The 55,701-nt window shown below is 72.8% G+C and carries 51 protein-coding genes and 1 pseudogene (1 of these 52 cut by a window edge); 26 read left to right on the forward strand and 26 right to left on the reverse strand.

From position 1 onward, the window contains the following. The 3 genes from AB0E62_RS25855 to AB0E62_RS25865 all read right to left on the reverse strand — a co-directional run. A protein-coding gene (locus AB0E62_RS25855) for a glycoside hydrolase family 18 chitinase (RefSeq protein ID WP_362198345.1) crosses the window boundary here: on the reverse strand, positions 1-157 show its 5' end (the start). The gene continues 1,664 nt to the left of window position 1, outside the view; the window shows 157 of its 1,821 coding nt (coding positions 1-157); the start codon lies at positions 155-157; its stop codon lies beyond the left edge, outside the window. Between the two features lie 137 nt (positions 158-294). Next, the gene (locus tag AB0E62_RS25860) at positions 295-942 is read right to left on the reverse strand and encodes a response regulator transcription factor (RefSeq protein ID WP_362198348.1); all 648 of its coding nucleotides are present in this window, start codon (positions 940-942) and stop codon (positions 295-297) included. Next, positions 939-2,111, reverse strand: coding sequence for a histidine kinase (locus AB0E62_RS25865; protein ID WP_362198351.1), 1,173 nt, complete (start codon positions 2,109-2,111; stop codon positions 939-941). The genes AB0E62_RS25860 and AB0E62_RS25865 overlap by 4 nt, the downstream gene beginning before the upstream one ends. Positions 2,112-2,262: 151 nt before the next feature. Here AB0E62_RS25865 and AB0E62_RS25870 point away from each other — a divergent pair, with 151 nt between their 5' ends. Together AB0E62_RS25870 and AB0E62_RS25875 are read left to right on the forward strand one after the other, a co-directional pair. Further along, the gene (locus AB0E62_RS25870; RefSeq protein WP_362198354.1) at positions 2,263-2,802 is read left to right on the forward strand and encodes a hypothetical protein; all 540 of its coding nucleotides are present in this window, start codon (positions 2,263-2,265) and stop codon (positions 2,800-2,802) included. Between the two features lie 38 nt (positions 2,803-2,840). Further along, positions 2,841-3,089: pseudogene (locus AB0E62_RS25875) on the forward strand (type II toxin-antitoxin system prevent-host-death family antitoxin); the annotation flags it as partial. A 210-nt stretch (positions 3,090-3,299) separates the two neighbouring features. Here AB0E62_RS25875 and AB0E62_RS25880 read toward each other — a convergent pair. From AB0E62_RS25880 to AB0E62_RS25890, 3 genes are read right to left on the reverse strand one after another with little or no spacing between them, the layout of a single operon-like run. Next, the gene (locus tag AB0E62_RS25880; RefSeq protein WP_362198357.1) at positions 3,300-3,872 is read right to left on the reverse strand and encodes a cob(I)yrinic acid a,c-diamide adenosyltransferase; all 573 of its coding nucleotides are present in this window, start codon (positions 3,870-3,872) and stop codon (positions 3,300-3,302) included. 13 nt (positions 3,873-3,885) lie between these two features. Then, positions 3,886-4,635: an ABC transporter permease gene (locus tag AB0E62_RS25885; RefSeq protein ID WP_362198360.1), complete on the reverse strand. Its 750-nt coding sequence runs from the start codon at positions 4,633-4,635 to the stop codon at positions 3,886-3,888. 22 nt (positions 4,636-4,657) lie between these two features. Next, positions 4,658-5,443, reverse strand: coding sequence for an ATP-binding cassette domain-containing protein (locus tag AB0E62_RS25890; RefSeq protein WP_362198363.1), 786 nt, complete (start codon positions 5,441-5,443; stop codon positions 4,658-4,660). A gap of 79 nt (positions 5,444-5,522) precedes the next feature. Here AB0E62_RS25890 and AB0E62_RS25895 point away from each other — a divergent pair, with 79 nt between their 5' ends. From AB0E62_RS25895 to AB0E62_RS25910, 4 genes are all read left to right on the forward strand, one after another. Continuing rightward, positions 5,523-6,164: a TetR/AcrR family transcriptional regulator gene (locus AB0E62_RS25895; RefSeq protein ID WP_362198366.1), complete on the forward strand. Its 642-nt coding sequence runs from the start codon at positions 5,523-5,525 to the stop codon at positions 6,162-6,164. Positions 6,165-6,289: 125 nt separating this feature from the next. Further along, entirely contained in the window at positions 6,290-7,138 is an 849-nt protein-coding gene (locus tag AB0E62_RS25900; RefSeq protein ID WP_362198369.1) for a 3-hydroxyacyl-CoA dehydrogenase family protein, read from the forward strand. Between the two features lie 158 nt (positions 7,139-7,296). Then, positions 7,297-7,620 carry an STAS domain-containing protein gene (locus AB0E62_RS25905; RefSeq protein ID WP_030610139.1) on the forward strand — a complete coding sequence of 108 codons (324 nt, stop codon included), beginning with the start codon at positions 7,297-7,299 and terminating at the stop codon, positions 7,618-7,620. A 275-nt stretch (positions 7,621-7,895) separates the two neighbouring features. Continuing rightward, positions 7,896-10,556, forward strand: coding sequence for an ATP-binding protein (locus AB0E62_RS25910; protein WP_362198372.1), 2,661 nt, complete (start codon positions 7,896-7,898; stop codon positions 10,554-10,556). Between the two features lie 1,143 nt (positions 10,557-11,699). On the opposite strand, the gene nucS is transcribed toward AB0E62_RS25910, so the two are convergent. Then, the gene (gene nucS, locus AB0E62_RS25915; protein ID WP_362198375.1) at positions 11,700-12,371 is read right to left on the reverse strand and encodes an endonuclease NucS; all 672 of its coding nucleotides are present in this window, start codon (positions 12,369-12,371) and stop codon (positions 11,700-11,702) included. A gap of 276 nt (positions 12,372-12,647) precedes the next feature. Between nucS and AB0E62_RS25920 the strand changes: the two genes are divergently transcribed. After that, complete coding sequence (locus tag AB0E62_RS25920) at positions 12,648-13,040, forward strand: SCO5389 family protein (protein ID WP_030610147.1); 393 nt, start codon at positions 12,648-12,650, stop codon at positions 13,038-13,040. A 159-nt stretch (positions 13,041-13,199) separates the two neighbouring features. On the opposite strand, the gene AB0E62_RS25925 is transcribed toward AB0E62_RS25920, so the two are convergent. Next, positions 13,200-14,228 carry an LLM class flavin-dependent oxidoreductase gene (locus AB0E62_RS25925; protein ID WP_362198379.1) on the reverse strand — a complete coding sequence of 343 codons (1,029 nt, stop codon included), beginning with the start codon at positions 14,226-14,228 and terminating at the stop codon, positions 13,200-13,202. A gap of 223 nt (positions 14,229-14,451) precedes the next feature. Here AB0E62_RS25925 and AB0E62_RS25930 point away from each other — a divergent pair, with 223 nt between their 5' ends. Continuing rightward, on the forward strand, positions 14,452-14,784 hold the full coding sequence (locus AB0E62_RS25930; RefSeq protein WP_362198382.1) for an ATP/GTP-binding protein: 333 nt from the start codon (positions 14,452-14,454) through the stop codon (positions 14,782-14,784). Between the two features lie 61 nt (positions 14,785-14,845). On the opposite strand, the gene AB0E62_RS25935 is transcribed toward AB0E62_RS25930, so the two are convergent. The 5 genes from AB0E62_RS25935 to mce form a co-directional block, all read right to left on the reverse strand. Further along, positions 14,846-15,727 carry an ABC transporter permease gene (locus AB0E62_RS25935; RefSeq protein ID WP_362198385.1) on the reverse strand — a complete coding sequence of 294 codons (882 nt, stop codon included), beginning with the start codon at positions 15,725-15,727 and terminating at the stop codon, positions 14,846-14,848. Beyond that, on the reverse strand, positions 15,724-17,172 hold the full coding sequence (locus AB0E62_RS25940) for an ATP-binding cassette domain-containing protein (RefSeq protein ID WP_362198388.1): 1,449 nt from the start codon (positions 17,170-17,172) through the stop codon (positions 15,724-15,726). The genes AB0E62_RS25935 and AB0E62_RS25940 overlap by 4 nt, the downstream gene beginning before the upstream one ends. 824 nt (positions 17,173-17,996) lie before the next feature. Further along, positions 17,997-18,932: a cellulose-binding protein gene (locus AB0E62_RS25945; protein ID WP_189756319.1), complete on the reverse strand. Its 936-nt coding sequence runs from the start codon at positions 18,930-18,932 to the stop codon at positions 17,997-17,999. A 187-nt stretch (positions 18,933-19,119) separates the two neighbouring features. Further along, positions 19,120-23,307 (reverse strand): polarized growth protein Scy, encoded by a 4,188-nt coding sequence (gene scy / locus AB0E62_RS25950; protein ID WP_362198391.1) that lies wholly within the window; start codon positions 23,305-23,307, stop codon positions 19,120-19,122. Positions 23,308-23,535: 228 nt separating this feature from the next. Beyond that, on the reverse strand, positions 23,536-23,976 hold the full coding sequence (gene mce / locus AB0E62_RS25955) for a methylmalonyl-CoA epimerase (protein ID WP_181797084.1): 441 nt from the start codon (positions 23,974-23,976) through the stop codon (positions 23,536-23,538). A 149-nt stretch (positions 23,977-24,125) separates the two neighbouring features. Between mce and AB0E62_RS25960 the strand changes: the two genes are divergently transcribed. The 3 genes from AB0E62_RS25960 to AB0E62_RS25970 all read left to right on the forward strand — a co-directional run bounded on the left by AB0E62_RS25960 (position 24,126) and on the right by AB0E62_RS25970 (position 27,787). Continuing rightward, positions 24,126-25,325, forward strand: coding sequence for an acetyl-CoA C-acetyltransferase (locus AB0E62_RS25960; protein WP_362198395.1), 1,200 nt, complete (start codon positions 24,126-24,128; stop codon positions 25,323-25,325). Between the two features lie 48 nt (positions 25,326-25,373). Beyond that, positions 25,374-26,330 carry a methylmalonyl Co-A mutase-associated GTPase MeaB gene (gene meaB, locus AB0E62_RS25965; RefSeq protein WP_362198398.1) on the forward strand — a complete coding sequence of 319 codons (957 nt, stop codon included), beginning with the start codon at positions 25,374-25,376 and terminating at the stop codon, positions 26,328-26,330. Positions 26,331-26,476: 146 nt separating this feature from the next. Then, positions 26,477-27,787: an MFS transporter gene (locus AB0E62_RS25970; RefSeq protein WP_362198401.1), complete on the forward strand. Its 1,311-nt coding sequence runs from the start codon at positions 26,477-26,479 to the stop codon at positions 27,785-27,787. Positions 27,788-28,823: 1,036 nt separating this feature from the next. Here the strand turns inward: AB0E62_RS25970 and AB0E62_RS25975 are convergent. The 4 genes from AB0E62_RS25975 to AB0E62_RS25990 form a co-directional block, all read right to left on the reverse strand. Next, a complete protein-coding gene (locus tag AB0E62_RS25975; RefSeq protein WP_181796411.1) occupies positions 28,824-29,300 on the reverse strand; it encodes a MarR family transcriptional regulator in 477 nt (158 codons plus the stop codon). A gap of 91 nt (positions 29,301-29,391) precedes the next feature. Continuing rightward, on the reverse strand, positions 29,392-30,201 hold the full coding sequence (locus AB0E62_RS25980) for an AIM24 family protein (protein WP_362198405.1): 810 nt from the start codon (positions 30,199-30,201) through the stop codon (positions 29,392-29,394). Next, a complete protein-coding gene (locus AB0E62_RS25985; protein WP_362198408.1) occupies positions 30,198-30,848 on the reverse strand; it encodes an AIM24 family protein in 651 nt (216 codons plus the stop codon). The genes AB0E62_RS25980 and AB0E62_RS25985 overlap by 4 nt, the downstream gene beginning before the upstream one ends. Continuing rightward, positions 30,848-31,480, reverse strand: a complete 633-nt coding sequence (locus AB0E62_RS25990) for an AIM24 family protein (protein ID WP_362198506.1) — start codon at positions 31,478-31,480, stop codon at positions 30,848-30,850. The genes AB0E62_RS25985 and AB0E62_RS25990 overlap by 1 nt, the downstream gene beginning before the upstream one ends. Positions 31,481-31,660: 180 nt before the next feature. Between AB0E62_RS25990 and AB0E62_RS25995 the strand changes: the two genes are divergently transcribed. The 5 genes from AB0E62_RS25995 (at position 31,661) to AB0E62_RS26015 (ending at position 34,616) form a co-directional block, all read left to right on the forward strand. After that, positions 31,661-32,005, forward strand: coding sequence for a DUF3817 domain-containing protein (locus tag AB0E62_RS25995; RefSeq protein WP_362198411.1), 345 nt, complete (start codon positions 31,661-31,663; stop codon positions 32,003-32,005). Further along, positions 32,002-32,295: an MTH1187 family thiamine-binding protein gene (locus AB0E62_RS26000; protein ID WP_356154803.1), complete on the forward strand. Its 294-nt coding sequence runs from the start codon at positions 32,002-32,004 to the stop codon at positions 32,293-32,295. Before AB0E62_RS25995 ends, AB0E62_RS26000 begins: the two co-directional genes overlap by 4 nt. A 143-nt stretch (positions 32,296-32,438) precedes the next feature. After that, a complete protein-coding gene (locus AB0E62_RS26005; protein ID WP_362198414.1) occupies positions 32,439-33,191 on the forward strand; it encodes a hypothetical protein in 753 nt (250 codons plus the stop codon). Between the two features lie 100 nt (positions 33,192-33,291). Next, the gene (locus AB0E62_RS26010; protein WP_362198417.1) at positions 33,292-33,972 is read left to right on the forward strand and encodes a DUF4166 domain-containing protein; all 681 of its coding nucleotides are present in this window, start codon (positions 33,292-33,294) and stop codon (positions 33,970-33,972) included. Further along, on the forward strand, positions 33,969-34,616 hold the full coding sequence (locus AB0E62_RS26015; RefSeq protein ID WP_362198420.1) for a TetR/AcrR family transcriptional regulator: 648 nt from the start codon (positions 33,969-33,971) through the stop codon (positions 34,614-34,616). The genes AB0E62_RS26010 and AB0E62_RS26015 overlap by 4 nt, the downstream gene beginning before the upstream one ends. Positions 34,617-34,661: 45 nt before the next feature. On the opposite strand, the gene AB0E62_RS26020 is transcribed toward AB0E62_RS26015, so the two are convergent. Further along, positions 34,662-35,642, reverse strand: coding sequence for a DUF5937 family protein (locus AB0E62_RS26020; protein WP_362198423.1), 981 nt, complete (start codon positions 35,640-35,642; stop codon positions 34,662-34,664). A gap of 124 nt (positions 35,643-35,766) precedes the next feature. Here AB0E62_RS26020 and AB0E62_RS26025 point away from each other — a divergent pair, with 124 nt between their 5' ends. The 4 genes from AB0E62_RS26025 to AB0E62_RS26040 all read left to right on the forward strand — a co-directional run bounded on the left by AB0E62_RS26025 (position 35,767) and on the right by AB0E62_RS26040 (position 39,693). Further along, complete coding sequence (locus AB0E62_RS26025) at positions 35,767-36,993, forward strand: MFS transporter (protein ID WP_362198426.1); 1,227 nt, start codon at positions 35,767-35,769, stop codon at positions 36,991-36,993. A gap of 33 nt (positions 36,994-37,026) precedes the next feature. Further along, positions 37,027-37,536: a MarR family transcriptional regulator gene (locus AB0E62_RS26030; RefSeq protein WP_362198429.1), complete on the forward strand. Its 510-nt coding sequence runs from the start codon at positions 37,027-37,029 to the stop codon at positions 37,534-37,536. A 43-nt stretch (positions 37,537-37,579) separates the two neighbouring features. Further along, the gene (locus AB0E62_RS26035) at positions 37,580-37,918 is read left to right on the forward strand and encodes a DUF3817 domain-containing protein (RefSeq protein WP_362198432.1); all 339 of its coding nucleotides are present in this window, start codon (positions 37,580-37,582) and stop codon (positions 37,916-37,918) included. Between the two features lie 74 nt (positions 37,919-37,992). Continuing rightward, positions 37,993-39,693, forward strand: coding sequence for a methylmalonyl-CoA mutase family protein (locus tag AB0E62_RS26040; protein ID WP_362198435.1), 1,701 nt, complete (start codon positions 37,993-37,995; stop codon positions 39,691-39,693). 77 nt (positions 39,694-39,770) lie between these two features. Here the strand turns inward: AB0E62_RS26040 and AB0E62_RS26045 are convergent, their stop codons facing one another. Then, positions 39,771-40,397: a TetR/AcrR family transcriptional regulator gene (locus AB0E62_RS26045; protein WP_362198438.1), complete on the reverse strand. Its 627-nt coding sequence runs from the start codon at positions 40,395-40,397 to the stop codon at positions 39,771-39,773. A gap of 207 nt (positions 40,398-40,604) precedes the next feature. On the opposite strand from AB0E62_RS26045, the gene AB0E62_RS26050 reads away from it, so the two are divergent. The 5 genes from AB0E62_RS26050 to AB0E62_RS26070 all read left to right on the forward strand — a co-directional run bounded on the left by AB0E62_RS26050 (position 40,605) and on the right by AB0E62_RS26070 (position 45,375). Next, the gene (locus AB0E62_RS26050) at positions 40,605-41,576 is read left to right on the forward strand and encodes a tetratricopeptide repeat protein (protein WP_362198441.1); all 972 of its coding nucleotides are present in this window, start codon (positions 40,605-40,607) and stop codon (positions 41,574-41,576) included. A 625-nt stretch (positions 41,577-42,201) separates the two neighbouring features. Beyond that, on the forward strand, positions 42,202-42,858 hold the full coding sequence (locus AB0E62_RS26055) for a DUF6230 family protein (protein ID WP_362198444.1): 657 nt from the start codon (positions 42,202-42,204) through the stop codon (positions 42,856-42,858). 116 nt (positions 42,859-42,974) lie between these two features. Further along, positions 42,975-43,529 (forward strand): DUF6114 domain-containing protein, encoded by a 555-nt coding sequence (locus AB0E62_RS26060; protein ID WP_362198447.1) that lies wholly within the window; start codon positions 42,975-42,977, stop codon positions 43,527-43,529. A gap of 94 nt (positions 43,530-43,623) precedes the next feature. Beyond that, the gene (locus AB0E62_RS26065) at positions 43,624-45,021 is read left to right on the forward strand and encodes a hypothetical protein (protein ID WP_362198450.1); all 1,398 of its coding nucleotides are present in this window, start codon (positions 43,624-43,626) and stop codon (positions 45,019-45,021) included. A 51-nt stretch (positions 45,022-45,072) separates the two neighbouring features. Further along, a complete protein-coding gene (locus AB0E62_RS26070; RefSeq protein ID WP_362198453.1) occupies positions 45,073-45,375 on the forward strand; it encodes a hypothetical protein in 303 nt (100 codons plus the stop codon). Positions 45,376-45,438: 63 nt separating this feature from the next. Here AB0E62_RS26070 and pyk read toward each other — a convergent pair whose 3' ends face one another. The 3 genes from pyk to pta all read right to left on the reverse strand — a co-directional run bounded on the left by pyk (position 45,439) and on the right by pta (position 50,255). Further along, on the reverse strand, positions 45,439-46,866 hold the full coding sequence (pyk, locus tag AB0E62_RS26075; protein WP_362198456.1) for a pyruvate kinase: 1,428 nt from the start codon (positions 46,864-46,866) through the stop codon (positions 45,439-45,441). 84 nt (positions 46,867-46,950) lie between these two features. Beyond that, entirely contained in the window at positions 46,951-48,162 is a 1,212-nt protein-coding gene (locus AB0E62_RS26080) for an acetate kinase (protein WP_362198459.1), read from the reverse strand. After that, positions 48,159-50,255 carry a phosphate acetyltransferase gene (gene pta / locus AB0E62_RS26085; protein WP_362198462.1) on the reverse strand — a complete coding sequence of 699 codons (2,097 nt, stop codon included), beginning with the start codon at positions 50,253-50,255 and terminating at the stop codon, positions 48,159-48,161. The genes AB0E62_RS26080 and pta overlap by 4 nt, the downstream gene beginning before the upstream one ends. Positions 50,256-50,448: 193 nt before the next feature. Between pta and AB0E62_RS26090 the strand changes: the two genes are divergently transcribed. Further along, the gene (locus AB0E62_RS26090; protein WP_030790176.1) at positions 50,449-51,474 is read left to right on the forward strand and encodes an ATP-dependent 6-phosphofructokinase; all 1,026 of its coding nucleotides are present in this window, start codon (positions 50,449-50,451) and stop codon (positions 51,472-51,474) included. A gap of 19 nt (positions 51,475-51,493) precedes the next feature. On the opposite strand, the gene AB0E62_RS26095 is transcribed toward AB0E62_RS26090, so the two are convergent. The 4 genes from AB0E62_RS26095 to AB0E62_RS26110 all read right to left on the reverse strand — a co-directional run bounded on the left by AB0E62_RS26095 (position 51,494) and on the right by AB0E62_RS26110 (position 55,388). Then, positions 51,494-52,201: an XRE family transcriptional regulator gene (locus AB0E62_RS26095; RefSeq protein ID WP_362198465.1), complete on the reverse strand. Its 708-nt coding sequence runs from the start codon at positions 52,199-52,201 to the stop codon at positions 51,494-51,496. 126 nt (positions 52,202-52,327) lie between these two features. Beyond that, entirely contained in the window at positions 52,328-53,155 is an 828-nt protein-coding gene (locus AB0E62_RS26100) for a carbohydrate ABC transporter permease (RefSeq protein ID WP_362198468.1), read from the reverse strand. Continuing rightward, positions 53,155-54,018, reverse strand: coding sequence for a sugar ABC transporter permease (locus tag AB0E62_RS26105; RefSeq protein WP_362198471.1), 864 nt, complete (start codon positions 54,016-54,018; stop codon positions 53,155-53,157). Before AB0E62_RS26105 ends, AB0E62_RS26100 begins: the two co-directional genes overlap by 1 nt. Beyond that, on the reverse strand, positions 54,015-55,388 hold the full coding sequence (locus AB0E62_RS26110) for an extracellular solute-binding protein (protein WP_362198474.1): 1,374 nt from the start codon (positions 55,386-55,388) through the stop codon (positions 54,015-54,017). The genes AB0E62_RS26105 and AB0E62_RS26110 overlap by 4 nt, the downstream gene beginning before the upstream one ends. Between the last annotated feature and the right edge of the window lie 313 nt (positions 55,389-55,701).

Raw genomic sequence — 55,701 nt, forward strand, 5'->3', positions numbered from 1 at the left:
TCCACTGGCCGCCGAAGCCGGAGCCCCAGTCGCTGGTCTTCGTGAAGGTGGCCGTGGCGTTGCCCGCGGCCTGGGCGGGGCCCGCGAGAGCGACGGCGCCGGCCAGGGGGAGCAGCAGGGACGCGAACCCTGCCGCGGCTCTGTGTCTGAAGCGCATGCTGCGCCTCCCTCGTGGTAGAGGTGTCAGGGGCATGACTGAGCCTTCATGCCCCGCGGTGCTGCGAGGGTAGAAAGGTCTGGACCACAGGTCAATAGGTCTGGACCATTCTGGGGGCCATTCCGGCGGGCGCCCCGCTACAGCCCCAACTCCCTGGCCAGCACCGCCGCTTGCACCCGGCTGCGCAGCCCCAGCTTGGCCAGCAACCGGCTGACGTGCGTCTTCACCGTGCCCTCGGCCATGTCCAGCCGGCCGGCGATCTCCGCGTTCGACAGCCCCTCGCCGACACAGCCGAGCACCTCGCGCTCCCGCCGGGTCAGGTCCTCCAGCACCGCCGGGTCGGCCGCCGCACCCCGCTCCGGGACCGCGCCCGCGGCGAACTCGGCGATCAGCCGCCGGGTCACGGCCGGTGCCACCACCCCCTCCCCGCGCGCCACCGTCCGCACCGCCTCCAGCAGCTCCCGCGCCTCCGCGTGCTTCAGCAGGAACCCCGCCGCCCCGGCCCGCAGCGCCCCGAACACGTACTCGTCCAGATCGAACGTGGTCAGCACCAGGACGTCGGCGAGCCGCTCGGCCACGATCCGCCGGGTCGCGGACACCCCGTCCAGGACCGGCATCTGCACATCCATCAGCACCACGTCCGGCCGCAGCCGCCGGGCCAGCTCCACCGCCCGCTCCCCGTCCGCCGCCTCACCGGCCACCTCGATGTCGGGCGCGCTGCCCAGGATCAGCACCAGCCCGGCGCGGACGGCGGACTGGTCCTCGGCGACCAGGACACGGATCATGCGGAATCTCCTTCGGTGAGCGGAAGCGCGGCCCGTACGGTCCACCGGCCGTCCCGGGGCCCGGCCTCGAACGTGCCGCCGAGCAGCGCCGCCCGCTCCCGCATCCCGGTCAGTCCGGCACCGGAGCCCGGCGCGCGGGGACCGTCGCCCGGCCGGTACGGGCTGGTCACCCGGATGTCCAGCAGGTCGTCCCGCTGCCTCAGCACCACCCGCACGCACCCCTCGGCCGCGTGCTTCAGGGCGTTGGTCAGCGACTCCTGCACGATCCGGTAGGCGGCCAGCTCCACGGGCGCCGGCACCTCCCCGTGCCCGGCGTCCAGGCGCACGTCCAGGCCGTTGGCCCGGGCGGTGTCGACCAGCGCGCCGAGGCCCGCCAGTGTGGGGGAGGCGGCGGGCTCCCGGTCCCCCGAGCCGTCCCGCAGGATCCCGATCAGCCGGCGCATCTCGGCCAGCCCCGCCACGCTGTTCTCCCGGACGACGGCCAGCGCGTCCCGGGAGGTCTTCGCGTCGTCCAGGGAGAGCGCCGCCGTGGAGTGGATGGCGATGGCCGACAGGTGGTTGGCGACCATGTCGTGCAACTCCCGCGCCACCCGGGCCCGTTCCGCGGTCACCGCCTGGGTCCGGTCCATCTCGGCCAGCAGCGCGGTCTGCTCGGCCCGCAGCCGGGCGGACTCGGCGGCGTCCCGGTGCCCGCGCACCACGGCGCCGGTCGCGGCGGGGGCCAGCGCCACCACCCCGACGCCCAGCCCGATCAGCAGCCCCTGCGGATCGCGCCACAGCGCCACCGGCACCACCCCGCCGAGGACCGTCAGCATTCCGGTGATCCAGGGGATGCGGCGCGCCGAGGCCGGGGTGCCGTACAGGACGGCCGCGTACATCAGGTCGGTGTACAGCACGATCGTGACCACGCTGCCGAGCGTCACCGTGTCCAGCACCAGCATGAGGGTGCCGATCAGCAGGCCGGCACGCGGACGGACGCGGCGCAGCGGCTCGCACGCGGCGGTGAGCGCCAGCGGGACCAGGGCCGCCCAGGGCGCGTGCCACAGCACCAGGCTGTCCGCGGGGTCCCGGGGGTGGATGCCGAGCGCCCACAGCAGCAGCCCGCCGAGCAGCCCGCCCGCGGCGATCCACCAGTCGTCTCGGTGCGGGCGGGGGAACGTGCGGGCCATGCCCCCATCCAACACGGCCGCGGCCCGCCCCGCCTGCTCCCCGGGAAGGGTGCGGGAGTGCGACTTTCGTTTACGGCGCTCTCCTCAGCGCCGACGACGAAACCGCCCGGCCCGGCCGCGACCCTTGAGGGGTGGACGAGGGGAGCGAACCGTGATCGTCGGCCTGGTCATCGCCTGCGAGGCGGCGTTCTGGGTGCTGCTGGCGGCCGGACTGGCCTTCCGGTACGCGCTGCGGATGCCGCGCACCGGACTGGCGCTGCTGCTGTGCGAGCCGCTGCTGGAGGTCGTGCTCCTCGTCGCCACGGCGATCGACCTGAAGAACGGCGCCCAGCCGGACTGGCGGCACGGCCTCGCCGCGGTCTACATCGGCTTCACCGCCGGGCTCGGCCACTCCACCATCACGTGGGTGGACGCCCGGGTGGCCCACCGCTTCGCCGGCGGCCCGCCCCCGGTGAGACCGCCCAGGTACGGCTCCGCCCGCGCCGTCCACGAGTGGAAGGCCGCCGCCCGCTGGATCCTGGCCGCGGCCGTCGCCCTCGCCCTGCTCCAGGGCGCCGTCTGGTACGTCGGCGACGACGGCGACACCGGTCCCCTGCGCGGCTGGCAGCAGTCCATGCTGTGGCTGATCGGCATCAACGTGCTCATCGCGGCGAGCTACACGATCTTTCCGAAGCGGGAGCCGGCCGAGTGAACACCGCTCGTGTACACGCGGAAGCGTCCACTGGCGGCATGGACGAATCCGTTTCCGTGCGTGAGGCCCGGGCTCACCTTGCCAGGCTGCTCGACCAGGCCGAACAGGGAGAGCCCACGGTGATCACCCGCGGTGGGGCTCCGGTGGCCGCGATCGTGCCCATAGAGGAGTACGAGGCGCTGGAAGAGGCCGCCGATGAGTTGCTCGCCCGCAAGGCCCTCCAGACGCTCCGGGAGGAAGGCGACGCGCCGCGCGCCTCGTTGGCCGACGTGCTGGCGGACATCTTCGGGCCGTCGATCAGACGACCGCGTTGCGCATCCTGCACGCGCTCAGCCGCCTGGGCGACGACCCGTACCGTGACGACGCCGACGTCAGGAAACTGTCCGGCCACGGATCGCCTGCCTGATCGATGACGGCAAGCTCGTCATCCTGGTGATCGAGGCCGGCCCCCGCGGGGAAATCCACCGACGCCTTTGACGAGCCGCGGCTCGGGGCCGTCAGCGTTCTCCGCCCGGTACCCAGAGCACGTCCCCCGTCTCCTGGTTGGCGGTGCGGGCCAGGATGAACAGGAGGTCGGAGAGGCGGTTGAGGTAGGTGGCGGTGAGCGGGTTCATCGTGTCGCCGTGCACCTGAAGGGCCGCCCAGGTGGAGCGCTCGGCCCGCCGGACGACCGTGCACGCCTGGTGCAGCAGGGCCGCGCCCGGGGTGCCGCCCGGCAGGATGAAGGAGCGCAGCTTCTCCAGCCGCTCGTTGAACCGGTCGCAGTCCGCCTCCAGCCGGTCGACGTAGAACTGCTCCACCCGCAGCGGCGGGAACTCCGGATTCTCCACGACCGGCGTCGACAGGTCCGCACCCACGTCGAACAGGTCGTTCTGGACGCGGGTGAGGACCGCGACGACCTCCTCCGCCAGCCCGCCCAGCGCGATGGCCGTGCCGATCACCGCATTGGCCTCGTTGGCGTCCGCGTAGGCGGCGATCCTGAGGTCCGTCTTGGGCACCCGGCTCATGTCACCGAGGCTGGTGGTGCCCTGGTCGCCGGTCCTGGTGTAGATGCGCGTCAGATTGACCATGCGGCCAGCCTAGTTACGCCCCGGCCGTCCGGAACACCCGCGTGCCCGCCGTCACGGCCAGCGCCGTGAACCCCACGGCGACCAGGACGCCGTAGAGCATGTGCGCGCTCGTGTACTCGCCGACGTACGCGTCCCGGACCGCGTCCACCAGATAGCGGAACGGGACCAGGTGCGACAGCACGTCCAGCCAGGCGGGCGCGAGGGTCATCGGGAGCATCAGCCCGGACAGCAGCATCGAGGGCATCGACACCGCGTTGATCAGCGGGCCGAACTCCTGCGGAGTGCGCACCTTCATGCCGAGCGCGTACGACAGCGAGGCCAGCGCGACCGTCAGCAGGGCCACGAAGGCGAAGCCGATCAGGACGCCGGCCAGCGGCGCGCGCAGCCCCAGCACCAGCGCGGCCAGCACCAGCAGCACCGCCTGGAAGACGAACACGGTGGCGTCCCGCAGCACCCGGCCGAGCAGCAGGGCGAGCCGGCTGACCGGGGTCACCCGCATCCGCTCCAGCACCCCCTGCCCCTTCTCGAGGATGACCGTGAATCCGGCGAACAGGGCGCCGAACAGGCCGAGCTGGAGCAGCAGGCCGGGGACCAGCACCTGCCAGGAGCTGCCCTGCCCGCCCAGCGGCAGATCCGTGAGCAGCGGACCGTAGAAGAGCAGGTACAGCAGGGGCGTGAGCACGCCGAAGAGCAGGGCGAAGCGGGAGCGCAGGGACTGGCGGAGATAACGGCCGTAGACGAGGGCCGTGTCGTGGAGCAGCATCGTTTCCGGATCTCCTGTACGGCTATACGGCGACGGGGGCGGCGCCGGCCGGGGAGGGGCCGCGGCCGGTGATCGCGAGGAAGGTGTCCTGGAGGGTGGCGTCGGGCGAGCCGCCGTAGCGGAGCCTGAGCGCGCCGGGGGTGCCCTCGGCGGCGACCGTGCCCCGGTCGACGATCACCAGGCGGTCGGCGAGGGCGTCGGCCTCGTCCAGGTAGTGGGTGGTCAGGAAGACGGTCGTGCCGTGCTCGTCGCGCAGCCGGCGGACCAGTTCCCACAGGCCGGCACGGCTGCCGGGGTCGAGGCCGGTCGTCGGCTCGTCCAGGAACAGCACCGCCGGGCGGTGGGTGAGCGCCATCGCGATGTCCAGCCGGCGCCGCTGGCCGCCGGAGAGCGCGCCGGTCCTGCGGTCCAGGAACTCGGTGAGGTCCAGGTCGGCGGCCAGTTCGGCGGCGCGGGCGACGGCCCGCGCCTTCGGCAGGCGGTACAGCCGCCCCTGGGTGACCAGTTCCTCCCGCACGGTGATCTGCGGGTCGACGCCGCCGGACTGGGCGACGTAGCCGCTGACCCGGCGCACCCCGGCGGGATCGGTCACGAGGTCGCGGCCGGCCACGGTGGCCGCGCCGCCGGTCGGCTTCAGCAGGGTGGTGAGCATCCGCAGGGTGGTCGTCTTGCCGGCGCCGTTGGGGCCGAGGAAGCCGAGGATCTCGCCCTCGTGGACGGTGAGGTCGATGCCGCGGACGGCCTCGACGGTGCCGGACCTGGTCCGGAAGGTGCGGGCCAGGCCCGCCGTGCTGATGACTGGTGTCATGCCGCCAGAAAATCAGAGTCCCTTAAATTTTGCAATGACCCCAAAATTTCAGTGCGCCCAGCAAAGTTAGGATGCGGACATGGCTGAAGGGCTCAGAGAGCGGAAGAAGCGGCAGACCCGGCAGTACATCTCGGATGTCGCCACCGGGCTGTTCCTGGAGCGCGGCTTCGAGGCGGTGACCGTCGCGGAGATCGCCGAGGCGGCGAACGTCTCCGTCAACACCGTCTACAACTACTTCCCCGCCAAGGAGGACCTCTTCTTCGACCGCTCGGCCGGCGTGGCCGACCGGCTCTCCCGCTGGGTCCGCGGCCGGGACGAGGGGGAGTCCGCCGCGCGCGCCGTCCTGCGCGAACTGCGCTCGGAGGTCGAGGCGGTCTCGCCCCGGGTCGGTCTGATGGACGGCTACGACCGCTTCATGCGGGTCATCCGCGAGGCGCCCGCGCTGCGTTCGCGGCTGTGGAGCCTGCAGCAGGAGACCCACGACAACCTGGAGGCGACCCTGCGCGAGGAGACCGGCGCCGCCGGCGACGACCCGCTGCCGGACCTGATGGCCGGTCAGATCTGCTGGGTCCACCAGGCCGTCTTCGTCGCCATCGGCCGCGAGATGACCTCCGGCCGCAAACCGGCCGAAGTGTCACGAGAGGTACTCGTCCTGATGGACGACATCGAGGACCTGTTGAGCGAAAAGGTCCTCAACTACGCCGTCCGGGGCGAGGTCTGACCCCTGCCGGTGTGATGTCCGTCAATTGAGACGTGACGCGCGTTACTTACCGGTCACACCACGCCCCCGGAGCGCTAGGGTCCGCCGGAGAGGCAGACGTTCGGTGTGTTCTAAGGGGAGTCGGAGTGGCACGGAAGCTTGCCGTCATCGGGGCCGGTCTCATGGGATCCGGTATCGCCCAGGTCGCCGCGCAGGCGGGCTGGGAGGTGGTGCTGCGGGACGTCACCGACGAGGCGCTGAGGCGCGGCACCGACGGCATCAAGGCCTCGTACGACAAGTTCGTCGGCAAGGGCAGGCTGGCCGCCGGGGACGCCGAGGCCGCTCTCGCCCGCATCACCCCGACCACCGACCTGGACGCCGCCGCGGACGCGGACGTCGTCGTGGAGGCCGTCTTCGAGAAGCTGGAGGTCAAGCACGAGATCTTCCGCGCGCTCGACAAGCTCGTGCGCGAGGACACCGTGCTCGCCTCCAACACCTCCGCCATCCCGATCACCAAGATCGCGGCGGTCACCGAGCGCCCCGAGCGGGTCGTCGGCGTGCACTTCTTCTCGCCGGTGCCGATGATGCAGCTCGTCGAACTGGTCCGCGGCCACAAGACCAGCGACGAGGCCCTCGCCACCGCCCGGGAGTTCGCCGAGTCCGTCGGCAAGACCTGCATCGTCGTCAACCGGGACGTGGCCGGCTTCGTCACCACCCGGCTGATCTCCGCCCTCGTCGTCGAGGCGACCAAGCTCTACGAGTCCGGTGTCGCGACCGCCGAGGACATCGACCTCGCCTGCAAGCTGGGCTTCGGCCACGCCATGGGCCCCCTCGCCACCGCCGACCTGACCGGCGTGGACATCCTGCTGCACGCCGCGAGCAACATCTACACCGAGTCCCAGGACGAGAAGTTCGCCCCGCCGGAGCTGATGCGCCGGATGGTGGACGCCGGTGACATCGGCCGCAAGAGCGGGCAGGGCTTTTACAAGTACTAAACGGCACACGTCGTCACAAAGTCCCCGGGGGTATCACTCCCGGGGGTGAATTCGGTATCGGTTCGCTTACAACCAGCAACCGCACCGCCACCCGCACAGTCAGACGGGGCACAGCATCCGTCACCGAGTACGCCAACCGCACTCAACGGGGAGCGCATATGCACATCAGGGGCGACCACGCCGAGCTGGTCGTCGGGGGCCGCCTCGACGTCCGCAGCGCGGCGGACGCCCGTACGGCCCTGCACTCGGCCGTCGACACCGGAGTCGGCGACCTGGTGCTCGACCTGTCCGAACTGGATTCCTGGGACGCCACCGGACTCGGCGTGATCATGGGCGCCCACCGGCGGGCCGGCCGCTGCGGGCGCCGGCTGGTGCTGCGGGGCGTGCCCGCGCAGATGCAGCGCCTGCTGGTGGCCACCCGGCTGCACCGCATCCTGGCGATCGAGGGCGGCATCGGGGTGGAGTCGCTGCCCCGGGTGTGAGACACCCACGGCGGCACGGCGCGTACGAGCGCGTACGAGGGGGACCCGGGGGCAACCGTCGTAGCGTAGGCCGGGGGCAATCCTCCCGAGACCGTGACGTCTCGGACCGCATGGCACCCCGCCCTGTCGCGCGGACCCCGTGACGGTTTAGTGTGCGGTCGCCCGCCGTCTCGCGACCCTCCGAGCGGGCCCGGACCAGAAGCGACAGCGCGGTGTGCGACACGGCCGGGAGGGCCACAACACGGGCACACGACGCTTTTGGGGAGCTTGAACCCATGGACCCGATCAACCCGGGACCCGAGGACCACGGCCAGGCGCACCACCGCCGCCCGCCCCGGGACCCCCTCGCCGCCGACCTCGCGCCGGGCCCGCCCGCGCCCGCCCGCATGGAACGGCTGGTCTGCGGCGACCTCCAGCTGACCGTCAACCCGGTCGACGGCAGCGAGATCGAGCCCTGCCCGCCGGCCGAGCGCCCCGGCAGGCCCGCCAAGCGCACCGCGGCCGAGCGCGCCGAGGCCGCACTCGCCGCCCGTCCGCCCGCGCCGGCCGAACCCTCCGCGCCCGCCGTGCGGGAGCGTCAGGAGGAGCGCGAGCGCTTGGCCCGGCTGCTGGCCCGCGGGCGCTCCGTCCGCCTCACCGGCCCCGCGGGCTCGGGCCGTACCGCGCTGCTCGACGCGGTCGCCGAGGACTGCCGCGACCTCGCCCCCGACGGCGTGGTCCGGCTCAGCGGCTTCCGCCGGACGCCCGGCGACCTGCTGCACGGGCTGTTCCACGTGGTCCACGACGCCCCCGGGTACCGTCCCGATCCGGACGAACTTCTCGGGCTGGTCCGGGAGATCGGCGCGGTCGTCGTCGTGGACGACCTGGAGTTCGGCGGCACCGCCCTGGACGAACTGCTCGACGCCACCCCGGAGTGCGCGTTCCTGTTCGGCGCCACGCCCGACGTGCCCGCGCCCTCCGCCGAGGCGGACGTGGAGGAGGTCTTCCTCGGCGCTCTCGACCGGGCCGCCGGGCTGGCGATCCTGGAGCGGACCGCCGGCCGGCCGCTCACCGAGGAGGAGGTCAACTGGGCCGGCGACCTGTGGTTCGAGTCCGAGGGACTGCCGCTGCGGTTCGTGCAGGCCGGCGCCCTGCTGCGGCAGCGCGACCAACTGCGGGCGACCGCCGGGGCGGTGGACGAGTACGGCGTCTTCGAGGACGTACGCCGGCCCGCCGACCTGCCGGTGGAGCCGGGGGAGGAGGTCCCGCTGCCCTCCCTCGGCGAGGCGGCGGCGCCCGCCCCGCTGCTCGCCTCCCGGCTCAGCCCCTCCGCCCGGGCCGCCCTGCGCTTCGCGGTGGCGCTCGGCGGCGAGCTGCCGCACGCGGCGCAGCTGCCCGCCCTGGTCGGCGACACCCACGCCGACGCGGCCCTCGGTGAGCTGGCCGGCTGCGGGCTGGTCTCGCCGGTCGGTTCCCGCTACCGGCTCGCGGCCGGTGTGCGGGCCCAGCTGGAGGCCGCCGGGTACGCCGACGACGCCGCCGGGCACGCCCTCACCGCCGCCCGGCACTACGCCTGGTGGGCCGGGCACCCCTCGGTCACCCCGGACCGGGTGTGCGCGGAGGCCGACGCGGTGCTGGCCGCGCTGGCCGCCGTGGTCCCGCGTGCGGCGTCGTCCGCCGGGGACGAGGAGGGCGGCGCGGTACGGCTGGCGCGTACGGCCGCGCCCGCCTTCGCCGCGGGGCTGCACTGGAGCGCCTGGGAACGGGCCCTGCGGTCCGGCGCGGAGGCCGCCCGGCTGAGCGGCGAGGTGGCCGAACAAGCCTACTTCCATCACGAGTTGGGCATCCTCGCGCTGTGCTCCGGGCAGTTCGGCCGGGCCCGCGCGGAGCTGGAGGCGTCCAGCGGGCTGCGCGGCGCGCTCGCGGACAGGCGGGGCGCGGTGGCCGGCCGCCGGGCGCTGGCGCTGCTCGCCGACCGCGCCGGCGAGGCGCCGGGCCGGTCGGTGCCGAGTGCGTCGGCGCCGAGTGCCTTGATGCCGAGTGCCCCGGTGCCGGGGGAGGAGGAACCGGCGGAGGTACGGCAGGACGAGCCGGCGCCGGCGCCCTACGGTCCGCCGGGCGGGACCCAGCTCACCCGGCAGCTGACACAGCCCGTGCCGCAGCCGGTGACGCCGCCGGCGCCGGGACCCGCGACGCGGCCCGGGGCGCGGGGCGGCGGCCTTCGGCGGCTGGCCCGGCGCAACCTGGTGGCGGCCGGTGCCGGTGCCCTGCTCGCGGCCGTGCTCGGTACGGTCGTCACGCTCGGCATGACGTCCTCCGGCAGCACCGACCGGGACCCGGCGGGCAAGGTCGACGCCAATCCGTCGGCGAGCCAGGGGGTGGACGATGCCGACTCGGACGTGGAGCCGACGGACACCGGGGACACCGGCGCGGTCGGCGGCCGGCCCACGTCACCGGGTCCGGACGGCACGTACGGCACGGCGGACGACCCCGCGCCGCCGGACGCCACGGCCCGCCCCTCGGGGAGCGCCGAGCCGTCCCGTCCGGAAACCTCCTCCGGCTCGCCGTCGGCCTCGCCGCGGCCCGGCGGGACGGGCGGCTCCTCCACGGGCGGTACGACGGGCGGCACGTCCGACGGCTCGACCGGGGACGGCGACACGGGCACCACCGGTTCGACGGGCGGTACGCCTTCGGGCGGGACGACGGGGACCGAGACGGGCGGCTCGTCCTCGGACGGCACGACGGGGACCGAGACGGGCGGCACCACCGGTACGACGGGCGGGACCACCGGCGACTCGACGGACGGCACGTCCACGGACGGTACGACGGGCGGGACCACCGATACGGGCGGCACGACGACCGGCGACACCACCGGCACGACGACCACCGGTTCCACCGGCACCACCACGGCCTCGGCGACCCACCCGGCGCCGGCCACGACGACCCCGGTGATCTGATCCCGCCCACGACCCGGCGCGGACCGATGGGCCCGGGACCGTTTCGGCACCATCGACTCCGCCGCGGCGGACAGGGAGCCGGGGGTGCCGACGACGGGCGCAGGCCTCCTCCCCCGGCGTCTCCCGGCCCGTCGACCGGTCGGCGGGCAGGGTCAGTGCTCCCGAGGCGGTGCGGTCTTCCTGTGCCCGTTGCGGCGGCGGTGTCCGGCTGAGCGGTGGGCTTGGGGCCGGCTGGGACTGCTGACCCGCTTCGCGGTGGGCAGGGTGCCGGGGGAGGCGTGCCGGTGGCGGGTGTCGGCCCTTCCCTGGTGTCTCCCGGCCCGTCGACCGGTCGGCGGGCAGGGTCGGTGCTCCCGCGGCGGTGCGGTCTTCCTGCGCCCGTTGCGGCGGCGGTGTCCGGCTGAGCGGTGGGCTTGGGGCCGGCTGGGACTGCTGACCCGCTTCGCGGTGGGCAGGGTGCCGGTGGCGGGCGCCGGCCGCTTCCCCGGCGGCGCGGTCTTCTTGCCCTCGTTGCGGCGGCGGTGTCCGGCTAAGCGGTGGGCTTGGGGCCGGCTGGGGACCGCTGACCCGCTTCGCGGTGGACAGGGTGCCGGGGGAGGCGTGCCGGTGGCGGGTGTCGGCCCTTCCCTGGTGTCTCCCTGCCCGTCGACCGGTCGGCGGGCAGGGTCGGCGCTCCCGCGGCGGTGCGGTCTTCCTGCGCCCGTTGCGGCGGCGGTGTCCGGCTGAGCGGTGGGCCTGGGCCGGCTGGGGACTGCTGACCCGCTTCGCGGTGGACAGGGTGCCGGTGGCGGGCGTCGGCCGCTTCCCCGGCGTCTCCCGGCTCGCGCTCCCGCGGCGGCGCGGTCTCCCTGTCTCCCGTTGCGGCGGCAGGCGTGTGGCGATTGAGGGATGGGCCCGGGGCCGTCGACCCGCGCCGCTGCGGACAGGGGGCGGGGGTGGGTGGGTGCCGGTGACGAGGGCCGGCCCGGTCCTCCCGCCGCGAGGGAAGCCGATGGGGGCTCGGGAGTGTGCCCGTGGCGGGGCCGGGGGAGCCGCGCGGCTGTGAGGGGCGTCGGCCGCGTCGGCCCCCTCCGCCCCTCGCGCGGTGAACGGTGGGCCCTGGGCCGGCTGGCGTTCGCGGCGGGGAGGACGGGGGCCGGGGACTCAGAACAGGCGGAGTTTGTCGTCCTCGATGCCGCGGAGGGCGTCGTAGTCCAGGATGTGGCAGTTGATGCCGCGGTCGGTGGCGAGGACGCGGGCCTGGGGCTTGATCTCCTGCGCGGCGAAGACGCCGCGGACCGGCGCCAGATGGGGGTCGCGGTTCAGCAGCTCCAGGTAGCGGGTGAGCTGTTCGACGCCGTCGATCTCGCCCCGTCGCTTGATCTCCACCGCGACCGTCCCCCCGTCGGCGTCCCGGCACAGGATGTCGACCGGACCGATCGCGGTCATGTACTCGCGGCGGATGAGGGTGTATCCCTCGCCCAGGGTCTCGATGCGGTCGGCGAGCAGCTCCTGGAGGTGCGCTTCCACGCCGTCCTTGATCAGGCCGGGATCCACCCCGAGTTCGTGCGAGGAGTCGTGCAGGATCTCCTCCATCGTGATGATCAGTTTCTCGCCCGCCTTGTTGACGACGGTCCACACCCCCGCGTCCTCGCCGGTGCCCTCCTTCAGCGTGCAGGGCGGCGACATCCAGTTGAGCGGCTTGTAGGCCCGGTCGTCGGCGTGGATGGAGACGCTGCCGTCCGCCTTGACCAGGATCAGGCGCGGCGCCGAGGGAAGGTGGGCGGTGAGCCGGCCGGCGTAGTCGACCGAGCATCGGGCAATGACGAGACGCATGGTCGGCAACGCTACTCGACGCGCGCCGGTGCACGCGATCCGCCCATCCCGCTCCCTGTGGATCGCCCCAATTGTCCCTGGAAACTCTTGTTCATCCCTGGCCGATAGTGAGCATGAGCCGACCGTTCCATATACGCATTCTGCTGGTGTGGTCACCGACCGTTGCCTACCGTAGGGAACGGGAGGTTGCGGCCCCTGTACCGAGCGTGTCGGAAATCGCGAACTCCCCCATCTGTCCGCCAACCCCTGCGCTTCGGGGGTGCGAGAGGAGAACCCATGTCGCTCGACGTCTCACCGGCCCTACTCGAACAGGCCGAGCGAGGCGAGGTCGACGAAGCAGCATTCGTCGACTGCGTCCGGACCTCCCTGCCCTACGCATGGGAGATGATCAGCTCCCTGGTGGCCCAGCTGAAGGTGGACGGCGGCCCCTTCGCCGACAACCAGACGCCCCCGCCGGACGAGCAGGCGCGCGGTCAGCTGCTGCGTGCGCTCGCGAGTGACGCGATACGCGGCGCGCTGCAGCGGCACTTCGGTGTGCGGCTGGCCTTCCAGAACTGCCACCGTGTGGCGGTGTTCCCGCTGGACGCCTCGGTGGACGAGAGGCTGGCCCGCTTCACGTCGGTGCGCGCCCAGCTGCTGAACCAGTCCCCGGAACTCCGGGACTGCTGACGCGGCGGCGGCACGGCCGGGTCCGGGTCGGAGAGCCGTCGGCTTGCCGCTCCACCCCTCGGGAGGCGCACGCGTCGCCGGGGCGGCAAGCACCAGGCGGTCCCCAGGTGGTCCCGCGCCGGTTCACGGCGGGTCCCGCGCCGGTCACGGCCGGCGCGGTCAGCGCAACTGGGGCAGTACCTCCGCGCCGAGCCGCCGTAGGTTCTCCTCGGTGGCCGCGAGCTGGCCCGAGCCCTCGACCAGGAGGGCGAAGCGGGAGATCCCGGTGCGCTCCGAGGTGGCCGCGAGCCGGTCGGCGGCGAGCCGCGGGGTGCCCACCGGGTGCAGCCCGCAGAGCAGTTCCGTGTAGGCGTGCGGATCGCGCATGACCCGCTCCCGCCCGTCCACCGTCATATGGGCCGAGAGTCCCTGCCGCAGCCAGCCCGGCATCGCCTTCAGCAGGGTTTCGGCCGCGTCGGCGCGCCGGTCGGCGAGCTGGCAGACACCGGCCGAGACATGGGCGGCGCCCGCGATCTCCTCGGCCGGCCGGCCCGCCGCGCGGGCGCAGTCCCGCCACAGGGCGACCATTTCGGCCTTCTCCTCGTCCCCGACGTGCATGCCGAGCAGCATCGGCAGCCCGCGCTCGGCGGCCAGCCGCACACTCGCCGGCGAGGTGCAGGCCAGTACGACCTCGGGGCCGGGGGTGTCCGTCAGGGCGTCCGACGGGCGGGGCACGACCGGCACCTCGCGGAAGGAGTACCGCTCACCGGAGGCCGCCACCGCCGGTTCGCCCAGCCAGCGCAGCAGCAGATCGAGCGACTCCGGGAACCCGTGTTCGTACGCCTTCAGTCCCGCGCCGAACACCTCCAGGTCCACCCAGGGGCCGCCGCGCCCGACGCCCAGCGTGAACCGTCCGCCGCTGGTGACGTGGAGCAGCGCGGCCTGCTCGCCGAGGGCGACCGGGTGCGCGGTGGGCAGGACGCTGACCGCCGTGCCGACCCGGATGCGGTCGGTGCGGCCCAGCAGCAGCGCGGCCAGGGTGACCGCCGACGGGCATGTGCCGTAGGGCACGAAGTGGTGCTCGGCCAGCCATACGGCGTCCAGCCCGGCCTGCTCGGCGACCTCCGCCGAGCGGACCGCCCGGTGCAGCGCCTCGCCCGGACCCTGGCCGGGGAACTGGGCGGCCAGCACAAAAGTTCCTACGCGCATCGCAATTTCCTGCTTCCTTGGCTCCGACCCGGAGCTCCCCCACCGGGCATAACCGTCTGACACGTGCCAAGGACACGCTTCCGCAAGGAGATTTGCCGATTGTCTGCAGAATGGGTCACCCGAGAGGGAGACTTGTGGGGGTTGGTTCCGTACCCGTACCCCGGTCGGCGCCGCGTAGGCTGGATGGAGCCCGTGCTTCCTGTATAGCCCCGAGAGGTGTCCCGTGTCCCCGCGTCGCAACCGACCGAAGGCAGCCGGATCGTCGGGCCGGAGCGCCGAGGACGACCGGGCCGGCCGGTACGGCGGCTGGCAGTCCACGGAGAGCTGGCAGGGGGAGGACTGGAGCGTGCGGCACGTCGCGGGGGCCGGCGCGCAGGGCAAGAGCTACCGCTGCCCGGGCTGCGACCAGCTGATCCCCTCCGGCGTCCCGCACGTGGTGGCCTGGCCCGAGTTCGCGGGCGTCGACGACCGCAGGCACTGGCACAAGGCGTGCTGGAACGCGAAGGACCGCCGCACCACGCGGGTGCAGCGGTCCCGTAACGCGCCGAGGTTCTGAGCCGTACGGCCACACCCCGTCGTACGGCTCACCCGCCGTACGTCACATCACCCGCCGTACGTCACACGTCCCGGCTCTGCAGCAGCGCGTACGTGGCCGCGTACACCGCCGCCGTCACGCCCAGCATGATCCACAGCGGGTCCCAGCCGGACGGGCCGGACTCCGTCAGGGAGTTGGAGTAGAAGACGCTCAGCTGGTTCGGGATCGAGTACTCGAACAGCCAGTCGCGCAGCTTGTGCATCGACTCCGCGACCATGAACATCGCGATCACCAGCGGCGCCAGCACCACGCCGATCATGATGGTGATGCCGCCCGCGGAGTGCCGGATGACCGAGCCGATGAGCAGCGACAGCAGGCCGAGCAGCGCGATGTAGAGGCTGATGCCGACGGTGGCCTTCAGCCACTCCGAGCCGCTCGGGGTGCGGGCACCGGCGCTCTCCAGCATGGACACCTGGACCATCGCCACGAACGCGGACGTGACCAGGGTGAACACGAAGGCGACGGCGAAGAACACGATCGACTTGGCGGCGAGCACCCGGGCCCGGCTGGGGCACGCGGTCATCGTCGTCCGGATCATGCCCGTGCCGTACTCCGAGGCCGTGGTCAGCACGCCGAGCGTGATGATGCAGATGGAGCCGAGGAGCAGGCCGAAGAAGCCCAGCGTCAGGGGGTTCTCGCCGTCCAGGTCCGACGAGGTGGAATTGGCCGAGACCAGCGCGCCGGCGGCGAGACCGATGCCGACGACGAGCAGCACGAACACGCCGAGCGTCCACATCGTGGAGCGCACCGACCTGATCTTCGTCCACTCGGAGGCCAGCGCGTGCCCGAGGTGGGTGCGCACCACCGGGATGGGCGAGGTGTAACCGGCGTACGGCCCGCCAGGCGCCCGCCACTCGGGCGCGGCGGCCGGGGCCTGCGGCATCGGGGGCTGCGGGGTGCTCATCGGGCGTCCTCGGGCTGGGTCGTCGGGGCGGCGGAGACGGGGGCGTCGGCGGGTGCCGGAGAGGCATCGGCCGGGGCCGGGGGAGCGGCGGGGGCCGGGGGAGCGGCGGCCGGCGCCTGCTGCGGCGCGGGCGGGGCGGCGGGCGCGGCCGGAGCCTGCGGCGCGGCCGGCTTGGTCAGCAGCGTCGGCTGGTCCCGCACCACGGGGGCGGCGGAAGGAGCCGGGCCGGCGGAAGGAGCCGGGGCGGCGGAAGGAGCCGGTGCGGCGGGCTGGGCCGGGGCGGCCGGCTGGGCGTACGGATTGGCCGTACCCGCCCCCGGGCCCGGAGCGCCGTACCCGTTCGCCGGGGCGCCCGGCGCGTTCCCCGGTGCGACCCCGTACGGGCCGCCGCCCGGAGGCATCGCGAAGGCCTGGCCGCCCTGCTGCGGCGGCGGTGGGGCGTACCAGCCGGGCTGGCCCTGGCCGGGGACCGGCACGGGCGGCTGGGCGCCGGGCGGCAGCGGCTGCTGGAGGCCCGCCTTCTGGTCGACGGTCGAGCGGTAGTCCACGGCGGCCTGGGTCATCCGCATGTACGCCTCCTCCAGCGAGGCCTGGTGCGGGGACAGCTCCCACAGCCGGACGCCCGCCTCGTGCGCGAGGTCGCTGATGCGGGGCAGCGGCAGCCCGGTCACCCGCAGCGCGCCGTCCTGCTCGGGCAGCACGTGCCCGCCCGCCTCGGCGAGCGCGGCGCTGAGCTTCTCCCGCAGCTGCGGCTCGGTGTCGGGGGTGCGCACGCGCGCGAAGTCGGCCGAGTTCGCCGAGATGAAGTCCGTCACGCTCATGTCGGCGAGCAGCTGACCGCGTCCGATCACGATGAGGTGGTCGGCGGTCAGCGCCATCTCGCTCATCAGATGGGAGGAGACGAAGACCGTACGGCCCTCCGCCGCCAGCGCCCTCATCAGGTTGCGGACCCACAGGATGCCCTCGGGGTCGAGGCCGTTGACCGGCTCGTCGAAGAGCAGCACCTGCGGGTCGCCGAGCAGCGCGGCGGCGATGCCGAGGCGCTGGCCCATGCCCAGGGAGAAGCCCTTGGAGCGCTTCTTGGCCACGTCCTGGAGACCGACCACGCCCAGCACCTCGTCCACCCGGCGGGCCGGGATGCCCGACAGCTGGGCGAGGCTCAGCAGGTGGTTGCGGGCGGACCGGCCGCCGTGCACGGCCTTGGCGTCGAGCAGCGCGCCGACCTGCCGGGGTGCGTTGGGCAGCTTGCGGTACGGATAGCCGCCGATGGTGACCGATCCGGAGGTGGGGTTGTCCAGCCCGAGGATCATCCGCATCGTCGTGGACTTGCCCGAGCCGTTGGGCCCGAGGAAGCCGGTCACGGCGCCTGGCCGCACCTGGAAGGAAAGGTTGTACACGGCGGTCTTGTCGCCGTAGCGCTTGGTCAGGCCGACAGCCTCGATCATGCTCCGCACCCATCGGAAAGGTTCAGGAAGGCGGGGCACACGCCCCCGTAAGGGTTAGGAGGATATCCAGGCGCTGACGGTTCCGCCCAAGAGAACGTAAAGCCGGGACGGCGCGCGGGCCCGGCCGCCGGGGCTGCCGGGCGTCCCGGCGCCCGGGGCGGTCGCAGCCGCCCGCCGCCGCGGCGAGCACCCGCAGGGCCGAGCGCCCGAGCCCGGCCCGGGGACCACAGGGTGTGTCATCGCCCAGCCGGGAGACCACCCGCGGGCCGAGGGGGCCCGCAGGCCGGGCGGCCGGGGTATGCTCCAGCCTCCTTGATCATCGGGACATGACAGGGTCGGGGGAGACACGGGGGAGAGCCGGCAGACCGCGCGTGCCCTGGCGCGGGGGCCTCGCGGTGCCGGCCGAGGGGGCCGCCGCCGGGCTCGCGGTGGAGCTACCGCGCCGAGCACGTATCCGGCTGCGACCCGCGCGACGGGCGGCGGCTGCGGCACGGGCGGCGGGCGGCGGCTGCGGCACGCGGGCACGGCGGGCGTCGCCAGCCCGGTGCCGGCGGACCACGGCCGGGTGGTCGTACTCGGCGGTAATAGGCCCCTGTTCCCCCTCGACGCGGCCCACGGGGACACCATCGGGGAGGACGGCGGCAGCACGGTCCGTGCCACCCGGCCCGCCCCGGTCGCCCACCCAGCCGCTGCGAGCGGACGGCACCTGGGTGGTGGTCAACGGTGACGGCACCGACGAACCGCCCCTGCACGGGCTGCGTCCGTGAACGGCGAAGGGGCGGCGGGACCGGCCCCGCCGCCCCTTCACCTGCCGGTGCCCACGGCTACCGGGACTGCTGTGCCGGAACGCTCCGGGAGACCGGCTCGTCGTCGCTGGACGTGCCGGCCGCGGCCACCGCGGCGCCGGTCAGCGTGGCCAGCATCTCGCGGACGTTCGTCAGCTGCGCGTTGATGCTGTCGCGGCGGTTGGTGAGCGCCGCCAGCTCGCGCTCGGACTCCGAACGGATCCGGTCCGCCTTGGCGTTGGCGTCGGCCACGATGTCCTCGGCCTGCCGCTGGGCGGTCTCCACCGTCTGCCGGGCCCGGCGCTCGGCGTCGGTGCGCAGCTTCTCCGCCTCCAGGCGCAGCTGCTCGGCCCGGTGCTCGATCTCGGCGAGCCGCTTCTCCGCCTTCTGCTGACGCGACGCCAGATCCCGCTCGGACTGCTCGCGCCGCTTGGCCAGGTTGGTCTCGAAGTCGGCGGCGGCCTGCGCGGCCTTGGCGCGGGTCTCCTCGAAGAGGGCCTCCGCCTCCTCCCGCTTGGACTGCGCGTCCTTCTGTGCCTCGGTGCGCAGCTGGGCCGCGTCGGCCTTGGCCTTCTCGACGATCCGGACGCCCTCGTCCTCGGCCTTGGCCTTGCGCTCGGCCGCGTACGCCTCGGCGTCGTTGCGGACCTGCTGGGCCGCCGACTCGGCGAGGTCGCGGTGCTGCTCGGCCGCCCGCCGGGCCTCCTCACGCAGCTCCTTGGCCTCTTCCTCGGCCAGCCGCAGGATCTTCTCGACTCGCGCGCCGAGACCCGCGTACGACGGCTCGGCGTCCGTGATCTGGGCCTGGGCGTTCTGCGTCTCGAGGTGCAACTCCTCGATGCGCTTCTCCAGGGCGGTGATCCGGGCGAGAGCACTGTCACGGTCGGAGACGAGCTTGGAGATTCGTTCGTCCACCTGAGCGCGGTCGTATCCACGCCGCACAAGCTCGAAGCCGTAGGGGGAAGTGTCGCTCATGGGGTTCCTGTCGAATGAGACCGGTGAGTGAGGTGATAAAAGGAATCCTAGGCGCCGCAGCGGTGTGTCATCGAGCGGATACGGTTTTGATCTGGAGAATGGCACCTCTTTCGAGTGGCCCACCGCCGGACGGCCGGCCGAGGAGATGGGCAAAGCCACCAGAAAACACCGGAATCCTCCCTGAACGCTAGCCCTCTGACGCCTTGCCACCCGAACGGGGGGCGCCCACCGAGGCGCCCGCCTTGACCCCGCCGTCCTTGCCGGACGCGGGCGCGTCGAGGGACCCCAGTGCCTCCAGGACGTCCTGCACCCGGGAGATCTCGGCGTTGATGTCCTCGCGCCGGCGCATCAGGATCTCCAGCTCCCGCTTGCCCTCGTCGACGGTGCGCCGCGCCTCGCGGATCGCCTCCGCCTTCAGTTCCTCGGCCTCCTCCACCGTACGCCGTGCGTCGCGGACCGCCTCGGCCTTCAGCTCCTCGGCCTCCTTGACCAGGCGGGCCTTCTTCTGCTCGGCCTCCTTGAGCAGACCCTCCGCCTTCTTCACCGCGGCGATCCGCACCTTGCCCGCCTCGGAGCCGGCCTCCGAGACCAGCTCCTTGGCCTTCGCCTCGGCCTTCGCCAGCTGCTCCTCGGCGGCCTTGATGAGCGCGTCGCAGCGGTCGCCGGTCGACTTCATCGTCTCGGCGGCCTCGCGGCGGGCCCGCTCGTGCAGCTCCTCGATCTCCGTGGTGATCCGGCTCTGCAGCTCCTCGGCGCGCTCCCTTATCGCGGTGGCGTCCCGGCGCGCGCCGACCAACAGCTCGTCCGCGTCCGTACGGGCCTTCTCCACCACCGAGTTGCCCTCGATGGTCGCCTCGGCGACGATCCGCTCGGCCTCGCTGCGGGCCGCGCCCACCATCGCGTCGGCCTGCGACTCGGCGTCCGCCGTGGTCTTCAGGGCCTGCGCCTGCGCCTCGGCGAGCAGCTTGTCGGCCTCCGCCGTGGTCTCCGTGATGAGCTTGTCGACCTGCTCGGCCGCCTCCGAACGCCGCTTGTTGGCGTCCTTGCGGGCCTCGTCCAGGGTCCGTTCGGCCTCCTCGCGCGCGGAGCTGACGAGCCGTTCGGCCTCGGCCTCGGCGTCCGCCTTCGTGCGCTCGGCCTCCGCCCGCACCCGCTTGGCGTGCGCCTGCGCGGAACCGACCGTCTCGGCGGCCTCCGCCCGCAGCCGCTCGGCGTCGCCGGTGGCGTCCCCGACCAGCTGCTCGGCGTTCGCCACCGCCTCCGTGCGCACCCGGTCCGCCTCGGCCAGCGCCTCGGTGCGCACCCGCTCGGCTTCCGCGGCGGTCTCCGTCTGGAGCCGTTCGGCCTCGCTGCGGGCCTCGGTGATGAGGGTGTCGGCCTGGGTGGCGGCGTCCGAGCGGATGCGGTTGGCGTCCTGGCGGGCCTCCGCCCGGGTACGCGTCGCCGCCTCGTCGGCCTCGGTGAGCGTCCGGGACGCCTCCGTACGGATCCGCTCCGCCTCGGCGGCCGTCTCGCTCCGCAGCCGCTCGGCCTCCGTCACCGCCTCGGTGCGCACCCGCTCGGCTTCCGCGGCGGTCTCCGTCTGGAGCCGTTCGGCCTCGCTGCGGGCCTCGGTGATGAGGGTGTCGGCCTGGGTGGCGGCGTCCGAGCGGATGCGGTTGGCGTCCTCGCGGGCGTCCGCCCGGGTACGGGCCGCCGCCTGGTCCGCCTCGGCGAGCGCGTCCGACGCCTCGGTACGCACCCGCTGCGCGTACTCGCCCGCGTCCGCGCGCAGCCGCTCGGCCTCGGCGATCGCCTCCGCCGTCGTCCGCTCGGCCAGCGCCTTCGCGGCCTCCGTCTCCTCGTGCGCCTCGCGCCGGATCCGGGCCGCGTCCTCGCCGGCCCGCTCCCGCTCGGCGTAGGCGTCGGAGCGGACCCGGTCCGCCTCCTCCTCGGCCTCCCGCCGGGTACGGTCCGCCGCGTGCTCGGCGGCCGAGCGCAGCCCGGCGATCTCCTCCTGCGCCTGCTCGTGCAGCCCGGCGACGGAGTCCCGGACCTGCTGGGCGTGCTGCTCGGCCGCGGCGACCATCTCGCCGGCCCGCCGGTCGGCCTCCTCCACCAGCCGGGTCGCCTCGGCCTGCGCCTCCTCGACCCGCTTGCGGGCGGCGGCCAGCAGCTCCTCGCTCTGCTCCCGGGCCCGCTGCCGCTCCTGGTCGGCCTCCTCGCGGGCGGCCCCGAGCAGTTCCTCGGCCTCGCGGCGGCGCCGGGCGGCCTCCTCCTGCGCGGCGGCCAGCGTTTCGGATGCCTCGGCGCCCAGCCGCTCGGCGGCGGCCTGCGCCTCCGCGCGCACCCGGTCGGCGGTGTCCTGCGCCTCCGTCCTCAGCCGCTCCGCCTCCGCGGCTGCCTCCGACCGCAGCCGCACGGCGAGGGCCTCGCCCTCGGCGCGGGAGGCGGACGCGTCGGACGCGGCCTCGGTGCGCAGCCGCTCGGCCTCGGCCTCGGCCTGCTGCTGGAGCGTACGGATCCGCTCGGCGGCCTCCGCGCGCAGCCGCTCGCTCTCCTCGGCGGTCTCCCGGCGGATCCGGGCGGCCTCCTCGCGGGCGTCGGCGAGGGCCTGCTCGGCCGACGCCAGCCGCTCCTGCGCCTCCGTCTGCAGCCGGGACAGCTCCTCGGCGGTCTCGGCCCGGCGGGCCTCGACGGCCTTCTCGGTCTCCTCGCGCAGCTCCCGCGCCGCCTTCTCGGCGTCCGCGCGGGCCGTCTCGGCCTGCTCGGCGGCCTCCGCGCGCAGCCGCTCGGCCTCCTCGCGGGCGCGCTCCAGGGTCTCCTCGGCCTGCCGGCGCAGCGCGGTGGCGCGCTCGGCGGCCTCCGTACGGACCTTCTCGCTGTCGGCGGTCGCGGTCTGCCGCAGCTCCTCGGCGTCCGCCTTGGCCTTGCCCAGCAGCTCCTCGGCGGACCTGGCCGCCTCCTCGATCTTGGCGACGGCCTCGCGGCGGGCCTCGGCGCGGATCGACTCGCCCTCGGACACCGCGTCGGCGCGCAACTGCTCGGCCTCGCCGCGCAGCCGGCGGGCCTCCTCCTGGAGCGCGACCGTCTTGGCCCGGTACTCCTTGGTGTCGTCCTTGGCCGCGCCCTTGAGCTGCTCGGCGATGTCGTGCGCCTCGGCGCGCAGCCGGTCCGCCTCCGCCTCGGCCTCGGAACGGATCCGCTCGGCCTCCTCGGCGGCGGCCCGGGTCGTCTTCCGGGCGTCCTCCGACGCCTTGTTGAGCACGTCCTCGGCGGTCTTGGCCGCCTTGGACAGCTGGGTGGCCGTCTCCTCGGCGGCGATCGTACGGGCCTTCTCGGCAGCCTCGGCGACGATCTTCTCGGCCTCGGCGCGGGCGTCCGCGACCAGCTGCTCGGCCTCGGAGCGGGTGTGCTCGGCCTCCTTGGTGGCCTCCTCGACCAGCCGGGCGACCTGCTCCTTGGCGGTGCGCGTCCGCGTCTCGTTGGCGGCCTCGGCGCTCGACAGGGCCTTGGCGGCGGCCTCCTTCGCCTCGGTGACCACCTTCTCGGCCTCGGTCTGCGCCTTGCGTAGCGCCTCCTCGGCCGCCGCCATCCGCTCCTCGGCGGCCCGGCTCAGCTCGGCGGCCTGCCGGCGGGCCGCGTCCGACTCGGTGACCGTAGCGGTGCGCAGCTGCTCGGCGTGCTCGGTGGCCTCCTGCGCCTGCGTGGAGGCCGCGTTCAGCAGCCGCTCGGCGTCCGCGCGGGCCCGGCGCAGGATCTGGTCGGCCTCGGCGCGGGCGGCCTCGGCCTCGTCGCGCAGCCGCTCCCGGGCCTGACGGGTCAGCCGCTCGGCCTCCTCGCGGGCGGCGGCCAGCGCCTGCTCGGCCTCCGCGCGGGACTCCTCCAGCAGCCGGCGGGCCTGCTGCTCGGTGCGGGCGCGCAACTGCTCCGCCCACGCCACGTTCTCGTTGACGTGCGACTCGACGGTGGCGCGGCGCTCGGCCAGCTCCTGGTCGAGCTGCTGGCGCCGGGTCACCGCCTCCTGGTGCAGCTCCGCCTGGAGCCGGGCGGCCTGCTCGGCGTGCTCCTGGAGGATGCGCTGGGTCTGCGCGCGGGCCTGGCTCAGCTCCCGCTCGGCGTCCTGGCGCAGCTGCTCGGCCTGCATCTGGGCGTTACGGAGCAACTGCTCGGCCTGGTAACCGATGTCGCCGCCGTCATAGGCGGGCCGGGTCATGAGGGTACGGCGCGCCTCGTGCAGCTTGGCGCGCAGCACCTCGACCTGGTAGCCGAGGTCCTCGGCGTGCTGGATCGCCTTCTCCCGCTCGGTCCTCAGCCGCTTCATCTCGGCCTCGAACCGAGAGAGGTGGTCGACGTCAGCCGCCGGCTCTCGCTCCTGGCTCTCGTAGCCCCGCACTGCGCGGTCCCATCCGTCCCCTGGTCAGCTTCTCCAACGAGCTCCGTCCAACCGCCGAACGGGGCCCCCGGGGAAGGGTGTCGGACAGACGGCGGAACACGGGCTGCTGCCCCGACGCTCGCCCCCGAAACCCGGGCCCCGGCTCGGTCCCGCCCGCAACGGCAGGACCCGGTCGCCCCGGTTGACGGGACGACCGCCCCCAACCCTACCGGCCCTTATGTACGGGGGTCAGTGCTCGGGCGACTCAACAGGGGCCGAAGTGACCAGTTCTGTGAGGACACCGTGGCAGTCCTTGGGGTGCAGGAACGTGATCCGCGACCCCATGGAGCCGCGCCGGGGCTCGTCGTAGAGCACCCGCACGCCCTTGCCCCGGATCTCCTCGGAGTCGGCGTCCACGTCCGCGGTGCCGAAGGCGATGTGGTGGACGCCCTCCCCGTTCTTCGCGAGCCACTTGGCGACCGTGGAGTCCTCGCGGACCGGTTCCAGCAGCTGGAGGTAGGAGGCGCCGCCGTCGGAGGTGCCGTTGATCCGGAGCATGGCCTCGCGCACGCCCTGCTCCTCGTTGACCTCGGTGTGGAACACCTCGAAGCCGTACGTGGCCCGGTAGAACTCGACGGTCGCGTCGAGGTCGTGGCAGGCGATCCCGATGTGGTCGATTCGCGTCAGCATGGATTCAGTGCAGCGCTCCCCGGGTGGTTACGCAACGTGCGCGCGATCACACCGACGGGCCGATGACGGCATGTCCAACCGCTCAGTACATTCGAAGTAAACCCTCGTTCACTCCTCGGCTGCGCGCAGCTGGAAGGGGATCGCACCTCATGTCTTCTGGAACGACCAGCTCGGTGATCGTCGCGGGCGCCCGCACGCCCATGGGGCGGCTGCTGGGCTCCCTGAAGTCCTTCTCCGGAGCCGACCTCGGCGGCTTCGCGATCAAGGCCGCCCTCGACCGTGCGGGCATCGGCGGCGACCAGGTGCAGTACGTGATCATGGGCCAGGTGCTGCAGGCCGGCGCCGGCCAGATCCCGGCCCGCCAGGCCGCCGTCAAGGCCGGCATCCCGATGAACGTGCCGGCGCTCACCGTCAACAAGGTGTGCCTCTCCGGCCTCGACGCCATCGCCCTCGCCGACCAGCTGATCCGCGCCGGCGAGTTCGACATCGTCGTGGCGGGCGGCCAGGAGTCCATGACCAACGCCCCGCACCTGCTGCCGGGCTCCCGCGAGGGCTACAAGTACGGCGCGCTCCAGATGCTCGACGCGATGGCCCACGACGGCCTGACCGACCCGTGGGAGAACGTCCCGATGGGCGAGTCCACCGAGAAGCACAACACCCGCCTCGGCATCAAGCGCCCCGAGCAGGACGAGATCGCCGCCCTGTCCCACCAGCGGGCCGCCGCCGCCCAGAAGAACGGCCTGTTCGAGGCCGAGATCACCCCGGTGGAGATCCCGCAGCGCAAGGGCGACCCGGTGCTGTTCAGCAAGGACGAGGGCATCCGCGCCGACACCACCGTGGAGTCCCTGGGCAAGCTGCGCCCGGCCTTCGCCAAGGACGGCACGATCACCGCCGGCTCCTCCTCGCAGATCTCCGACGGCGCCGCCGCCGTGGTCGTGATGAGCAAGGCCAAGGCCGAGGAACTGGGCCTTCAGTGGCTCGCCGAGATCGGCGCGCACGGCAATGTGGCCGGCCCCGACAACTCCCTCCAGTCGCAGCCGTCCAACGCCATCCGGCACGCGCTGGAGAAGGAGGGCCTGGACGTCTCCGACCTCGACCTGATCGAGATCAACGAGGCCTTCGCCGCGGTCGCCGTGCAGTCAATGAAGGACCTCGGCGTGTCCACGGAAAAGGTGAACGTCAACGGCGGCGCCATCGCGCTGGGCCACCCGATCGGCATGTCCGGCGCCCGCCTCGTGCTGCACTTGGCGCTGGAGCTCAAGCGCCGGGGCGGCGGGGTCGGGGCCGCCGCGCTGTGCGGCGGCGGCGGCCAGGGCGACGCGCTGATCGTGCGGGTGCCGAAGGCCTGAGAACCCGTAGGTCCCTTCCGGTACGTCGGTGAAGTGAACGGAGCTGTGATGCAGGACGTCTCCTCTCTGGTGGCCCAGGCCAGGGAAGGCCGGCCGCGGGCCGTGGCCCGGTTGATCTCCCTGGTGGAGGGGGCGTCACCGCAGCTCAGGGAGGTCATGGCGGCGCTGGCCCCGCTGACCGGCAACGCCTATGTGGTGGGCCTGACCGGCTCGCCCGGCGTCGGCAAGTCGACCTCCACCTCCGCGTTGGTCACCGCCTACCGCAAGCAGGGCAGGAGGGTCGGCGTCCTGGCCGTCGACCCGTCCTCGCCGTTCTCCGGCGGCGCCCTGCTCGGCGACCGGGTCCGGATGTCCGACCACGCCTCCGACCCCGGCGTCTACATCCGCTCCATGGCCACCCGCGGCCACCTCGGCGGGCTGGCCTGGGCCGCCCCGCAGGCCATCCGGGTGCTGGACGCGGCGGGCTGCGACGTGATCCTGGTCGAGACGGTCGGCGTCGGCCAGTCCGAGGTCGAGATCGCCTCCCAGGCCGACACCAGCGTGGTGCTGCTCGCCCCGGGCATGGGTGACGGCATCCAGGCCGCGAAGGCCGGGATCCTGGAGATCGGCGACGTCTACGTGGTCAACAAGGCCGACCGGGACGGCGCCGACGCCACCGCCCGCGAGCTGAACCACATGCTGGGCCTGGGCGAGGCCCGCGGTCCCGGTGACTGGCGTCCGCCCATCGTCAAGACCGTCGCCGCCCGCGCCGAGGGCGTCGACGAGGTCGTGGAGGCCCTGGAGAAGCACCGGGCCTGGATGGAGGAGCGGGGCGTCCTCGCCGAGCGCCGCGCGGCCCGCGCGGCCCGCGAGGTGGAGACCATCGCCGTCACCGCGCTGCGCGAACGCATCGGCGACCTGCACGGCGACCGCCGGCTCGGCGCCCTGGCCGAACGCATCGTCGCCGGCGAACTGGACCCCTACCGCGCGGCGGACGAACTGGTCGCGGGACTGACCCAGGGCTGAACCCTGGCCGGTCCGGTGATCACACTGCTACCGTGACCGGCATGTTCCTCCTCATGGCGTAGGGCACACCCGGGCGAACGGGGCCGCACAGCCGGCCACCCGCCCCCAGGTGTTCCCTTTTCCGCCTCCCACAGAGGAACTCCCGCGTGCCCACGCCCCCTTCGCGGCCCTCGTACGCCGCCGTGCTCCGCGTGCCCCAGGCCCGCCGCACCTTCACCGCCGCCCTGACGGCCCGCCTCTCCTACGGCACGGCGGGCCTGGCGGTGCCGCTGTCCGTCACCGGCGCCACCGGCTCCTGGGCCGTCTCCGGCGCCGTGCTGTCCCTGTTCGGCGCCACCACGGTCCTGCTGCTGCCGCTGCGCGCCGCCCTCGTCGACCGCCACGGCCCGCGCCGCACCCTGCTGCCCATGTCGGTCCTCTACGGCGCCCTGCTGGCCGTCCTGGCCGCCCTGACCTGGCGCCCGGGCGCCCCGGCGGCGGCCGTCGCCGGGGCCGCCGCGCTCGCGGGCTGCTGCGCCCCGCCGCTGGGGCCGGTCATGCGCGCCGTGTGGTCGCGACTGATGCCGGACGACGCCCTGTTGTGGCGCGCCTACAGCCTCGACGGCGTCGCCGAGGAACTGCTGTACGTCTCCGGGCCGGCGCTGGTCGGCGCCCTCCTCGGCGTCACCCCGCCGGCCGCCGGAATCCTGCTGAGCGCCGCCCTGAACGTGGCCGGCACCTGCGTCTTCGTCACCTCCCCGGCGCTCACCGGCCCGCGCCGCCCCGCCGTCCGCCGGGCACGGCCCGTCCCGGTACGGGGCCTGCTGCCGGCGGTCGTGGTCGCACTGGGTCTCGGGCTGGCCCTCAGCGCCGTGGAACTGCTGGTGCTGGCCTTCGCCGCGGCCCACTCCTACGGCACCGCGCCGGTCCCCTGGGTGCTGGGCGCCCTCTCGGCGGGCAGCGCGCTCGGCGGGCTCGTGGGCGGTGCGGTGCGCCGGCGCGGGGCCGCCCGGGCCCGGCTGTACCGGCTCGCGGCGGCCTTCGGCCTGGTGCTGGCGGCGGCGGGCCTGGCCCCCGGCCTGTGGACCCTGTCGGGGGTGCTGGCCCTCGCGGGCGCCTTCCTCGCCCCCGCGATGACGGCCGCGTACGTCCTGGCCGACGAGACGGCGACGGAGGACACCCGCACCCGGGCCGGCGCCTGGGTGAACGCCGGTGTGAACGCGGGAAGCTCGGCCGGCGCCCTGGCGGCCGGCCTGCTGATCGACCGCCTCCCCCTCCCCCTGTGCTTCGCCCTGGCAGGCGCCACCGCCCTGACAGCGGCCACATCCGCCGCAGCGGTCACCGGCTGGGCGAGCCGGGTGCGTTCGGCGGTGAGCGGGGCGGGCAGGGACGGCGCCGGCCGGGCCGGCCGGGCTGAGGACACGGGCGGGGCCGGGGAGCCGAGGACGTCGGCCGGGCCGACGGTGCGGGCCGGGTGACGCGGGCGGCGGAGCCGGCACCCGGCGGGTGCCGGTGAGCGATTCCGGCCCCACCCGGTGGACGCCGGTGAGCGGAGCGGCCTCGCCTGGCGGGTGTCGGTGGGTGGGCTGGCTCTGTCTGGCGGGTGCCGGTGAGCGGGGCGTCCCTGCCCGGTGGACGTCGGTGAGCGGAGCGGCCTCGCCTGGCGGGTGTCGGTGGGTGGGCTGGCTCTGTCTGGCGGGTGCCGGTGAGCGGGGCGTCCCTGCCCGGTGGACGTCGGTGAGCGGAGCGGCCCCGCCTGGCGGGTGCCGGTGAGCGGGGCGTCCCTGCCCGGTGGACGCCGGTGAACGGAGCGGCCTCGCCCGGCGGGTGTCGGTGGGTGGGCTGGCTCTGTCTGGCGGGTGCCGGTGAGCGGGGCGCCCCTGCCCGGTGGACGCCGGTGAGCGGAGCGGCCTCGCCTGGCGGGTGTCGGTGGGTGGGCTGGCTCTGTCTGGCGGGTGCCGGTGAGCGGGGCGTCCCTGCCCGGTGGACGCCGGTGAGCGGAGCGGCCCCGCCTGGCGGGTGCCGGTGAGTGGGCCGTCCCTGCCCGGTGAGTTCCGGCAGGCGGGACCCGTCCCTGCCCGGTGAGTTCCGGCAAGCGGACCCCTCCCCGCCCGGCAAGAAGGCCGTCCCCCGCCCGGCAGGAGGGCTGTCCCCCGCCCGGGGGACCTCGGCGGGTGCCCCGCCCGTGCCCGGTGGACGTGGGCGGGGCACATGACCTCACCCGGCGGGTCCCGGTAGGCGGCCCGGCCTCCGCCCGCGGAGTACCGCAGCCCGGAGCCGCCCGGCCCCCGCCCGGGGAGTGCCGCAGCCCGCCCGGCAGGAGGGCCGTTCCCTGCCCGGGGAGTGCCGCAGCCCGGAGCCGCCCGGCCCCCGCCCGGGGAGTGCCGCAGCCCCGCCCGGCAGGAGGGCCGTTCCCCGTCCGGGGAGTGCCGCAGCCCGGGGCCGCCCGGCAGGTGCCCGCGTCCGGTCCCCGCCCGGTGGGCCGCCGTGTCCGGGGGGCCTCACCGGCGCGGCTCAGGGGCGTCCCCGCTGGCCTCTCAGGTGTTCGGCGACCGGCTTGAGCGCCTTCTCCAGTTCCATCAGCGCGTCCGGGGACAGCAGATCGATGAAGTGCCGGCGCACCGAGGCCACGTGGTGCGGGGCGACCTTCCGCATCGTCTCCATGCCGTGGTCCGTGAGTACGGCGTACAGCCCCCGCCGGTCCGTGTCGCAGTTCTCGCGGCGCACCAGGTTGGCGTTCTCCATGCGCGTGATCTGGTGCGAGAGCCGGCTCTTGGACTGCAGGGTCGCGGAGGCCAGGTCGCTCATCCGCATCCGTACGTCCTCGGACTCGGACAGGTTCACCAGGATCTCGTAGTCGTTCATTGTCAGGCCGAACGGCTGCAGATCCTTCTCGAGCTGGTACGTCAACAGCCTGTTGACCTCCAGGTGGGTGCGCCAGGCGCACTGCTCCGCATCGGTCAGCCAGCGCGTGGCCGTCTCGGTCTCCATGAATGAAGTCTACCTAAGAAGTTGAATGGCGAACTATTTCGGGTGGTGTGACGTGCGCACGCGTTCGACGTCACACTCCGCAGACTACCGCTCACAGCCCGAAGCGACGCTGGAGGTCTCCCAGCTGTCCGGGAAGGCGCGGTGCACCCGTCGATTGCGGACCGTGTCCACCCGGTGCCGTTCCGCCACCCCCGGGGACCCCCGGTTCCGACGGAACCGCCCCCGTCGCCGCCTCGTCCATGAGGCTCTCGGTCGACTGCAGCAGGACCGTCCCCGCGCCGACGAACTCGAACTGGTGCTCCTCCCCGGAGACCCCGCCGAGGCCCGTCATCGCACGTAGACCGCCCAGTACACCCGTCAGGTACCCATGGTCGTAGTGATGGCACGGGGACGGGCAGTCGGCCCACCCGACGAGCGCCTGCGGGTCCACCCGGATCGGCGGTTCCACGAACACCACCGGACCGTTTGATGCGGCCACGAACGTGCCGGTTCCGATGAGGGTCAGAAAACCCGGGACGATCGACTGTTTGAGCGCGAGACTTGGCTGAAAAGCGAGCAGATTGCCCGCGCGAATGGTCAAGTTCCCGTCGTCCAGATCGTAGGAGTTGACGTCGAAGGCCCGGTCGGCCAGCAGCATCTTCCCTGAGCCCTCCGCCACGACCCAGTCGCTCGCGTGCAGTGGCGAATGAAACGACGTACGGACGAGACGGTCGAGTCGCCCGTGCCCGATGCCGTTGAACGTGATCGTCCCGTAGTAGGCGATCATCTTCCCCTTCTGCAGGAACCACTGCCCGCCCGTCAGCTCCACGCAGAAGGTGTACGCGTTGACGTTGTCGGCGGCGGGCAGCGTCAGCGGGTCGTGCACGACCGGTCCGGTGCCCGGGGTTCCGTACGCGCTCACAGCTTCTCCTCCGACGCCTGGACGTACACCGTGCCGTTGCCGCTCAGCTCCAGCTGGAAGGCCTCGCCGGAGCCGCGGCCCACCATCTCGCGCCAGCCGAGCGCGGTGGACAGTCTGTTGCGGAGTTCGCCGTGATGGGCGACGTACGCCTGCGGGTCGACGTGGACCGGGCGCTGCGGGGTGACCGGCACCTCGAAGACGCCGCCGTGCGCCATCACCGCCACCGAGCCGTGCCCCTGGAGCGTGGTCGTGAACAGCCCCTGTCCGGTGACCTGCCCGCGCACCAGGCCCATCACCCCGCCCTGGGAGCCCATGAACATCGTGCCCTGCCGCAGGGTGCCCTCGAAGGCGAGCAGCCGGTCGGCCTCCACGTAGAGCGTGTCACCGGAGAGGGTGATCACATGGACGTGGTGGCCGCCGTGCCCGAAGAAGACCGTGCCGCTGCCCTCCACGGTCATCAGCGGGGTCGCCTCGCCGGCCACCCGCCGCCCGATCATGGACATCAGCCCGCCCTGGCCGCCCTGGACGTTGGGGGTGAAGGACACCTCCCCGCGGTAGGCGAGCATCGCGCCGCGCTGGCTGAACAGCCGTTGCCCCGGCGCCACGGTCGCCTCCACCATCTTGGAGTTGAGCTCCCGGAAGGTCATCACACGTCCCCCGCGATCGTGGTCCGCTCGCTCGGCTGCACGTACACCAGGCCGTCGCCCTCGAAGCGGATCTGGAAGGCCTCGCCGCCGCCCTCCCCGAAGAAGGTGCGGAACGTCACACCGGACTGGAAGGACTGCCGGACATCGCCCTGGTGGGCGACATAGGCGCCCGGATCCACGGTCAGCGGGTACTGCGGGGTCACCCGGAGGACGACCGCCGGACCGTCGGAGAGGATCGCCGCCTGCCCGTGGCCCTCCACGGTCGTCGTGAACAGGCCGTTGCCCTGGGAGGCCCCGCGCACCCCGGTGAACGTGGTGCCCGTGCGCAGCCCCGCGTCCGTCGCCAGCAGATTGCCCGCCTCGACGTAGAGCTTGTCCCCCTGAAGGCTGACCAGGTTGATCTCGGACGCCCGGTCCGCGAACCAGCACGTCCCCTGCCCTCTCACCTCCATCACCGTCATCTGTTCGCCGGTGAGCCGCCGGGTCACCATCCCCCGCAGCCCCTCGCCGCCGCCGCTCAGCTTCTTGAAGGCCATCTGCCCGTCGTACGCGACCATCGAGCCGTTCTTCGCCTTCACGGCATCCCCGGTCATGTCGACGGCGAGCACCTTGCTGCCCTGGAGTCTGAACATCGCCACGCTGCGAAAGTAGCGGCGGCGCGGGTGGGCGGAACAGGGCCCACGGGTGGAAACCCACCCTGAGCGGACCCCTAGGGGCGCGGTTTGCCACAATGGGGGGACGCTTGTGCGTGCGTTCACAAATCAGAGCGCGAACGACCGTGCCCTCAGCGCCCCTCCCACCGAAGGTGACCCGTGGACATCAAGACCGCCACCGCCCTCCGCCGCCTCCGCCTGGTCTCGGCCCCGGAGGCCGTGTCCTTCCTGATCCTGCTCGTCTGCTCGGTGCTGAAGCGGACCACGGACTTCGACGCGGTCCCCGTGATGGGCGCGATCCACGGCGTCCTCTTCGTCCTGTACGTGATCTTCTGGGCGGACGCCTGGAACCGTGCCAAGTGGCCGCTGAAGACGGCCGCCCTCTACTTCGTCCTGTCGGTGCTGCCCACCGGCGGCTTCTTCGCCGAGCGCAAGCTGCGCCGCGAGGCCGAGGACGCCGTCATCGCCGCCCGTGCCCGCAAGGAAGGAACCGTGAACGCATGATCGTCGCCTTCTCCGTGACGCCGCTCGGTGTCGGTGAGGACGTGGGGGAGTACGTCGCCGACGCCGTACGGGTGGTCCGCGAGTCGGGCCTGCCCCACCGTACCGACGCCATGTTCACCTCGGTCGAGGGCGAGTGGGACGAGGTCATGGACGTCGTCAAGCGTGCCGTCGCCGCCGTGGAGGCCCGCGCCCCGCGGGTGTCGCTCGTCCTGAAGGCCGACATCCGTCCCGGCGTGACCGACGGGCTCACCAGCAAGGTGGAGACCGTCGAGCGGTACCTCGCCCGGTAGGCGCGACCCGCCTCCGCGAAACCCCGGTCCCCAGGGCCGGGGTTTTCGCGTCCCCGGTATTTGAGCGACCGCTCAAATAGGTGTACGTTCGCGCCAGACGTTTTGAGCAGTCGCTCAAACACCGCGCCCACGTGGGGGAACACATGGGTCTCTACATAGAGACGCACATCCGCGCCGACCTCGACGAACTGTGGGCGCGCACCCAGGACCCCGCCCGGCACCAGCGCTGGGACCTGCGTTTCACCGAGATCGATCACCTCCCGCGCGCGGAGGGCGAACCGCAGCGCTTCCGGTACGCCACGCGCGTGCTGCCCTTCCTCACGGTCGCCGGCACCGGCGTCGCCGCCAGCGAGAAGGAACGCGCGGACGGCACCCGCACCTCCGCCCTGCGCTTCGCCTCCCCGCACCCCCTGTCCCTCATCGCCGAGGGCAGCGGCTACTGGCGCTACGTGCCCGACGCCCACGGTGTCCGCTTCCTCACCGGCTACGACTACCGCCCGCGCTGGGGCCCCCTCGGCGCCCTCGCCGACCGCCTGCTGTTCCGCCCGCTCATGGGCTGGGCGACCGCCTGGTCCTTCGACCGGCTCCGGCTCTGGCTGGAGCGCGGCATCACCCCCGAGCGGGCCCTGCGCAACTGGCTCGCGGAGATCACCGTCCGGGCCCTCGTCCTCGCCCTCTGCCTGACCGTGCTCGGCCACGGCTCGCTCCCCGGCCTGCCCGGCCCCTTCGCCGACACGCTGGCCTACCTGTGCCCGCTGCTGCTCGTCCTCGGCGTCTTCCTCGCCCTGTTCAAGGCCCCCCTCGCCGGCACCCCGGCCGCCCGCCGCTGCCTGCGCACCCCCGTCGGCCGTGCCCGCGCGCCCCGCCTGCTGAACACGCTGGAGGAGCACGGATGACGGCCGTGGAGCGGCACGGAGGACGCCTCCCCGCGGCAGCGCCTTCCCCGGCCGGCGCCGGCGGAGCCGCGACGACCTCGACACCCCCGGAGAAGCACCGATGACCTCGATCTTCCGCACCGCGATGGGCCCCGCCTTCGACCGCCTCCACCCCGCCCTGCGCCGCCGCTTCTCGGTGGGCCTGGCCGGCGGCGAGGCGTGCACCGGCCGGGGCGTGATGGACCGCGTCTGGCACGGACCGGCGTTCGTGAAGCCGTTCCTCGCCCTCGGCGGCACCCGCAACATCCTCGTCCCGCGAGCCGGCCGGAACGTCCCCTTCGTGATCGAGAACGTGCCGTACACCGACGGCTTCGGCCGTGAGACGGTGAGCTTCGTGCGCACCTTCGACCTGCCCGGCGGGCCCCGCCGCTTCGACGCGCAGATGGTCCTCGGCCCCCGCGGCGACCGCGTCCTGGACTACCTGGGCACCCACCAGCACCTCGCCACCGACCTGCACTTCCACGCCGAGCCCGACGGTTCCCTGCTCATCCGCTCCGGAACACACCGGTTCCGCGAGGGCCCGGTGGACCTCCGCGTCCCCGAACTCGTCGGCGCCACCGCCGAGGTGCGCGAGTCCTACGACGACACAGCAGGCCGCTTCCGCGTCCGGGTACGCGTGGTGAACCGGTACTTCGGGCCGCTCTTCGGCTACGAGGGCTCCTTCACCGCCTCGTACACCGACCTCCGCACCTGCGGCGTACGGCCCGGACTGCGCCCGGTGCGGGAGGAGGCGCGCGCATGAGCCCGGAGACCGCGAGGTCCCAGGAGACCAAGACCAGGCTGCTGGAGGGCGCCCTGCGCACCCTCACCGAACAGGGCATCGCCAAGACCTCGGCCCGTACGGTGGCCGCGGCGGCCGGCGTCAACCAGGCGCTGGTCTTCTACCACTTCGGTTCCGTGGACGAGCTGCTCGCCGCGGCCTGCCGGTACGGCGCGGAGCAGGCGGTGGCCCGCTACCGGGAGCGGCTCGCCGAGGTGGGCACGCTGTCCGAACTCCTGACCGTCGGCCGCGAGATCCACGAGCGCGAGCGGTCCGGGGGCCACGTCGCCCTGCTCGGCCAGCTGCTGGCCGGCGCCCCGACCCACCCCGGCCTGGGCCCGGCCACCGCCGCCGGGCTCGACCTGTGGATCACCGAGATCGAGCAGGTGCTCCGCCGGGTCCTGGCGGCCACCCCCTTCGGCGAGTTCACCGACCCGGCGGGGCTGGCGCGCGCGGTCGCCGCGTCCTTCGTCGGCATCGAGCTGTACGAAGGGGTGGACGAGGCCGGGGCCGGAGCGGCCCTGGACGCCCTGGAGCAGCTCGGGGCCCTGGTCGCCGCGGTCGAGTCCCTGGGCCCGGTCGCCCAGCGCGCCGTACGGCACCAGCTGCGACGACGGGCCCAGTAGCGACGACGGGCCCGACAGCCGCACGGTGTCCTGCGGCACGGGCCGTCACGCTCCCGACGCCAGCGCCGTCCCCAGTGGTGTCCGTTCGTACAGCACCTGGTGGCCGTAGCGGCGGGCGGTCAGCAGGCCCGCGTCGCGCAGGATCGTCAGGTGGGACGAGACCGAGGACGGCGCGAGGCCCAGCCGGTGCGCGAGGACACCGGTCGCCGCGGGTTCCGCCAACGCCATCAGGACGGCGGCGCGGTTGCGGCCCAGCAGCCGTACCAGCGCCTCGGAGGCCCGCGCGCCGGGCTCCGTCCACAGGCCCGCCAGACCGCGGGCCGGATAGACCAGCGTGGGCTGCCACGGGGCCTCGAAACCCGTCACCACGTCCGGCCAGGAGAAGACGCTCGGCATCAGCACCAGCCCCCGGCCGTCGAGGTCGCGGGCGTGCTCGACGTGCAGCGCGAGCGTCAGGGCACGGCCGTTCCAGGACAGCCGGGAGTCCAGCTCCGGCAGCAGCCTGCCGAGCCCCACCTCGGCCAGCCGCCGCGAGTGGAAGGCCACATCCGCCTCCAGCAGGGCCCGCAGCCGCGGCCAGTCGGGCTCGACCAGCACCCGCCATGCCCGCTCCAGGCCGTCCGCCAGCTCCCGCACCATCCGTGCCGGGTCCGCCAGCCACGCCCGGCCGTATGCCGACTCCAGCGCGCCCGGGGTGCAGGCCAGCGCACGGGCGGTGTCCGCGCGGGCCGCCGCCGGGTCCGACGCCCGTACCGCCTCGATCTCCTCCTCGAACGTGGCGGCCGGCCCGAGCGGCGGAGGCCCGAGCCAGTCCGGCGAATGCCCCCGCCGGGGCATCAGCAGCCACAGCGGCCGCAGATCCAGCCCCGCCGCGGCCGCCCGGATCCGCCGCAGCCACGGCGCGTGATACCCGTGCCGGTCCGGCCGCTTCAGGGTCCGCACCGCCTCGTGCGTCTCCCACAGCGGCGAGAGCGCGAACCGGCAGCGCAGGAGGTCGTCGTCGCCGAAGCGCAGGTGCGAGGTCATGGCCGCCTCCCCGATGTCGCTCCGCCCCTACGGGATGCCCGGCCCTCCCACCGGTACGGCACCGGCATTCGGCCTGAGCCGAAACTCTACGGCCGGCCCGCCCGCGCCCGGCACGCTGGCCCGCATGTCCGCTCCCTCCCGGACGGCCCCGGCGCGTTCCGCCGGCTACGGCCGTCTCTTCGCCGTGCCCGAGTTCAGGGCCGTCTTCGCCGCGCACGTCCTGTCCATGCTCGGCGTGATCGTCAGCGAGGTCGCCCTTTCCGTCCTCGTCTACGACCGCACCGGCTCACCCCTGCTGAGCGCCCTCACCTTCGCCCTGGGCTTCCTGCCGTACGCCCTCGGCGGCACCCTGCTCGCCCCGGTCGCCGACCGCTTCCCGGCCAGGCGGGTGCTGGTGACCTGCGACCTGGTCTGCGCGGCCTGCGTGGCCGTGATGGCGGCCCCCGGCACCGGCATCGGTGCCCTGCTCGCGCTGCGCTGCTGTCTCGCCGTCGTCTCCCCGGTCTTCGCCGGCACCCGCATGGCCACGCTCGCCGACGTCCTCGAGGACGGCGGCCTGTTCGTGCTCGGCCGCTCCGTCCTGCGCATGGTCGCCCAGAGCGCCCTGCTCGCCGGCTACGGCCTGGGCGGCCTGCTGCTCACCGCCGTCACCCCCCGTCACACCCTCCTGATCACCGTCGGCACCTTCCTCGCCTCCGCCACCCTCCTCCGCCTCGGCACCCGGCACCGCCCCGCCCGCGACCGGCACCCCGCGGCCCCCGGCCCCGGCCTCCGGGCCGTCCTCGCCCACCCCCGGATCCGCCCGCTGCTCCTGCTGTTCTGGGTGCCGCCCGCCTTCTCCGTCGTCCCCGAAGCCCTCGCCGCGCCCTACGCCGACGCCCTCGGCAGCGGCCCCGCCGGGCTCGGCCTGCTGATGTGCGCGCTGCCCGTCGGCACGGTGGCGGGCGAACTGTTCGCCGGTGCCCGGCTACGGCCACCGGCCCGCGAACGCATCGCGCTCCCGCTGCTCTGCCTCGCCCCGCTGCCGTACCTCGGCTTCGCCCTGCGCCCCGGGCTCACCGGCTCCCTGCTGCTCCTGCTGCTGTCGGGGGCCGGAGCGGCGTACACCCTCGGGCTGGACCAGTGGTTCGTGCGGGCGGTGCCCGAGGGGCTGCGCGGGAGGGCCATGACCCTGCTGAGCGCCGGGCTGATGACGGCCCAGGGCGTGGGCATGACGCTGGCCGGGCTGGCGGCGCAGGCGGTGGGGGTGCGGGCGGCCGTGGCGGGCGCCGGCGCGCTGGGCACGCTGTGCTGCTGCGCGCTCGCCCTGCGCGCCCGGACGGGCGGTGACCGAAAGCCGAGACAGAGCTGACCGGCATATGACCGGCCGGTAGGGTCTGATGACGTGCCCAAGCCTCTCAGCCTTCCGTTCGACCCCATCGCCCGCGCCGACCAGCTGTGGAAGCAGCGCTGGGGAAACGTGCCCTCCATGGCCGCGATTACCTCCATCATGCGGGCCCAGCAGATCCTGCTCGCGGAGGTCGACGCGGTGGTCAAGCCGTACGGGCTGACGTTCGCCCGTTACGAGGCGCTGGTGCTGCTCACCTTCTCCAAGGCCGGCGAGCTGCCGATGTCCAAGATCGGCGAGAGGCTGATGGTGCACCCCACGTCCGTGACGAACACCGTGGACCGGCTGGTGAAGTCCGGGCTGGTGGCCAAGCGCCCCAACCCGAACGACGGCCGGGGCACCCTCGCCGTCATCACCGACAAGGGCCGCGAGGTGGTCGACGCGGCCACCCGTGACCTGATGGCCATGGACTTCGGGCTCGGGGTGTACGACGCGGAGGAGTGCCGCGAGATCTTCGCGATGTTCCGCCCCCTGCGGATCGCGGCACACGACTTCACGGACGAGTGACCCGGGGCAAGATCTCCCGGAACGGGTGGTTACGCTCGACTCCATGAAAAAGAGCGTGCTGACCCGCTACCGCGTCCTGGCCTACACCACCGGTGTCCTGCTGGTGCTGCTGTGCCTGAGCATGATCGCGAAGTACGGACTGGACATGAGCGGTGCCGCCGACTTCACGCGGGTCGTCGCCATCGCCCACGGCTGGCTGTACGTGGTCTACCTGGTCTTCGCCTTCGACCTGGGCTCCAAGGCGAAGTGGCCGGTCGGCAAGCAGCTGTGGGTGCTGATCGCGGGCACCATTCCCACCGCCGCGTTCTTCGTCGAGCGCAGGATCAGCCGCGAGCTCGACGCCAAGGTCGCCGGGCAGACCCCGGCCGTCGCCGAGGCGTAGCGACACCGCCGTACGGATGCCGTGCGGCGGTCTGCCATCGACATTTACTAGGACGTCCAAGTAAATTCGGGGGTATGGACGCTCACGCCATCGAGGAAGGCCGCCGTCGCTGGCAGGCCCGTTACGACGCCACACGCAAGCGGGACGCGGACTTCACCACGCTCTCCGGCGACCCCGTGGAGCCGGTGTACGGGCCCCGGCCGGGTGACACGTACGAGGGATTCGAGCGGATCGGCTGGCCCGGGGAGTACCCCTTCACGCGCGGGCTCCATCCGACCGGCTACCGGGGCCGCACCTGGACGATCCGCCAGTTCGCCGGCTTCGGCAACGCAGAGCAGACCAACGAGCGCTACAAGATGATCCTCGCGGCGGGCGGCGGAGGGCTGTCCGTCGCCTTCGACATGCCGACGCTCATGGGGCGTGACTCCGACGACCCCCGCTCGCTCGGCGAGGTCGGGCACTGCGGGGTCGCCATCGACTCCGCCGCCGACATGGAGGTGCTGTTCAAGGACATCCCGCTGGGGGACGTGACGACCTCCATGACCATCAGCGGCCCGGCCGTCCCCGTCTTCTGCATGTACCTGGTCGCCGCCGAGCGCCAGGGCGTCGATCCGCGAGTGCTCAACGGCACGCTCCAGACCGACATCTTCAAGGAGTACATCGCGCAGAAGGAGTGGCTGTTCCAGCCGGAGCCCCATCTGCGGCTGATCGGCGACCTGATGGAGTACTGCGCGGCGGGCATCCCCGCGTACAAGCCGCTGTCGGTCTCCGGCTACCACATCCGGGAGGCCGGGGCCACGGCCGCGCAGGAGCTGGCGTACACCCTGGCCGACGGGTTCGGGTACGTCGAGCTGGGGCTCAGCCGCGGCCTGGACGTGGACGTCTTCGCGCCCGGGCTGTCCTTCTTCTTCGACGCGCACGTGGACTTCTTCGAGGAGATCGCCAAGTTCCGCGCGGCCCGGCGCATCTGGGCGCGGTGGATGCGGGACGTCTACGGGGCGCGGAGCGACAAGGCGCAGTGGCTCCGCTTCCACACCCAGACGGCCGGTGTGTCGCTGACCGCGCAGCAGCCGTACAACAACGTGGTGCGCACGGCCGTGGAGGCGCTGGCCGCCGTGCTCGGCGGGACCAACTCGCTGCACACCAACGCCCTGGACGAGACCCTGGCGCTGCCCAGTGAGCAGGCCGCGGAGATCGCGCTGCGCACCCAGCAGGTGCTGATGGAGGAGACCGGCGTCGCCAATGTCGCCGACCCGCTGGGCGGTTCCTGGTACGTGGAGCAGCTGACGGACCGGATCGAGGCGGACGCGGAGAAGATATTCGAGCAGATCAAGGAGCGGGGCCTCAGGGCTCACCCGGACGGGCGTCATCCGATCGGGCCCATCACCTCCGGGATCCTGCGCGGGATAGAGGACGGCTGGTTCACCGGCGAGATAGCCGAGTCCGCCTTCCGCTACCAGCAGGCGCTGGAGAAGGGTGACAAGAAGGTGGTGGGCGTCAACGTCCACACCGGGTCGGTGACCGGGGACCTGGAGATCCTGCGGGTCAGTCACGAGGTGGAGCGCGAGCAGGTCCGCGTCCTCGCCGAGCGCAAGGCCGCCCGCGACGAGCCGGCCGTGCGCGCCGCCCTCGAAGGCATGCTGGCGGCGGCCCGCTCCGGGGCCAACATGATCGAGCCGATGCTGGACGCCGTACGCGCCGAGGCCACCCTGGGCGAGATCTGCGGGGTGCTGCGGGACGAGTGGGGGGTGTACACGGAGCCGGCCGGCTTCTGACCGGAGCGGCCGGTCTCCGGCCGCATCGCCGACGCGCCGCCCGCCGGGGAGTGTCCCGGCGGGCGGCGCCGTCGTTGCTACGGCGTCCGGGACGCTCCCACCAGGCCCAGCAGGAGGATGCGGATGAAGCTGTGGACCCACTCCCCGTCGGCCGGTTTGCCGCTGACCAGGGTGCGGTGGACCACCGCGCCCGCGACCATGTCGAAGATCAGGTCGACCGTGCGGGCGGCCTCCTGCGGGTCCGGCTCCGGGGGGAGTTCGCCGCGGCACTGGGCGCGGGCGCGGCCCTGGAGGACCAGGCGCAGCTGCCGGTCCACGATCGAGGCGCGGATGCGTTCGCGCAGCGCGTCGTCGCGGGTGGACTCGGCGACCACCGCCATCAGCCCGCTCCTGGCCTCCGGGCGGGCGAGGATGGCCGCGAACTGGAGGACCACGCCCTCGATGTCGGCGGCGAGGCTGCCGAGGTCGGGGACCTCGAGTTCGTCGAAGAGTTCCGCGACGGCGTCCACGACCAGTTCGTTCTTGCCGGCCCAGCGGCGGTACAGCGTCGTCTTGGCAACCCCGGCCCGGGTCGCGACGTCTGACAGGGTGAGCTTGGACCAGCCCAGTTCGACCAGAGCCTCCCGGGTCGCGGCCAGGATCGCGGTGTCCGCGGCGGCGCTGCGCGGGCGTCCGGTACGGCTGGCGGGGGTGCGGCTCTGCATGTCCCGACCATAACCGGCGGGTCCGGGGGCGCCGTGAGGGAGATCACCGGGATGCGGTGTCGCGTGGCGCCCTCTTGGCATTACGCTACGACTCGTAGCGAAAGCCCGTGAGGGACGTACACGGGCGGCGGCCACACGGCGCGGGTGGGGACCCGGCGCCGCACCATGCTTTTTCGTTCAGGCGCCGGCTCGGGGGAGGATAGACGCATGCAGCCACGGAACATGTCCATGAGCGGTGTCGTCGACCTCGCCGCGGTGAAGGCGGCCCAAGAGGCCAAGGCCAAGGCCGAGCAGGCGCGCGCCGAAGCGGCCCGGCACGGCGGCACGGGAGCCGTCTCCCCGGCCGATCTCGTCATCGACGTCGATGAGGCGGGATTCGAGCAGGAGGTCCTGCAGCGCTCCGCCGAAGTCCCCGTCGTCATCGACTTCTGGGCCGAGTGGTGTCAGCCCTGCAAGCAGCTGAGCCCGGTCCTGGAGCGACTGGCCGTCGAGTACAACGGGCGCTTCCTCCTCGCCAAGATCGACGTCGACGCCAACCAGATGCTGATGCAGCAGTTCGGGGTGCAGGGCATCCCGGCCGTGTTCGCCGTCGTCGCGGGCCAGGCGCTCCCGCTGTTCCAGGGCGCGGCCGGCGAGCAGCAGATCCGGCAGACCCTGGACCAGCTGGTGGCGGTGGCCGAGCAGCGCTTCGGGCTGACCGGCCTGACCGTCGACCCGGAGGCCGAGCCGGGCGGTGCGGCGGTGGCCGCGCCGGCCGAGGGCCCCTACGACGCGGCGCTGAACGCGGCCGCGCAGGCGCTGGACGCCGGCGACCTGGACGGGGCCGCCCGGGCGTACCGGAACGTGCTGGCCGACGACCCGGCCCACCCGGAGGCCAAGCTGGGCCTCGCACAGGCCGAGTTGCTCCAGCGGGTGCAGGGCATGGACCCGCAGAAGGTGCGTCAGGAAGCCGCGGACAGGCCCAAGGACGCCGAGGCGCAGATCGCCGCCGCCGACCTGGATCTGGTGGGGGGTCATGTCGAGGACGCGTTCGGCCGGTTGATCGAGGCCGTGCAGCGTACGGCGGGTGACGACCGGGACGCCGTACGGCGCCGGCTGCTGGAGCTGTTCGAGGTCGTGGGCCCGGAGGACCCGCGGGTGGTGGGGGCTCGCCGGGCCCTCGCGCGTGCCCTTTTCTGAGGGGACACGACCCGGCCACGGCTGTGAGGCCGTGGTGAAAGATTCGCCGCAAAGGCGTCACGGCGGCCGCGCTTTACCAAATCTTGGGAATCGCGGCCGCTGTTACTGCGAGTAAATCGAGGCCGTTGGTCTGTCTGGATTCGTCCAGGGATCAACGGCTTTGCTCTGCCCAGTGATGCGACCGTACGTCGCACTCCGAGACCGGTCGGACGTATTCCGGTTATCTCGCCGTTACTAGCCAGTAACGAACCCCCTTGTGTCCAGGCCGAGAATGCACCACGATCGGCGACGCTCGGTCCCTTCCCGCACCCCGGCAGCCGGCCGGGTCGCGGGGCAGTCGGGGTCCCCACCGAGCGGGGCCGGCGGCAGTGGCGCCGGGTCCAGGGCAGGGGGGTCTTCGCCGCCCCGGCGAAGCCTGTCCAGCAAGGTTGTGCGTGATGCGTGTCAGGCGCGACCCAGTGGTTGTCGCTCGGGGGTGATCGCCGGTGATTCGGGCGCGTAGTGCGCCGCCGAGTGCGGGCGCTCTCCTTTCCGAGGACGTAGCACTTCTCCCATCCCTGCCCGGCAGAGCCGCCGACCGAGGGCGAGTCCGGGCCAGGAGATGTACGTCCGAGAAGGAGGAAATATGGAGTCCCAGGTGCGTGGCGGGACCAGATGGAAGCGGTTCGCTGTGGTCATGGTGCCCAGCGTGGCCGCTACAGCCGCGATAGGTGTCGCCCTCGCGCAGGGCGCTCTCGCGGCTTCGTTCAGTGTGTCGGGGCAGTCGTTCAAGGTGACGGCGCAGTCGCTGCACGGAACCGGGTTCTCGCAGTACGGCGCGATCGACGAGGGATACACCCTCACCGGCGGCAAGGCGTCTCACCCCGTCGCGGTCTCGGCCTTCGAGACGGCCCGGATCCAGAAGATGTGCCAGTCGGTCGTCACCCCGGTGCCGATCATCGGCGATGTCACGCTGCGGCTGGAGGCGGGCGACAGCCCCGACGAGAAGAAGCAGGTTCACGCGAAGAACCTGTACATCGACGTCGAGGACCTGCAGGCGGACGCCACGTTCAACGGCCTCGACATCGGCGTCGCCGGACGGGATCTCAAGGGCGCCCGCATAAAGGACGCCGAGATCCAGAACAAGCAGGCCAATCCGTTCGGCTTCGCCCAGCAGGCGGACTCGGTGGACCTGACCGGTGTGAGGCAGACGGCGTGGGCGACCACCGCCGGAACCTTCACGCTCAGCGGACTGCACATGTCGTTGCAGAAGGGCAGCGGCAAGGACATCGAGTGCTACTGAGCGCGAGCTGACGGGCGGGGGAGCCGTGGCGCCCCCGCCCGTCCACCCTCCGGCCGTGTCTTCGTGACCGGCCCCCATCACCACCACAGCAACGCCGCACCAGGGAGCTGTTTTCCATGAGCGCCGAGACTCCTGCCGCCGCACCCGGCCAGTTCACCCGCCGGAGGCTGCAGTTCCGCGCCTGGCGGGGCACGCGTCCGTTCTGGGCCGGTCTGCTCGTCATGTTCGGCGGCTTTCTGATCCTGTACTTCCCGTACGCGCACCTGCAGCTCGGCCACCTCAGCATGACGGTCGGAACGCCCGGCGGCTCCAGTTCCCTGATCATCGGTGGACTGCTCATCGCTCTCGGGCTCATCCTCTGGTTCCAGCAGCACATCCGGGTCTTCGGGGGTGTCGCGGCGATCCTGCTGGCGCTGGTGTCCATCCCGTTGTCCAACATCGGCGGCTTCGTCGTCGGGTTCCTGTGCTCGCTGACCGGCGGAGCGATGGCCATCGCCTGGGCGCCGGGCGCCCCTCCGCAGCAGCAGCCGACGGACGGGGCGGCGGACCACGGGGACTCCCCCGCCGCCGTGCCCCTGCCGGAACAGCGCGTGCACGGGCTGGACGAGCCGAACGACCTGTCAGGAACGAACCCGGCCAACGGGGCGAACGGGAGGCACAGTGCCGGCTGACGAGGTGACCCGCGGGAGTGACGCGGACGGGTCCCGTGCGAGAACCGGACCCCGCCACGCGGCCCCCAGGAAGCCGCTGTTCACCAGGTTCCACATGCCGGCCGGCAAGGCCATAGCCTCCGTGGCGATGCCCACGGCCGTGCTCATGGGCATGGGCCTCACGTCCACGCTGGCCCTCGCCGACAACAACGGCAACCCCTCGTCGTCCCCGTCCGCGCCGGCCTCCACGTCGGCCAAGGACATGACGCGCGAGGAGTACGAGGCCTGCGTCAAGGCGCTGGACGAGGACAAGGACAAGGACAAGGACAAGGACCCCTCTCAGTCGCCGTCGCCGTCCGCCTCCGAGAGCGCGTCCGGGTCGCCGTCGCCGTCGAAGACCACCGGGAGCGGAAAAGGGAGCGAGAGCGGGAAGACGCGGGAGAAGGAAGGCACCTCTTCGCCGGATTCAGGTTCCGACGACGAGGCCACGCCCACCCCGACCGCGGCCTCCGACTCCCCTTCCGCCGTGCCGGACGCGGACACCCCCGGTGCGGCCGGAACGGGTTCCGGTTCCGCCGCCTCCGACTCCGGTGCGGCCGGCCCGGGTTCGGGCTCCGGCGGTGACACGGACGCGCCGGAGAAGACCCGGGACGGGAACATCCTGGACACCATCGGCGACACGATCGGTGACATCCTCACGGGCGGCAAGGACACGGGCGCGGACACGGGCACCGGTACCTCGCCGGAGGCCCCGGACCCGACCCCGACGGAGTCCCGGTCGCCGGAGGCCGAGGATTCCGGCGCCGGTGGGAAGACCGCCGGGGACACGGGCGGGAAGGCCGACGACACCACCACCGGCACCGGTACGAAGACCGGGGAGGACGGCACCGGCGGACCGGCCGGGGACGCGACCCCGACCCCGTCGTCCAGCCCGTCCTCCAGCCCGTCGTCCAGCCCGTCCTCCAGTCCCACGCCCAGCCCCTCGTCCACTCCCTCGGACACACCGAGCCCGTCCGGGAGCGAGTCCGCCTCCGCCGAGGACTGCCCGGCGGCCACGGACCACGAGGGCGGCGTCGACAACGCGGTGGCGGTGGCGGACGACCCCTGGTACCTGGACGCCAGTTCCCTGCTCCTCAAGGGCGCCGACTACCAGGGCGTCGTGGAGGTGAGGCGGGCGAACGGCACCACGAAGAAGGTGCTGAAGTACGTCATCTCCAAGGGCACCGAGATCGGGGACCTGCACCAGACGGTCAAGGACAAGCAGGCGGACAAGACGTACCACGTCCAGGCCGCCAAGGGTTCGAAGTCCACCATCACCGGCGGTGACACGGTGATGTACACCGAGAGCATCTCCGGGAACCTGTTCGGGCTGCTGCCGGTGACCTTCAGCCCCGACAGCCCGCCGCCGCTGAACATCCCGACGATCTACTTCACCCACGTCAAGGTGGTCCAGGCGGCCCAGTTCGGCGGCGATCTGCACATCCCCGGCATGCGCGTGTACACGACCGACTGAGCGGTCGCACAAGCCGCCGGGCGGCCCCGGCGGCAGCGGTCGGGAGGAACGATGGTGAGAACACGGCTGAAGCTGACGCGCGACGGCGACGCGTTCCTGTTGCTCGGCGCGGGACGGGAGGCGGTCGACGCACTCCTGGAGCGCCTGGCGGGACCGGACACCGTGTCACGCGACGTCCGGCTGACCCCGCGGGAACTGCGCATGGTGCACAGCGCGCTGACCGCCGCGCCCACCATGTTCCTGGTGCCCGGCGGTGTGTTCGCCGAGGAGCCGTTCCACATCCGGCTGGGCTTCTACCGGGCTGACTTCGACACCCTGGCGCACGCCGTCGCGCAGGCGGTGGCCGAGGTCTGACAGCGTCGGGAGACAGCGAGGGCGCCCCTGTCGCAGGGGGGCGCCCTCGGTGTGTGCGGTGGGTCAGCTGCTCTGGTCGCCCAGGTGGTGGACGCGGATCATGTTGGTGGTGCCGGGGACGCCGGGGGGCGAACCGGCGGTGATGATCACGGTGTCGCCCGCGTCGAACCGGCCCAGCTTGGCGACCTCCTGGTCCACCAGGTCGACCATCTCGTCCGTGGTGTTCACGAACGGCACGACGTGGGACTCGACGCCCCAGCTCAGGGTGAGCTGGTTGCGGGTCGACTCGTCCGTGGTGAAGGCGACGATCGGCTGGGTGGCGCGGTAGCGGGAGAGCCGGCGCGCGGTGTCACCGGACTTGGTGAACGCGATCAGGCCCTTGCCGCCGAGGAAGTCGGCGATCTCGCAGGCCGCGCGGGCCACCGAACCGCCCTGGGTGCGCGGCTTCTTGCCCGGCACCAGCGGCTGGAGCCCCTTGGACAGCAGCTCCTGCTCGGCCGCGGCGACGATCTTCGACATGGTCTTGACCGTCTCGATCGGGTACGCGCCCACCGAGGACTCGGCCGACAGCATGACCGCGTCGGCGCCGTCCAGGATCGCGTTGGCCACGTCCGAGGCCTCGGCGCGGGTCGGCCGCGAGTTGGTGATCATCGACTCCATCATCTGGGTCGCGACGATCACCGGCTTGGCGTTGCGCCGGCACAGCTCGATCAGGCGCTTCTGCACCATCGGGACCTTCTCGAGCGGGTACTCGACGGCGAGGTCACCGCGGGCGACCATCACGGCGTCGAACGCCGCGACGACGTCCTCCATGTTCTCCACCGCCTGCGGCTTCTCCACCTTGGCGATGACGGGGACGCGGCGGCCCTCCTCGTCCATGACGCGGTGCACGTCCTGGACGTCCTTGGCGTCCCGGACGAAGGACAGCGCGACCATGTCGCAGCCCATGCGGAGGGCGAAGCGCAGGTCCTCGACGTCCTTCTCGCTCAGCGCGGGCACGTTGACGGCCGCGCCGGGCAGGTTGATGCCCTTGTGGTCGGAGACGACACCGCCCTCGATGACGATCGTCCGCACCCGCGGGCCCTCGACGTCCAGGACCTTCAGCTCGACGTTGCCGTCGTTGATCAGGACCTGGTCGCCGCGCGAGACGTCGCCCGGCAGCCCCTTGTACGTCGTGCCGCAGATGTGCTTGTCGCCGGGCACGTCCTCGGTCGTGATGACGAACTCGTCACCGCGCTCGAGCTCGACCGGACCCTCGGCGAAGGTCTCCAGACGGATCTTCGGGCCCTGGAGGTCGGCGAGGACGCCGATGGGGCGGCCGGTCTCCTTGGAGGCGGCCCGGACGCGGTCGTACCGCGCCTGGTGCTCGGCGTGGGTGCCGTGGCTGAAGTTGAAGCGGGCTACGTTCATGCCCGCCTCGATCATGGCGACGAGCATCTCGTGGGAGTCGACCGCGGGGCCGAGAGTACAGACGATTTTCGAACGGCGCATGGGGCGATCCTATCGGTTTGTTTCGCTACGGAATATTCCGTCTGGCGGAAGATACAAATGAGTGCCACACCGCTCAGGTGCTATTCAGTCGTTCTTTCCGACCAGTGCGTAGGTCTGCGTCGCGATCTCCAGTTCTTCATCCGTCGGCACCACGGCGACCGCCACCCGGGCGGATTCGGGCGAAATCAGCCGCGCCCCGCCCCCGCGCACGGCGTTGCGCTCCGGGTCGACCGCCAGCCCCAGGCCCTCCAGGCCCGCGACCGCCGCCTCCCGCACCGGTGCCGCGTTCTCGCCGACCCCGGCGGTGAAGGCCACCGCGTCCACGGTGCCGAGCACCGCGTAATAGGCGCCGATGTACTTCTTGATCCGGTGAATGTAAATGTCGAAGGCGAGCGCGGCCTCTTCGTCGCCCTCGTCGATCCGGCGGCGGATCTCCCGCATGTCGTTGTCCCCGCACAGACCGAACAGACCGCTCCTCTTGTTGAGAAGAGCGTCGATCTCGTCCATGGACATATCGCCGACCCGGGCCAAATGAAAGATGACCGCCGGGTCCAGATCACCGGACCGCGTACCCATGACCAGCCCCTCCAAGGGCGTCAGTCCCATGGAGGTGTCCACGCAGCGGCCCTTTTCCACCGCGGAGGCGGAGGCGCCGTTGCCCAGGTGCAGCACGATCACGTTGACCTCGCGCGGGTCCTTGCCCAGCAGCCGCGCGGTCTCGCGGGAGACGTAGGCGTGCGAGGTGCCGTGGAAGCCGTAGCGGCGGATCCGGTGGCGGTCGGCGATCTTCGGGTCGATGGCGTAGCGCGCCGCGGACTCCGGCATCGTCGTGTGGAACGCGGTGTCGAAGACGGCGACCTGGGGCAGGTCGGGGCGGAGCGCCCGGGCGGTGCGGATGCCGGTGAGGTTGGCCGGGTTGTGCAGCGGGGCGACCGGGATCAGCCGCTCGATCTCGGTGAGCACCTCGTCGTCGATGACGGTGGGCTCGGTGAAGAACATCCCGCCGTGCACCACCCGGTGCCCGATGGCGGCCAGTTCGGGGGAGTCCAGGCCGAGGCCGTCGCGGCTCAGCTCCTCGGCGACCGCCTTGAGCGCGGCCTCGTGGTCGGCGATGGGGCCGGTGTGCTCGCGGGTGCCGCCGCCGGCGAGGCAGGTGTGCTCGATCCGGGAGGTCTGCTCGCCGATGCGCTCGACGAGGCCCACCGCGAGCCGGCTGCTGTCCCGCATGTCCAGCAGCTGGTACTTCAGCGAGGACGAGCCGGAGTTGAGGACGAGGACACGGGTGGGGGAGGTCACTGCTGGGACGCCTTCTCGGTCGGGATGGGGGTCTGGGCCTGGATCGCCGTGATGGCGACCGTGTTGACGATGTCCTGGACGAGGGCGCCGCGGGACAGGTCGTTGACCGGCTTGCGCAGGCCCTGGAGGACCGGGCCGACGGCGATCGCGCCGGCCGAGCGCTGCACGGCCTTGTAGGTGTTGTTGCCCGTGTTGAGGTCCGGGAAGATCAGCACCGTCGCCTGTCCGGCCACGTCCGAGTCGGGCAGCTTGGTCGCCGCGACGGAGGGCTCCACGGCCGCGTCGTACTGGATCGGGCCCTCGATCTTCAGGTCCGGCCGGCGCGAGCGGGCCAGCTCGGTGGCCTCGCGCACCTTGTCCACGTCGGCGCCCGACCCGGAGGTGCCGGTGGAGTACGACAGCATCGCGATCCGCGGCTCCACGCCGAACCGGGCCGCCGTGGCCGCCGACTGGATGGCGATGTCGGCGAGCTGCTCGGCGTCCGGGTCCGGGTTGACCGCGCAGTCGCCGTAGACGAGCACCTTGTCGGCCAGGCACATGAAGAACACCGACGAGACGATGGAGGCGTCCGGCCGGGTCTTGATGATCTCGAAGGCGGGCCGGATGGTGGCGGCGGTGGAGTGCACCGAGCCGGAGACCATGCCGTCGGCCAGGCCCTCCTGGACCATCAGGGTGCCGAAGTAGTTCACGTCGGAGACGACGTCGTAGGCCAGCTCGACGGTGACGCCCTTGTGGGCGCGCAGGGCCGCGTACTTCTCGGCGAAGGAGTCGCGCAGCCCGGAGGCGGCCGGGTCGATCAGCTGGGTGTCGCCGAGGTCGATGCCGAGGTCCGCGGCCTTCTTGCGGATCCGGTCCTCGGGGCCGAGCAGCGTCAGGTCGCACACGCCCCGGCGCAGCAGCACCTCGGCCGCGTGCAGCACCCGCTCCTCGGTGCCCTCCGGGAGCACCACCCGCCGCTTGTCGGAGCGGGCCTGCTCCAGCAGCTTGTGCTCGAACATCATCGGGGTGACCCGGTCGCTGCTCGGCGCCGAGACCCGGCGGGCCAGCTCGGCGGTGTCGGCGTGGCGCTCGAACAGGCCGAGGGCGGTCTCCGCCTTGCGCGGGGTGGCCGCGTTCAGCTTGCCCTCCAGGGAGAACAGCTGCTCGGCGGTGGGGAAGCTGTTGCCGGACACCGACAGCACCGGGGTGCCCGGGGCGAGCCGGGCGGCCAGGGTGAGGATCTCGTCGCGCGGCACCTCGTTGAGCGTCAGCAGCACACCGGCGATCGGCGGGGTGCCGGCGCTGTGCGCGGCCAGCGACCCGATGACCAGGTCGGCCCGGTCGCCGGGGGTGACCACCAGGCAGCCCGGGGTCAGGGCGCCCAGCAGGTTGGGCAGCATGGCGCCGCCGAAGACGAAGTTCATCGCGTCCCGGGCGAGGCCGGAGTCGTCGCCGAGCAGCACCTTGGCGCCCAGGGTCTGGGCTATCTGCGCGACCGTGGGCGCGGAGAGCGCGGGCTCGTCCGGGACCACGTAGCAGGGCACCGGCAGCCGGTCCGCCAGCCGTTCGGCGATCTTGTCGCGGTCCTCGCGGGCCACCCGGTTGGCGACCATGGCGAGCACGTCGCAGCCGAGCCCGTCGTAGGCGCGGTAGGCGTTGCGGGTCTCGGCCAGCACCGACTCGGCGGTCTGCTTGCGGCCGCCCACCACCGGGATGACCGAGGCGCCGAACTCGTTGGCGAGCCGGGCGTTGAGGGACAGCTCGTCGGGCAGCTGGGTGCCGGCGAAGTCGGTGCCGAGGACCAGGACCACGTCGTAGTCGCGGGCCACCAGGTGGAAGCGGTCGACGAGGACGGAGACCAGTTCGTCCGTGCCCTGCTCGGCCTGGAGGGCGGACGCCTCGTGGTAGTCCATGCCGTAGACGGTCGCCGGGTCCTGCGCGAGGCGGTACCGGGCCCGCAGCAGCTCGAACAGCCGATCGGGTCCGTCGTGCACGAGCGGACGGAAGACACCCACCCGGTCGACCTGCCGGGTGAGGAGTTCCATGACCCCCAGCTCCACGACCTGGCGGCCGTCACCGCGGTCGATCCCGGTCACGTACACGCTGCGCGTCACGTGTCCACTCCGTTCCTCGTGTCGCTTCTGTCGCCTCTACGGCATAAAAATCGCCCACCGAGGTGAGCCGAACCCTCTTGACAATACCCCCGCTGACGGATAAGGCGCCCGTCAGGACTTCACCGCTCCGGCGGACGTGAAAGAATCGGCACTGGCTCACCGGCACACGACAGCGAGCAGGAGACACAGCACGATGCGTATCGGAGTTCTCACCGCAGGCGGCGACTGCCCCGGCCTGAACGCCGTGATCCGCTCGGTCGTGCACCGGGCGGTCGCACAGTACGGGGACGAGGTCATCGGCTTCGAGGACGGTTACCGCGGTCTGCTGGACCGCCACTACCGCCCGCTCGACCTGGACGCGGTCAGCGGCATCCTGGCCCGCGGCGGCACCATTCTCGGCTCCTCCCGGCTGGAGCGCGACCGGCTGCGGGAGGCCTGCGAGGGCGCCGCCGACATGGTCGAGGAGTTCGGCATCGACGCGCTGATCCCGATCGGCGGCGAGGGCACCCTCACCGCGGCCCGCATGCTCTCCGACGCGGGCCTGCCGGTCGTCGGCGTACCGAAGACCATCGACAACGACATCTCCTCCACCGACCGCACCTTCGGCTTCGACACGGCCGTGGGCGTGGCCACCGAGGCGATGGACCGGCTGAAGACCACCGCCGAGTCCCACCAGCGGGTGATGGTCGTCGAGGTCATGGGCCGGCACGCCGGCTGGATCGCCCTGGAGTCCGGCATGGCCGCCGGCGCCCACGGCATCTGCCTGCCCGAGCGGCCCTTCGACCCCGCCGACCTGGTCAAGATGGTCGAGGAGCGGTTCGCCCGAGGCAAGAAGTTCGCCGTCATCTGCGTCGCCGAGGGCGCCCACCCCGCCGAGGGCACCATGGACTACGGCAAGGGCGAGATCGACCAGTACGGCCACGAGCGCTTCCAGGGCATCGGCACCGCCCTCGCCTACGAGCTGGAGCGGCGCCTCGGCAAGGAGGCCAAGCCGGTCATCCTCGGCCATGTCCAGCGCGGCGGCGTCCCCACCGCCTACGACCGGGTCCTCGCCACCCGCTTCGGCTGGCACGCCGTCGAGGCCGCGCACCGCGGCGAGTTCGGCCGGATGACCGCGCTGCGCGGCACCGACATCGTGATGGTGCCGCTCGCGGAGGCCGTCACCGAGCTGAAGACGGTACCGAAGGACCGCATGGACGAGGCCGAGTCGGTCTTCTAGGTCTCGCGGGAGCCGCAGGTCAGGCGGTCCGGTCCGGCACGGACCGCCAGAAGGCCTCCACGATCGCGTCCAGGAAGCGCTGCCCCGGCTCGCTGGCGCTCCGGCTGCCGCCGCCCCAGCTGAGGGTGGCGGCCATGTGCCCCTGGTAGTCCTGGTGCAGCTCCTGCAGGACCGGCTCCAGGACGCCCCGGTCCAGGGGGACGAGCTTCAGTACGGGCCGTACGTACGCCTGCCAGCGGGTCGTCACCGCGCTGCGCAGCAGCTCGGCCAGTTTCGCCTCGCGGCCGGTGACGGCGACGAAGTCGGGCAGCGCCAGGTCCAGGACGCGGGCGAGCGCTGCCGACTGGCGCTCGTTGCCCCGCCACACCCCGCTCTCCTCCGCCCGCAGATACGCGCGCAGCTCCATGCCGACGGCGTGGGCGACGTCCTCGGGCGCCACGGACCGGGCGATGCGATGCTCGCGCAGGGTCCGCGGCCGGCCGAGCAGCTCGCCCGGCGAACACCACAGCACGCCCGCCAGCGCGGTGAGTTCGGGGTTGGCGGGGGCGACCGTGCCGCGCTCCCAGGCGATCACTAGATCGGGGGTGACGTACGACAGTCCGTACGAGACACGCATCCCGTGGGCGACGTGCTCGGGCCCCATGCCGAGCGCGGCGCGGAGCCTGCGGGCGGCCGGGGCGTCGAACGGGAGAGCCGGGGGGTTCGGCTGGGCTGAGGGTGTGCGCACCCCGCACAACGTAGGGGCGCGGCGGGACGCTGACCACGGTCGGTTCCGCCGAGATCACGGATCGTAGGAACGTACGGGGTGATCACCCCGCGTGCCCCGGCATCCGGTGTCACCCCGGTCGCCGGGTCACCCCTTCACCGCCCCGCCCAGCGCGAACCCGCCGCCCAGCCGCCGGGCCACCAGCACGTACAGCAGGATCACGGGCGTCGAGTAGAGCACGGAGAACGCGGCCAGCTGGCCGTAGGCCACCATGCCCCGGTTGCCGAAGAAGTCGTTGACGCTCACCGAGGCCGGCATCCGGTCCGGGCTGAGCAGCAGCATGAACGGGACGAAGAAGTTCCCCCACATCATCACGAACGAGAACACGGTCACCACCGCCAGGCCCGGTCCCATCAGCGGCAGCACGATCCGCACCAGGGACTGCGCGGCCGAGGCCCCGTCCGTCCAGGCCGCCTCCTCCAGCTCCCTCGGCACGCCGTCCATGAAGTTCTTCATCAGCCAGATGGCGAAAGGGAGTTGCGAGGCGGCGAAGAAGAAGACGGTGCCCTGGAGGGTGTCGATCAGATTCACCCGGACGAACAGGGCGTACACCGGCACCATGATCGCCGTGATGGGCAGGCTCGTCGCGAACAGGATGGTCAGCAGGAACGGCCGGTTCAGCCGGGAGGGGAACCGGGACAGCGGATACGCGGCGAGGGCGGCGCAGCCGACGGTCAGCGCCGTGCCGCCCCCGCACAGCAGCAGGCTGTTGAGCAGCGGGGTGTAGGTGATCTCCGGGGTGAGGACCGCGCGGAAGTTGTCCAGGGTGAGCCCGTCCGGGACGCGGACCCGCAGGCCGGCGCCCGGGTCCACGGCGGACAGCAGCACCCAGGCCAGCGGCAGCGCGAAGGCGGCGGCCATGGCGAGCAGCGCGAGATCGGCGGCGATCCGGCGGGTGGCGCGTCGGCGGGGCATCAGACCTCCGTCCGCAGCAGCCGCAGATAGACCACGGAGAACAGGGAGCCGACCAGCAGCAGGAGCAGGGCGACCGCCGTGCCGTAGCCGATCATGCTGTTCTGGAAGGCCTGTTCGTACATGAACAGGGGCAGCGTCTGGCTGTGCCCGCCGGGCCCGCCCCGGGTCATCACCCAGATCAGCCCGAAGACGGAGAGCGTCTGGAGGGTGTTGAGCATCAGGTTGGTGCCGATGGAGCGCCGGATCATCGGCAGCGTGATGTGCCACAGCCGCCGCCATCCGCCGGCCCCGTCCACCTCGGCGGCCTCGGTGATCTCGGCGGGGATCTCGTCCAGCGCGGCGGAGTACACGAGCATGGAGAACGCCGTGCCGCGCCAGACGTTGGCGAAGGACACGGCGAGTATGGGCAGCGTGAACAGCCAGTTCTGCCGGGGCAGATGCAGCTGGTCCAGGACCGCGTTCAGCGTGCCCTCGCGGCGGAAGAACGCGTACAGCAGGAACCCGGCCACCACCTCCGGCAGCACCCACGCGGTGATCACCACCCCGCCGGTCAGGGTGCGGGCGGGTTTCGAGGCGCGCTTCATCAGCGCGGCCAGCGCGAGCCCGAGGGTGTTCTGCCCGACGAGCGAGGACAGCACGGTGAACACCAGGGTCAGCCACACGGCGTTCAGGAACGCGTCGTCCCGGAAGGCGCGGCGGAAGTTGGCGAGTCCGGTGAAGGAGGAGTGGGCCTGGCCGGTCAGCTGGAGGTCGGTGAACGCGATCCAGACGCAGTAGAGGATCGGCCCGGCGAGGAAGAGCAGCAGCAGGACCAGCGCGGGACCGAGCGGGAGGGCCCGGACGACCCGGTGTCCGCGCCTCACCTGCGGACCACTCGGCCGCCGGTGACGTCCTTGACGGTGGCGTCGTAGCCGCGCGCGGCCTCCGCCACCGACAGATCACCGGTCGTGACCCCTTCCATCGCCTCCTGGACGGCGGTCGACACCTTCGGGTACGCCGGGTACGCGGGCCGGTAGTGGGTGTGGGCCACCAGGCCGGTGAAGAACTCGATGCCGGGCTGGGCGCCGGTGTAGGCGGGGTCGGCGGCGACGTCCTCGCGCACGGCGATCCCGGAGTTGGCGATGTACCACGTGCGGGCGTTGTCCTTCGTCTGGAGCGTCTTGACGAACTCGAAGGCGAGGCCGGGGTTGGCCGCCTTCGCCGGGACGGCCCAGGTCCAGCCGCCGGACATGCTCACCCTGCCCGGTGCCTGGCCGTGCTGGGTGGGCATGGCGGCCAGGCCCAGCCGCTTCGGCCAGTCGGGCCAGGTGTGCCCGCTGCCCGGCAGCCAGGACAGCGGCAGCCAGGAACCGTCGAGGGCGATGCCGAGCTTGCCCTGGGGGAGCAGTTCGCCGCTGACGGTGGTGTTGAAGTTGGGGTCGAGGGCGTCGGAGACGTCGGGGCCGAGCTTCTCCCGGTAGACGGTCTCCACGAAGGCCAGCGCGTCCTTGAAGGCCCGGGACCCGACGACCCACTTCCCCGTGGCGTCGTCGTACAGCGGATCCGAGGAGCCGTCGCCCGTGCCGTACAGGAGCATCTCGAACGTCTGCATGGTGGACCGTTCGCCCGCCGGCTTGCCGGTGTAGACGTTGAGCGGGATCACCCCGGGGACCTTCCGCTTGATGGTGCGGGCGGCGGCCAGGACGTCGTCCCAGGTCCGCGGCTGCCAGTGCGTGGGCAGGCCCGCCTTCGCGAACACCCGCCTGTCGAACCAGAGTCCGCGCGTGTCCGTGCCGTCCGGCACCCCGTACGTCTTCCCGTCCCGGCCCCGCGCCGCCGCCTTCGCGCTGCCGAGGAACCGCTTCCAGTCCGGCCACGCGGCCAGATAGGCGTCGAGCGGCTTCAAGTACCCGCTGGTGATGTCGGAGTTGATGAGGAAGGTGTCCTCGTAGACCAGGTCCGGGGCGGTGCGCGGGGAGCGCAGCATCTGCTGGAGCTTGGTGTAGTACTCCGCGTCCGGCGCCTTGATCGGCACGAACTCCACCTTCTTGCCGGGGTGTTCGCGCTCGAACTGCTTCCTTACGGCGGCCAGGTAGGTGTCCGCCACCTTGACGGAGTTGTCGGTGGACTGCTTGTACGACACCTTGATCGTGTCCGGGCCGCGGCCGGAGCCGCTGTCGCAGGCGGCGAGCGCGGTGACGGAGAGGGCGGCGGCGAGGAGCGCGGAGAGGGCGGCGGTGGGGCGCACGGGCATGACCTCCTGAGCGCACGTGGGGGTGGCGCGGAGATGACTGCCGTGTGAAGGTAAGAGCGCTGGTCCGGTCAGGTCAATGCGTCTGCGGGGTGATAGCGCGCCGGGCCCCGCGGACGGGTGCGGCGCGTGACCGTGCCGGAGGGGTCCGTGGAGGCGCCCTGCCGGCCTCCGGCCCGCCCGGTGCCCCGCTTGCCGGCGCCGGGCCGCGCGGGGTGCCGTACCGGAAGCCGGAGCGGTCGCGCCCGGGCGGCACCGGTGAGGACGATGTCACCCGCGGCGACCGGTTCGGAACACCTCCGGACGTCCGGCACCT

This window comes from Streptomyces sp. NPDC038707 (assembly GCF_040636485.1).
GTDB lineage: Bacteria > Actinomycetota > Actinomycetes > Streptomycetales > Streptomycetaceae > Streptomyces.

Coding starts and splice junctions, on each gene's coding strand:
- AB0E62_RS25940 (WP_362198388.1), bottom strand. CDS start 17,172: ATGATCGAGGCTGTCGGCCTGACCAAGCGCTACGGCGACAAGACCGCC.
- AB0E62_RS26060 (WP_362198447.1), top strand. CDS start 42,975: ATGAGCGCCGAGACTCCTGCCGCCGCACCCGGCCAGTTCACCCGCCGG.
- AB0E62_RS25945 (WP_189756319.1), bottom strand. CDS start 18,932: ATGAGCGACACTTCCCCCTACGGCTTCGAGCTTGTGCGGCGTGGATAC.
- AB0E62_RS25895 (WP_362198366.1), top strand. CDS start 5,523: ATGGCTGAAGGGCTCAGAGAGCGGAAGAAGCGGCAGACCCGGCAGTAC.
- AB0E62_RS25860 (WP_362198348.1), bottom strand. CDS start 942: ATGATCCGTGTCCTGGTCGCCGAGGACCAGTCCGCCGTCCGCGCCGGG.
- AB0E62_RS26070 (WP_362198453.1), top strand. CDS start 45,073: ATGGTGAGAACACGGCTGAAGCTGACGCGCGACGGCGACGCGTTCCTG.
- mce (WP_181797084.1), bottom strand. CDS start 23,976: ATGCTGACGCGAATCGACCACATCGGGATCGCCTGCCACGACCTCGAC.
- meaB (WP_362198398.1), top strand. CDS start 25,374: ATGCAGGACGTCTCCTCTCTGGTGGCCCAGGCCAGGGAAGGCCGGCCG.
- AB0E62_RS25985 (WP_362198408.1), bottom strand. CDS start 30,848: ATGACCTTCCGGGAGCTCAACTCCAAGATGGTGGAGGCGACCGTGGCG.
- AB0E62_RS26000 (WP_356154803.1), top strand. CDS start 32,002: ATGATCGTCGCCTTCTCCGTGACGCCGCTCGGTGTCGGTGAGGACGTG.
- AB0E62_RS25910 (WP_362198372.1), top strand. CDS start 7,896: ATGGACCCGATCAACCCGGGACCCGAGGACCACGGCCAGGCGCACCAC.
- AB0E62_RS26045 (WP_362198438.1), bottom strand. CDS start 40,397: ATGCAGAGCCGCACCCCCGCCAGCCGTACCGGACGCCCGCGCAGCGCC.
- AB0E62_RS25975 (WP_181796411.1), bottom strand. CDS start 29,300: ATGGAGACCGAGACGGCCACGCGCTGGCTGACCGATGCGGAGCAGTGC.
- AB0E62_RS26015 (WP_362198420.1), top strand. CDS start 33,969: ATGAGCCCGGAGACCGCGAGGTCCCAGGAGACCAAGACCAGGCTGCTG.
- AB0E62_RS26055 (WP_362198444.1), top strand. CDS start 42,202: ATGGAGTCCCAGGTGCGTGGCGGGACCAGATGGAAGCGGTTCGCTGTG.
- AB0E62_RS25905 (WP_030610139.1), top strand. CDS start 7,297: ATGCACATCAGGGGCGACCACGCCGAGCTGGTCGTCGGGGGCCGCCTC.
- AB0E62_RS26110 (WP_362198474.1), bottom strand. CDS start 55,388: ATGCCCGTGCGCCCCACCGCCGCCCTCTCCGCGCTCCTCGCCGCCGCC.
- AB0E62_RS26025 (WP_362198426.1), top strand. CDS start 35,767: ATGTCCGCTCCCTCCCGGACGGCCCCGGCGCGTTCCGCCGGCTACGGC.
- AB0E62_RS25925 (WP_362198379.1), bottom strand. CDS start 14,228: ATGCGCGTAGGAACTTTTGTGCTGGCCGCCCAGTTCCCCGGCCAGGGT.
- AB0E62_RS26020 (WP_362198423.1), bottom strand. CDS start 35,642: ATGACCTCGCACCTGCGCTTCGGCGACGACGACCTCCTGCGCTGCCGG.
- AB0E62_RS26090 (WP_030790176.1), top strand. CDS start 50,449: ATGCGTATCGGAGTTCTCACCGCAGGCGGCGACTGCCCCGGCCTGAAC.
- AB0E62_RS26040 (WP_362198435.1), top strand. CDS start 37,993: ATGGACGCTCACGCCATCGAGGAAGGCCGCCGTCGCTGGCAGGCCCGT.
- AB0E62_RS26100 (WP_362198468.1), bottom strand. CDS start 53,155: ATGCCCCGCCGACGCGCCACCCGCCGGATCGCCGCCGATCTCGCGCTG.
- AB0E62_RS26065 (WP_362198450.1), top strand. CDS start 43,624: ATGCCGGCCGGCAAGGCCATAGCCTCCGTGGCGATGCCCACGGCCGTG.
- nucS (WP_362198375.1), bottom strand. CDS start 12,371: ATGCGTCTCGTCATTGCCCGATGCTCGGTCGACTACGCCGGCCGGCTC.
- AB0E62_RS25890 (WP_362198363.1), bottom strand. CDS start 5,443: ATGACACCAGTCATCAGCACGGCGGGCCTGGCCCGCACCTTCCGGACC.
- AB0E62_RS25865 (WP_362198351.1), bottom strand. CDS start 2,111: ATGGCCCGCACGTTCCCCCGCCCGCACCGAGACGACTGGTGGATCGCC.
- AB0E62_RS25885 (WP_362198360.1), bottom strand. CDS start 4,635: ATGCTGCTCCACGACACGGCCCTCGTCTACGGCCGTTATCTCCGCCAG.
- AB0E62_RS26035 (WP_362198432.1), top strand. CDS start 37,580: ATGAAAAAGAGCGTGCTGACCCGCTACCGCGTCCTGGCCTACACCACC.
- AB0E62_RS25880 (WP_362198357.1), bottom strand. CDS start 3,872: ATGGTCAATCTGACGCGCATCTACACCAGGACCGGCGACCAGGGCACC.
- AB0E62_RS26005 (WP_362198414.1), top strand. CDS start 32,439: ATGGGTCTCTACATAGAGACGCACATCCGCGCCGACCTCGACGAACTG.
- AB0E62_RS26010 (WP_362198417.1), top strand. CDS start 33,292: ATGACCTCGATCTTCCGCACCGCGATGGGCCCCGCCTTCGACCGCCTC.
- AB0E62_RS25990 (WP_362198506.1), bottom strand. CDS start 31,480: ATGTTCAGACTCCAGGGCAGCAAGGTGCTCGCCGTCGACATGACCGGG.
- AB0E62_RS25935 (WP_362198385.1), bottom strand. CDS start 15,727: ATGAGCACCCCGCAGCCCCCGATGCCGCAGGCCCCGGCCGCCGCGCCC.
- AB0E62_RS25920 (WP_030610147.1), top strand. CDS start 12,648: ATGTCGCTCGACGTCTCACCGGCCCTACTCGAACAGGCCGAGCGAGGC.
- AB0E62_RS25960 (WP_362198395.1), top strand. CDS start 24,126: ATGTCTTCTGGAACGACCAGCTCGGTGATCGTCGCGGGCGCCCGCACG.
- pyk (WP_362198456.1), bottom strand. CDS start 46,866: ATGCGCCGTTCGAAAATCGTCTGTACTCTCGGCCCCGCGGTCGACTCC.
- AB0E62_RS26050 (WP_362198441.1), top strand. CDS start 40,605: ATGCAGCCACGGAACATGTCCATGAGCGGTGTCGTCGACCTCGCCGCG.